Genomic DNA, 44814 nt, shown 5'->3' on the forward strand with positions numbered 1-44814 from the left:
CCTGCTTCCCATGCGCCGTCCATGTCGATGGCTGGCTCGAACTGAAGGTGGAAGGCCTTGAGCGCCTCGCTTTGCGGGTTCAAAATATGGCGGGATACCAATGTCCATGCCGCAAAGGGAATGACGGTCTGCCAGCGACGGGCGTGGGCGGCGCCCAGATCCTGCAAGGCGGCGTCCCAATGCTGTTCTGCCACCTGATCGCCATGGTCCATCGCAACCAGCGGAAAGAGCGCGCTCGCACCGGCCCTGCGAAGCCAATCATCCAGCCTGTGGCCAAAAGCGCAGAAATCAGGATATTCCCGATCGCCCAAGGCCAATATGCCATAATGGAGGTGGCCAAGATCCAGTCCATCGTCGCGCAACAGCCGGGACGTAAAGCCGCGGGCCATGTCGGGCGGCTCCCCTTCGCCATAGGTGCTGACGACGAACAGCAGGCGCTGGCTCTGTTTCAGCAACCCGGCCGTCAATTTGCCGACGGGCAGAACCTGCGCTGGCACGCCGCCTTGGGCCAGCGCCAGCGCTGCATTGCGCGCACGGATTTCCGCCGTACCGGTCTGGCTGGCATAGGCGATCAGTAAATCGCCCGTGGCTGCGCCTGCGATGACACCGGTACCGATGCCCGCTTCCAGCGCCTTTGCCTCCCGCTTGCGTCGGCGTCGGGACAGATAGAGCAGGTAGCCGGTGATGGTGAACAAGGGCATGGTGAGACTGGTCAGCAGGAGCGCGATCCGGCCGGCGAGGCCGAAAAAGGCGCCGCGATGCAATTCGAACATGCTCTGGGTAATGATCGTGCCCAGCGGTCGCCGGTCATAAAGGTCGCGCTTCTTGAGCGTGATCGTCCGGCTATCGTAGCTGTAGCGGTCGGTCTGGCGCAGATGGCGCGCTTCGGCCGGCCGGGCGTCGAAACTGATCGCCTTCATCGGCTGTGCCGGCGCAGGACGAGCGATGCGGACCCAGGCATAATCATTGCCCGTCGCGCGGCGGAAGGCGGCCCAGGCCGGATCGATCGCCGGGCGCGGCGCGATGCCGTCCTTTTTATCCGCCCGGCGCTCCTCCTCGCCCGCCGCCTTGCCCGTCAGGACATAGACGACGCCCTGGCGGTACCAGTCATAGCTCCACCACAGGCCGGTCAGCGCGCTGAGCAGGTAGAAGAGCAATACCCATGTACCGATCACGACATGAAGCGCGCGCCAGAGGTTGCGACCAGTCTTGCGCAGGTCAAGCACCATCCAGGCACGCCAATCCAGCGCCTGACGCGGCCAACGCAGGTAGAGGCCGGACAGGGCGAAGAAGATAAGCGAAATGGCGCTGAACGCTGTAATCTGTCGTCCGATGCCATTGCCCCCGCCGGGCAGGGCAAGCCAGCGATGCAGGTCATCCATCAGGTGGAAAAAGCCGGCTCCGGCTGGTTCGCCCAGCCACCGTCCGGTGGCGCGATCAACCTGACCTTGCATGCGGCTGCGCCCTTCGCTGGCCAGCAGCCGGATCGCATGGGAGCGATCGCGCGCCGTTTCCCAGTCGAGACGGGCGACATAATAGCCGGGATGGTCGGCCTCTATTCGCGCAATCAGCCGATCAGGCGACAAATCTGCCCCGGCCGGCACGCCCGGCGCGAACAATCGCAGTGACAGGGCTTGGGTAATTTCATCCTCGAAACTCATGGCCGCGCCGGTCACGCCCATCAGTGCCAGCACGATCCCTGCGGTGATGCCCAGAAACCAGTGGATTTGGAAGAAGACGCGCTTGGTCACGGGAGCTCCGATCAGGATGATCCGAACCCTATTACGTATGCGCAGCGTGAATGCAATTGCGAGATATTTGCAATATTGACGCTATGTGGGATGCGATTGGGTCAATGCCGGCTTGCCGCCCGTGCGTTCCTGGCGGCGTCCCCGTGTCTATTCGAAAAACGCCACAGCCCGTACCTCGATGCTCGACCGAATTTTCGCGCCTGGCAGGCTGGTGTCGTGAAAGGCTGTGTGGGGACAGCGCCAGGTCACATCATGGTCGCTGTCCTGGAATTTGAACAACAGTACATCGTCCGCCGCCATGTTCGAGAAATACCACCAGCGATGCCGCGTTCGGTGACGGAAGATGGAAGCAGCAATCATCTGGTCTTCGCCTGGAACCGGCGCGGTCAGCGCATCGCCGATTGGAAGTTCGTCCACCACGAAGAGGGTGTTGGACGTCACTTCCTCGTCCGACACGGTGCGGCCGTCGCATACCGCCAGCGGCCAATCCTGCGGTCCGGGTGAAAATGTTCGCCAGAAACTGACGCAGACATAGCGTCTATAGCCGGGGCCATCGGGGAAAGCGGCGGCATAGGCGCGTTCGGCCGCGCGGCGTCCGGTAATCTCATTATAATCGACATGCGCTTCGCCAGCGGGAGGCTGGATGCCGCCTTCATGGCGGTAATTTTCAACCCTTTCCTGCGAGCGGGCGGTCAGGTCGGCGGAAGTGCGGATCATCCATCCGCCCGCCGCCACGCAGGACGCACCGGTGAGTGCCTGTATCGCATCCTCGCATTCGCGCAGATAGCGGCGATCGACCTCTTCCTTGTCGAAGAAATCACGGATGGCGCTGCTGTGCCTGCCGAGCATGAAGCCGTGGGTGTCGAAACGGAAATGATCGCGGATCGGCATGCCGTCGCGCACCGTCATGCGATGGTCGCTATAGCGGCCGGTGTTGATCTCCACGCCACGCGACACATAGCGCCGCGTGACGAAATCACCATTGTCCAGATAGCGGATCAGCGCAGGCGCCTGCCGCGCGCTGTCCTCAACATCGGTTTCGATCGGCAGGCTGGCCATCATGCCACCTCTTCGGGCAGCGCACCGATCACCGACTTGACCTCCAGAAACTCTTCCAGCCCGAACTTGCCGAATTCGCGGCCATTGCCCGACTGTTTGTAGCCGCCAAAGGGCATGTCCATGGCCAGCCCGCCGGCATTGACGAACACGGCGCCCGCGCGGATGCGGCTGACGAACTTGCGCGCATGGGCAGGGTCACCCGCAATATAGGCGCCCAGCCCATAGGGCGTGTCATTGGCGATGCGGATCGCGTCCGCATCATCTTCATAGGGCATGAGGACCAGGACGGGGCCGAAAATCTCTTCCTTGGCGATTGTCATGTCGGGTGTGACATTGGCGAAGACGGTGGGGCGGACATAGCTCCCCTCGCTTAATCCGTCGGGACGCCCGGTGCCTCCGGTGACGAGCGTCGCGCCTTCGTCGATGCCGGTCTGGATCAGGCCCTGGATACGTTCCCACTGCCGCTGGCTGACGACCGGGCCGATATGATCGCCTTCGCTCAGCGGATCGCCGACCTTCTTGGCGGCGAACATCGCGCCGACCTTTTCTGCCGCTTCATCATGCTGGGACTTGTGGACCAGCATCCGGGTAGGTGCGACGCAACTCTGCCCGCTGTTGAGCAGCACGCCGCCCACCCCGCCCGGCAGCGCCTTGTCGAGCGGCGTGCCCTCCAGGATGATGTTGGGCGACTTGCCGCCCAGTTCCTGCGCAACACGCTTGACCGTATCGGCGGCGTTTTTGGCCACCATGATGCCCGCGCGGGTGGAGCCGGTGAAACTCACCATGTCGATGTCGGGATGCCTGGCGAGCGCGGTGCCGACGCCTTCACCATCGCCCTGCACCAGATTGAAGACTCCGGATGGTACGCCGGCCGCGTCCAGTATCTCGGCAAAGATGGCGGCGCAGCTCGGCGCTTCCTCGGAGGGCTTGAGGATCATCGTGCAGCCGGCCGCGAGAGCCGGGCCGACCTTGGCGACGATCTGGTTCATCGGCCAGTTCCAGGGCGTGATGAGCGCGACTACGCCGATCGGCTCGCGCACCACCCGATTGTCGCCGATCTTCTCGGAAAATTCGTAGCTCTTCAGCGCGCTGAGCGCCTGCGCCAGATGTCCCAGGCCCGATCCCGCCTGCGCCGTTTGCGCCATGGAAATGGGGCAGCCCATTTCGGTGGCGATGGCGCGGGCGATGTCGGGGACGCGCTTTTGATATTCGGCGACGATCCGTTCGAGTAGCGCGATACGTTCTTCACGGCTGGTCTGCGAAAATGTCTCGAAGGCGCGGCGGGCGGCAATCACGGCTGCGTCGACGTCGGCGGATGTGCCCAGGATCAGGTCAGCGGCGCTCTGGTCGGTCGCCGGATTGATGACGGCGACGGTGCGACCGCCCTGGCTGTCGACCCATTGGCCGTCGATATAGTGCTGGAGCGTATTCGGCATGATGAATGTCCTTATGCGGGAAGAAGGCCGAGTTCGGCATCGGTGGCAGGCGTGCCCCATTTGTCGCGTGGCGGCTGGGGGCGACTGTTCCACGGCGGATCGAGCGCAAAACTGGAGATGGTGCGGCCTTCGGGCAGGCGCCCGTTGCCGCCGCCTTGGCTGTAGTCATAATAGAGCGTCATCAGTTCACGATGGCCGTGATGGCGCTGCGCCACCGGATGCGACAGGCAGGCTTCGCGCCAGCGCAGCAACCGGGTCAGATGCTGCGGAATCTGATAGGCCTCATAATAATCGAGGAACCAGAGCCGCTTGAACATCGGCGTGAAAGCGACCTCCGCCCAGCCGAAGCGATCGAACAGAAAATCGCCGTCCGGCGCATAATGACGCAGAAATTCGTCCAGTCGCGCATATTGGGCATCGACCTCTGCCTTATGCTCTTCCCTCTTGGCAGGGTCGCGGTTCAGGATCATGCGGTATCCTGCTCCGGTAAACTGGCCATCGGATGCGCACAGCATCGCCTCCAGCGCATGTTCGAACGGGTCTTGTCGCGCCACCGGCGGATCGCGGAATCGATCTTCGAAATAGCGCATGATGACCATGCTTTCCTTCAGCGTCTCGCCATTTTCCAGCTCCAGAGCGGGGAGCGCGGTGGTGCCGCGAGTCTTGGCGAGCAGCCAGTCCGGGCGCGGCTGCGATATGTCGATCTCATGATCGGCCATGATGCCGTGCAGCCCTTTCAGATCGAGCAGCAATTCGATCCGTTCGGAAAAGGGGCAGCCGGGAATATGATACATACGCAGCTGCCCGGCGGGTGGTTCATCCTGCCAGCCCATGGATCAGGCCGCCGTTGCGGCGGGGCGGGGCGGCATTTCGCTCTGGGATTTGGCGAACATGGCCTGTGCGGCGGGGCGGGCATTGATCCGATCGATCCAGGCGACCAGATGCGGCGTAGCCTCCTTGTTGACGATGTCGGCATAGCCAAACTGCATGCCGTTCGCGACGGCGAAGTTGCACACGTCGGCCAGCGTATAGTCGTCACCCGCCAGCCACAGGCTTTGCGACAGCCGCTGCTCCAGCCGGTCAATCGATACGCGGATCTTGCGCATTTCCTCGTCCAGCACCGCCTTTGGAAAGCCGGCACGGGCGCTGCGCCATTTGGCCTGTTGCTCCGGGATAGGGATATGCTTCAGCTTTTCCTCAAACTCGGCATCGGTCAGCTTGCGCGCCATCGGGCCGATCATCCGTTCCCAGCCGATGGTGGACACGCACCAGCAGAAATATTCGTCCACCCATTTGGTCCAGACGCGCATTTCGGCAATCTGCACCGGATCGTCCGGGCGCAGCCGAATCGCGTCGGGAAAGGCATCTTCCAGATATTCGCAGATGACGGTCGATTCGGTGATGATATGACCGTCATGGTCGAGGGCGGGCACTTGCCCGCGCGGATTGATTGCCTTGAACCAGTCCTCATGATGTTCGAACCGGGTCGGATCGACGAAGCGGGGCGTGAATTCCAGCCCCTTTTCATACAAAGCCAGCAGGGGCTTCAGACTGTTGGCAGCCGGACCGAAGCTGTAGAGCGTCAACATGCGCTGTTTATCCTCACCTTATGGTTATGGCGTCTGGTGCGCCTTCGAGGATGAAACTGGCCGGCGATCGAACGGGCCGCAAGTCGTCTGTCGATACTATCAGCCAAACTACCCGGCCCAAGGCGCGGCTCAAGCTGTCAGTTTCAATGATAGCGCCGCCACTCGCCTTGCGGCGGGGCCAAGGCTTTGCTTTGGAAGGCGACACAAAAACCGGAGAGAATGATGCTGGAACTGCTGACGTCGGAGACGCCCAATGGGTGGAAGGTGTCGATCCTGCTGGAGGAGCTCGGCGTGCCGTACAGGGTGACGCCGATTGCGCTTACCGACCGGGTGCAGAAGCAGGACTGGTATGTCGCGCTCAATCCCAATGGCCGCATCCCGACTTTGGTGGATCATGGCGCGGGCGATTTCGCGATCTTCGAATCCGGCGCGATCCTGCTCTATCTGGCGGAGAAATTCGGCCGCTTCATGCCGGCGGATGCGCAGGATCGCAGCCGCGTCATCCAGTGGGTGATGTGGCAAATGTCCGGTCTTGGCCCGATGATGGGGCAGGCGACCGTCTTCAACCGCTATTTCGACGAGAAATTGCCATCGGTGATCGACCGTTATGTGCGCGAAAGCCAGCGCCTGTTTGGCGTCATGGACGCACAATTGGCGAGCCGCGACTATCTGGTCGGCGACTATTCGATCGCCGACATCGCTTGTTTCCCCTGGGTGCGCGGCCATGACTGGGCCGGCGTCGATATGGGCGGCTATCCCAACCTTCAGCGCTGGTTCGACAGGATTTCGGCGCGGCCCGCGGTGCAGCGCGGGCTTCTTATCCCCACCCCGCCGACCGACGAGGAAATGGCGGAAAAGACCACCAAACAGGGAAAGAATATTCTCGCGTGAGTGCCTTCCTCCAGCGGATCGTCCGCATCGAATGGGGACATTGCGACCCGGCCGGCATCGTCCATGCCCCCCGCTATTTCGACATTTTCGGCGAAAGCACCATGTTGCTGTTCGAACATGCGGGGTTGCCCAAGAAGCGGGAGATGCTGGCGACCATGCCCTTTGCCGGATTCCCGATGGTGGACGTATCGGCGCGCTTTTTCGTACCGACCGCCTATGGCGACGATGTGCTGGTGGAGGCCGGCGCGCCGGTCTTCGGGAATAGCAGTTTCACGGTCGCGCACCGCCTGTCACTGGACGGCAAGCTGTGCGTGGAATGTACCGAAAAGCGGGTCTGGACCGTGCCCGATGCCAGCCGACCGGGCGGATTGCGGGCAGAGCGCGTGCCGGATTCGGTGCGGACGCTGTTCGTCAAATAACAACCGCGTTCGTCTCGAGCGGACTAAGGTTCACGGATTTCACCATGTTCAGGCGCAAGCAAGCCTGACGAGGCCATAGCGTCCTCCACGAAAAGGGAGATGCGTCATGGAGCAATCATTCGGCCATTCCGACAGGCGCAGCCTGATCGCGACGCTGGCGCTGTTGCCTCTGGCAGCCTGCGCAACGCCGATGGGCCGTTACACGGTCGAAGACGCGGTGCGGCGGTTGCTACAATTGTCCAGCGAGCGCGCCTTTGCCCGGCTGACCGAACCGGGCGGCTTTTATGACGATCAGCTGACCCGGATCGTGCCGCCGGATCTGAGTGGCGGCAAGGGTGGTGCGGTCCTGACCGCCCTGCTGCGCACCAATGCGGTGCGTAACCAGGTTGCGCGTGCGCTCAATGATGTCGCGGTGGACTTGGCGGACAATGCCACGCCAATCGTGATGGATGCAGTGCAGCGCATGACGCTGGCCGATGCGGTGTCGGTGTTGCGCGGCGGACCGACGGCCGCGACCGATCTGCTGGCCCGGCAAGCGCGTGGATCGGTGGTGGAGGCGCTGCTGCCCGGTGCCTCGCGGGCGCTACGGTCCGACATGTTTGAAATGCTGTCCGTCGCCCTCGCTGCCAGCGGCGGCAAGGATTATGCGGCGATGGCCGATAATGTCTCGGGCCAGATCGGTGACGCCATCTTCCGGGCGATCGGCCGGGAGGAAGCGGAGATCCGCCGCGATCCGGGGGCGACGCGCGATCCCATCCTGATGGCCTTGCTGCGATAGAAATCTTGATTTTCTGATCGTGGCGTGGTGTCCCCACCCCATGGAACAGAAATATCCCGGCGTCGCCGGCATCCCTTGGGATCAGCCCGCGACCATGATCGACCTGGACGGAAAGCCGCCGCTGATCGGCACGATACGCGACTGCGCCGTCCATTTTGGCCTCTACAAGGATCATGCGAAGGCGCAGGCGCGCGTGCTACTGACCCAGCCGGTCCATCGCGAAGGACGCAAGACGCGCACCTGGCTGCTGGACCCGGAGGAGATCGGGGCGCTGGCCGAGCGGCTGAAGCGCGAAACGAACTGATATCGGCGGGCACCGGCGCTCAGGCGAGCGCCGGTGCCTCCGTTTCCGCCACCAGCTTGGCAAGGCGGGCCGCGCTGACATCGTCCAGCGGCGCGAAGAGCAGCAGCCGCTGGCCTGGCGCTTCCTCGATCGCGTAGCTGGTATGACGGAACATGATTTCGCCCACGCCCGGCATGTCGGCGATATTCGTATCCTCGAAATGCGCCATGATTTCCGAATCCTGCCAGTAGCGCTGGAAAAATTCGGACTGTTCCATCATGTCGGCAATGATGCCCTCGAACACTTCGGGCTGGGCGGTGCGGCTATAATCCCATTTGAACCGGGCGATCAGGCGGCGGCACATATCCTGAAACTTGTCCGGATCGGCGCGATAGCGCGGATTCAGCATCAGGATGCGGAACAGGTTGCGTTCTTCGCGCGGCATCTGGCTGTAATCGCGAAAGGCATGGGCGACGAGCCGATTCCAGCCGATTACGGTCCAGTCCTCCACCATTACGAGCGCGGGAATCGTCAGTGCGTCCATCAGATGCTGTGTGCCGGCATGGATGGTTTCGTCCGGGCGGCGCGCCAGTGGTGGTGGGCGATGCTGCGCCAGGGCGAACAGAAATTCGCGCTCATTGGGATTGAGGCGCAGGGTGCGACTGAGCCGCTCCAGCATCGGCGCGGATAGCTGCACCTCGCGTCCCTGCTCGAACCATGTGTACCAGGTGACGCTCATCCCCGCGAGCGTCGCCACTTCCTCACGCCGCAAACCGCGCGTGCGCCGGCGTTCACCGGGCGGCAGCCCCACTTCAGACGGCGCCAGCTTGGCACGCGCCGCTTTCAGGAACCGCGACAATTCTTCCCTTTGTGCCATGCCTTATCCAGTTACTCGCAATGATGGGACATCCACCGGCCTTCTTGCGGGCCTTCTCCTCTGCAAGACCCGTGGGTCTGCGATCGGCAACATAGCCGAGACTAGACAGGAGAGCGATATTGGCTGGCAAGCTATTTGTGACATGCGCGGTGACGGGAAGTTCGCCGATGCCGTCACATCCCAATTTTCCCTTCCGCCCGGACCATGTAGCGGCCGAGGCGCTGGCGGCGGCCGAGGCGGGCGCGTCGATCATCCATCTGCATGTGCGGGATCGTGAAACGGGCGTTCCGTCACAATCGCTGGAGGATTATCGCGAAGTCGTGGGCCTGATCCGCGCCAGGAATAACGAGGTCATCCTGAACGTTACCACCGGGCCGGGTTGCACATGGATGCAGGGGGATGAAGACCCCGCCGTCTGCGGCCCTGGCACGTTGATGTTTACGGCGGAGCGGCGGCTGGAGCATATCCTCGACCTCAAGCCCGACATGTGTACGCTCGACATCTGCACCATGCAGCTATGGGGCGGCGTGGCGATCAATCTCGACCCGATGATCACGAAAATGGGCCATATGATCCAGGATGCCGGGGTGCTGCCGGAGATCGAATGTTTCGAGGCGGGCGACTTCGTGTTCGCCGACGATCTGATGGCAAAGGGGGCCATCCCGCAGAATGTGCCCTTCACCTTCGTCCTGGGCACAAAATATGGTTTGCCCGCGACGCCCGAAGCGATGCTCTATGCAAGGAACCAGATCCCGCGCGGGGCGCAGTTCACCGGCTTTGGCGTCAGCCGCCACAGCTTCCCCATGGCGGCCCAGTCGGCGCTGCTGGGTGGGAATATCCGCGTGGGGTTTGAAGACACCATCTATCTGCGACGTGGCAGGCAAGCGGCGGACAATGCCGACCTCGTCCGCTGGGGCGTGGAACTGGTTGAGCGGATCGGCGGCGATATCGCCAGCGCGGGAGAGACACGGGCCATGTTGGGCCTGAAACAATAAGGGAGAGGAAGATGACGATAGCAACCAGCCCGATGGGCGATGTGCATGCCAAGACGGCCTTCATTACCGGCGGCGCGAACGGCATAGGATTGGGCATCGCCCGCGCTCTGGTGCGTGCCGGGGCCAATGTGGTGATCGCCGACATTCGCGAGGATTCGCTGGCGCAGGCGAAAGCCGACCTTGGTTCGGACGCGCAGGTAGAGACGGTGCAACTGGATGTCACCGATCGCGCGGCGTTCGCCCGCGCCGCCGATGCGGCGGAGGCGCGGTTCGGCAAGATCCACATATTGGTCGGCAATGCCGGCGTCGGTGTGATGGGGCCGGTGCTGGACGCGCGGTTCGATGACTGGGACTGGGGCATGGGCGTCAATCTGGGCGGGGTCATCAATGGCCTCGTCACCATATTGCCGCGCATCAAGGCGCATGGAGAGGGCGGGCAGATCGTCACCACCTCGTCCCAATCGGCGCTGATCCCGATCAGCTATTCGGCCATCTACACAGCGGCCAAGGCAGCCGTGCTGGGCATTTCCGAAGCGATCCGGGGCGAATTGGCGGCGGAGAATATCGGCGTGTCGGCCTTCATGCCCGGCCCGGTACAGAGCCATATCGCCCATAGCGGCGAACTGCGCCCGGCCGAATATCGCGAGGACAGCGGCTATCGCCAGCGCGAGGAGGAACTGGAGCGGCGGCCCGTCTCCCCACTCTGGATGAGCGCGGACGAAGTGGGCGAGCGGGTGCTGGCCGGCATCCGGAACAACGACCTGTATATCCTGACTCATCCCGAATTTGGCGCCGGCATGAAGACCCGGTTCGACGCGATCCTTGCATCTGTCCCGGATGAGGCGATCAATCAGGACCGGGCGAAGGAAATCGGCTTCCTGCTCGGCAATCCGGTGTTCGACGACCAGCTGTCCCGGCGCAATGCGAAGGAGCTGGCGGCATGACCCAGGTCGTGGGGCGGACCGCCTTCATCACCGGCGGCGGATCGGGTGTCGCGCTGGGGCAGGCGAAGGTCTTTGCGCAGGCCGGGTGCAAGATCGCGATCGCCGACATCCGGCAGGACCATCTGGATGAAGCAATGGCCTGGTTCGAAGGCCGCGGCCATGACGTGATGGCGGTGAAGCTGGATATCACCGACCGCGCCGCCTATGCGCGTGCCGCCGACGAAGTGGAGGCGAAGCTGGGGCCGGTCGAGTTGCTGTTCAATACGGCGGGCGTGTCGATCTTCGGCCCGCTCCAAAACGCCACCTATGACGATTGGGACTGGCAGCTGGACGTCAATTTGAAGGGCGTCATCAACGGCATCCAGACCTTCGTGCCGCGCATGATCGAGCGGGGGAAGGGCGGGCATATCGTCAATACCGCGTCCATGTCCGCCTTTGTCGCGCTCAAGGGGACGGGCATTTACTGCACGTCGAAAATGGCGATCCGGGGCCTTTCCGAATGTCTGGCGCTGGATCTGGCGGATCATGGCATCGGCGTGTCGATGCTCTGCCCCGGCGCGGTCAACAGCAACATCCATGAAGCAGTGCTGACCCGCCCGGCGCATCTCCAGAATACCGGCTATTATGGCGCGGACCCGGATGTGATGGCGCATCTGAAGCAGGTGATCGCGGTCGGCATGGAGCCGGAGGTGCTGGCCCAATATGTGCTGAAAGGCGTGGAGGCGGATCAGCTCTACATCCTGCCCTATCCCGAATTTAGAGGGACGCTGGAGGACATCCACGAGCGGGTCATGGCATCGCTCGCGCGGCCGGAGGATGACCCCGATTATGAAAAGCGGGTCGCCCATGGTGTGCCGGGCGGGGAGAAGCGGGAAAAGGTCGGGAGTTGAAAATGCCTCTGGCCGGGACGGATAAAGGGGTCCGCCCGGCCAGCTTTTTTTGAGGCGGGTATCCTACAGGATCGGCCTTAACTTCGCACATTTCCCGCTGGATTTGTTGTTTCCGAACAAGGGTAGGAAATTTTATAACTATCGTCATTGCGAGCGCAGCGAAGCAATCCACTGTAGCGACCGTGGATTGCTTCGCTGCGCTCGCAATGACGGCAACACGGCAGGATGGACGTCAGTAGGACAGGTTTAACACCAAAGCACCGGCCTATAGGAAGCGTTCCCTGGCCTGCGCCGGGGAACGCGCAATTAACCCAGCCCCAGCAATTTCGCCGCATTATCCTTCATGATGAGCGGCAGCACTTCCTCTCGAAAGCCGGCTTCGCGCGCGGCGTCGATCCATTTTTCCGGGCGGATGAGCGGCCAGTCGGATCCGAAGAGCATCTTATGCTTCAGCTGCGTATTGGCGTACTGGATCACCTGTTTCGGGAAATATTTGGGCGACCAGCCGGACAGGTCCATGAAGACATTATCCTTGTGCAGCGCCATCGACAGGCTTTCGTCGGTCCAGGGCCAGCTGGGATGGGCCAGAATGATCTTCATGTCGGGAAAATCGACCGCGACATCGTCGACCAGGATCGGCTGGCCATATTTCAACCGCACGCCGCCGCCGCCGCGCATGCCCGTGCCCATGCCCGAATGGCCGGTGTGGAAGATGGCGGGCAGCTTATATTCCGCGATCACTTCATAGATGGGATAGGCGACGCGGTCGGCCGGGTGGCAATCCTGCATGATGCCGTGGAATTTGAAGCCTTTGACCCCGTAATTCTCGACCAGGTCACGGGCCTCGCGCGCGCCGAACTTGCCCTTGCGGGGATCGATCGAGGCGAAGGGAATGACGATGTCGCTGTCGTTCGCAGCCAGTTCCGCCACTTCATAATTGCTGATCCGCTTGGCGCCGATGCCGCTTTCGCAATCGACGGTGAACAGGCAGAAGGCAATATTCTGCTGCCGATAATAAGCGATGGTTTCAGGGATGGTCGGCCGCTTGCGATCCGCCTTGAAATAGGCGGAGGCGGCGTCGAAATATTTCGCCATCACCGGGTCTTCGGGATCGTGGCACGACACTTCGGCATGGACATGGACGTCGATGGCAATGACTTTGGTCGGGTCAACGGGCATTGGGTTTGCTTTCCAGTGTCTTGTCCTCATTGGCGCGGTGGATGACATAGGCGCGAATATCCTCGATCTCCTTGGCTGAGAAGATCGACGCGAAGCTGACCATGCCATTATCCTTCAGCGCGCCGTCATGCACGATCATCTGCCATGTCGCCTTGTCGTTGAGGGCTGCGCTGCGACGCAGGTCAGGGACGATGCTGCCGCCGACGGCTGAATCGCCATGGCAAGTGCTGCAATAGCGGCCGAAGCGAGCCCCGCCCGCCGCGATCTGCGCCGCGCTGGCGGTGGAGGGCGGCGGGTCGAGCGGCATGGCGTTATGGGGCGGGGGCGCGGGGAGCGTGCCCTTGCCGTCCAGCCTGAAGACGAGCAGCCGACTGATGTTACGGCTGGGGCCGCTCTTGTCGGAGAGGATGCCGGGCGCCAGCGCCCACACACCGCCCCAACCCGCCATCACCGCCACATATTGCGCCCCGTCCAGCTCGTAACTGATCGGCGCTGCGACGATGCCGGTCTGCGCCGGGAAGGACCAGAGCTTGCGGCCGTCCTGTGTGGCATAGGCATTGAAGTCGCCGGTCGCCGTCCCCTGAAACACCAGGTCGCCGCCGGTCGCGAGCAGGCCGCCATTCCATGGTCCCTTGTAGGACACGCGCCATTTTTCCTTCTGCGCGATTGGATCCCAGGCGATGAGCGCGCCGGTGGTCGCCTTCATCGCTGCGTCGCGGACGCCCAAGTCGGCGGGCATGGCTGCCGCGGCGATATCGACGCCGACGTTGAAGCCCAGCTTGTTCGCCTTCCATCCCTTCTCCGGAATATAGGGGAAGGCGGCAAGGTTCGCCGGGATGAAGACGGTCTGACTCTTGGGGTCGAAGGCCATCGGGTGCCAACTATGCGCGCCGGTCGCACCTGGCGAGCCGATGAAGGGCTTGCCGGTCCTGTAATAGCGGGCCTCTGGATTTTCGATCGGCCGTCCGGTCTTCATGTCGATGCCGCTGGCCCAGTTGACCGGCACGAAATTCCTGGCCGACAGCAATTTCCCGTTGGTGCGGTCCAGCACGTAAAAGAAGCCGTTCTTGGGCGCCTGCATCAGCACTTTCTTCTTTTGCCCGCCAATCTCCATGTCGGCGAGCATGATATGCTGGGTGGCGGTGAAGTCCCAGCTATCGCCGGGCGTTGTCTGATAATGCCAGGCATATTCGCCCGTCTTCGCATGGACCGCGACGATCGAGGAAAGATAGAGATTGTCGCCCTTGCCCTCCGACCGATAGGCCTGGTTCCAGGGCGAGCCATTGCCGACGCCGATATAGAGCAGGTCGAGGTCCGGGTCATAGGCCATGGCGTCCCAAACGGTGCCGCCGCCGCCCTGCTTCCACCATTCGCCATACCAGGTGGCGGCGGCTTTCTTGAGATAATCCGCTTCCTTCTCCGTGCCGGGCTGAGCCGGGACGGTATAGAATTTCCATTTCTCCGCACCGGTATCGGCATCATAAGCGGCGACATAGCCGCGCGCGCCGAATTCCGCGCCGCCATTGCCGATGACGACCATGCCGTCCACCACCCGCGGCGCGCCGGTGATGGTGTAATTCTTCGCTTGGTCGAGCGTGACCTTGCTCCAGACCGGCTTGCCGCTCTTGCGGTCGATGGCGATCAGCCGGCCGTCCAGCGTGCCGACGAAAATCCTGTCGCCCCATGCCGCCACGCCGCGATTTACCGCGTCGCAACAGGCTTTCACCAGCGTTTCGCGCGGCACCTGCGGGTCGTAGGACCACAGCAGCTTGCCGCTGCGTGCATCATAGGCCTTCACCATGCTCCAGGCGGTGGAGACATAGAGGGTGCCGTCGATGAAGAGCGGCGTGGCCTCCTGTCCGCGATTGGTGTCCATATCCGCTGACCAGGCGAGGCCGAGCTTGCCGACCGTCTCCTGATTGATGGCGGACAGCGGGCTGAAGCGCTGCTCGTCATAGGTACGCCCGGTCGACAGCCATTCGGCGGGCTTGGCGGCGATGATCCGGGCGGCGTCCACGCCGCCGGTCGAGGCTGGAGCAGTGATGTCCTGACTTGTGCCCTTGCCGCAGGCCGACAGAGCCAGACTCGTTCCCAACAGCAGCGCAATTGCGACCCGCATCCTCTTCCTCTCCTTATGCGGTGCAGATGTTTTCATCCGTCACCTAATTGACCATCCGCGCGCCGGTCCAATAGGCGGCGCGCAGGGCTTTCTTGTCCATCTTTCCGGCGGCGGTCCGGGGAATGGCGGGGACGAAGGCGACGCTCTTGGGCGCCTTCACCCCGCCCAGCCGGGCCTTGGCATGGGATATGATCTCAGTCTCACCGATATTGTCGGCGACGACAATGGCATGGACGGCCTCGCCCCATTTTTCATGGGGGATGCCGATGACCGCGCATTCGCGCACGGCGGCCAGTTCGGTGACGGCGGCCTCCACCTCGGCGGAAAAGACGTTGAAGCCCCCGGACACGACCATGTCCTTCTTGCGATCGACGATGTAGAGATAACCGTCTGCGTCGCGCCGGGCGACGTCGCCGGTATGATGCCAGCCATGGGTGCGGATTTCGGCGGTCGCGTCGGGCATCAGATGATATTCGCGCGAGACGAGGACGCCGCGTACCACCAGTTCGCCGGCCTCACCATCGGGCAGAAGCGCACCGCCATCGCCCATCACGGCAACGCTGACCGACCGGGTCGGTCGCCCGCAGCTGGCCAGGCGTTCGGGCCGATCGCCGGCCGCTGCCGCCGCTACATCTTCGGGCGAAAGCCAGGTGACGATCATCGGCGATTCCACCTGCCCATAGGCCTGGCAGAGGCAGGGGCCGAATATCTCCACCGCCCGCCGCAACTTTTCCGGCGAAACGGGCGATCCGACCAGCAGGAAGATTTTGAGCGAGGATGTATCGCTGCCCACCAGTTCCGGCGCGTCCAGCAGGCTGTAGAGCGCGGTCGGCGGCATATAGACATGGGTGACACGATAGCGGGCGATTATGTCCAGCACGGCGGCGGCATCGAAGCCGGGCAGGATCACCTGCGTCGCGCCCAATGACAGGGTGGCGAGCGCCACTGGCCCCGCCGCATGGGTGATCGGTGCGACAACAAGTGAGACAGGCGATGGCGTCCTGCCATCGACCGATGCGGCCAGCGTTTCGATCATCGTGCCCCACCCCAGATTCGTGACGACCACGCCCTTGGACGGGCCGGTGGTGCCACCGGTGGGGAAAAGTCCGACCACATCGTCGGGCTTGCCGAAGGGGTCCGAAAAATCCGGCAAGCTGTCCAACTCGCTGTTCGCAATGAACTGTTCGAGCGAGGGATCGCCATCATGCCCGCGGTCGAGGCAGACGAAGCGGGTCAGGCTGGGGACGCGCGCCTTGAGCGCCGCCACGTCCGCCGCCTGGCTGCTGTGATAGAAGAGCCAGCCGCAGCCAACATAGTCAAGATAGGCGGCATTGGCGTCTATGGCGTTGCGGGTGTTGACCGGCACCCACTGGCCATTGGCGCGCCAGATGGCGAGCAGGGCGACCATCATCGTCGCGCTGTTGGGGCCATAGAGCGCGATCGGCTGCTGATTGCGGAAGCCGCCGGCGTAGAGCGCCGCGGCGATCCGGATCGTCTGCGCCCTGACCGCCGCAAAGCTCAGCGTTTCGCCGCTTTCCACATCGATCAGGCAGGGCCGTTCGGGGCCGATATCATGACCCCGGTCGAAATAGTCGATCGCGCGCATTGTTTCAGCCCCAGCGGTTGATCTCCGGGCCGGGCGCCCAGATGGTTTCGGGGTTGGGGACGGTGGCAAGGCCCAGCGCCTGCGCCACGGCGGGGCGGGCGCGCAACCGTGCTTCCCATGCGTCGGTCAGCGGCGCAGCGGTAAAGGCGTGCGGCACGACCGCGCGCATGCCCGCCAGCCACGCAAGGGTTTCGAGGTCTGCGATCGAGAAGTCGCCCATCAGCCAGTTGCGGCCGTCGGCGAGTTGCCCCTCGACCTTTTCGACTGCTTGCGCGATCTTGGTGCGGCTGTCGGCGAGTTGCTCGTCATCTACCTTACCTTCCACCGCCTGCGTCCAGCGGGCGGCAAGGTCCGCGCTGGCGATGCCGGCGGGGACGGCGGGCGGCGGCGTGGCGGCATTGCCCAGCGCGGCGGCAGCGGGGGCGACACGCTCGATCACATGGCGGCACCATGCCATCATCTGCCAGCGGGCATAGGGATCGGCCGGGCGGATCGCGGGGCCGGTGCCGACTTCATCGAGATAGCAGGCGAGGAAGATGCTGTCCGTCATGGCGACGTCGCCGATGACCAGCACCGGACCTTCGCCTTCGATCGACTGGTCCACCTCGATCGGGTGGGGCAGGGCGGTCGAGTGGCGCTCGCCCGCCACCAGATCGATGGTGCGCAAGTCCAGTTCGACGCCTTTTTCGAAGGCCGCGGCGAGGACGGTGAAGGACGGGCCATTGGGCTGGCCATGGTAGAGGATGCCGGTCATGCAGGTTCGCTTTCGAGCAGGGAGATGCGACGGGCGAGGTCGGTGCGGCCCAGCGCCCAGCAGGCACGGGTGGCGGGGCGCGCATAGATGGCGCGCAGCCAGCGCATGATGTTGGGCGTTAACTCGTCATTGCAAAGCTGCGGCTGCGACAGCGGCATGGCGTAGGCGAGGTTGAAGCCGTTAATGTCGGCCAGACCATATTCGTTCGATGCCAGCCATTGCCGCTCGCCTAGCGCCTGCTCCAGATAGCCGATGCCAAGGCCGACACGCCGCTGCGATTCCGTCATTTCCTCTGGCGAGAATGCGCCGTTGATCGCCTTGCGCCAGGCCACACGCCGTTCGGGCATGGGGATGCGCTCGATCGCGGCTTCCAGTTCGGCCGGGTCTTTCTGCCGCACGGAGGGGCCGACGAACACGCTCCAGCCGATCATCGAGAAGCTGGGGGCGAGCCACTGGTCGAGAAATTTCATCCACCAGCGGGTGCGCCATTGGTCGATCGGGTCGGCCGGCATCAGGCGCGGACCATCGAATGCCTCGTCCACATATTCCATGATGGCGGTGGATTCGGTCAGCACCAGCGCGCCATGCGTCATGGCCGGGATGGTGCCGAGCGGATTGACCGCCAGATATTCGGGCCTGTGCTGATCGAAATTCAGCAGGTCGAGATAATGGCTGTCGAACGCGACGCCCTTTTCGAACAAGGCCAGCATCGGCTTGCCCGAATTGGCGTTGGGTTCCCAATGATAAAGTGTGACGTCGGTCATGCCGTATGCGTCTCCAGAAAGAAGCCGGTCGGGCGTGCGCAGCCCGACCGACCGAGGGGGAGGGCTTAAAATTTCTTCTTCACCGTGATCGCCCATTCGCGCGGATTGCCGGGGCGTGCCTTGCGCACGCCTGCACCCGCGCCGCGCAGGTCGAAGACGGACAGATAATAATATTTGTCGAAGAGGTTGGTGACTTCGAACGAGACGTCGAGATCCTCGTCCGCATTCTGCCAGGTCAGGCGCGCGTTGGCGAGCGTGTAGGCAGGCACGAAATTGAGGATGCGGGTGCCGTTGATGACCGCCGAACCGCCGAACTTCTTGTCTTCATAGGTGACGTCGAAGCGCGGCGTCAGGCTACCGGCCTTGTCCAGGTCGATCTTATACTGGGCGCCGACGCTGAATTTCCAGGGTGGCGACACTGGCGGATCATCGGCCGACACGCCGCCCGGATTGGTAGGATAGGCCGCCGCCGGATCGAGGCTGCTGGCGATATATTTGAAGTCGAGGTAGCTGATCGAGGCGTCGATCGCGAGGCCGTCGATCGGATAGGCGGACAGTTCCGCTTCGAACCCCTTCACCCGCGCGTCGCCGGCGTTGAGACGGGCGGCGCAGGGCGCGGTGGGGCAGGTCAGCACCGGTATCTGGATATCGGTATAGTCGTTGATGAAGGCCGCAGCGTTGAAGCGCACGCGCCGATTGAAGAAGTCGCTCTTGAAGCCGACTTCATAGGCGGTCAGCTTTTCCGGGCGGAAGGCGATGACCTGCTCTGTGGTAAAGGGACGCGGGTTGGAGCCGCCGCCCTTGAAGCCGGTCGATACCGATCCATAGACCATCAGGCTGTCGGTCAGGCGATAATCGGCCGCGACGCGATAGTCCCACCGCTTGGCGCTGTAATGGGCGGTCAGGCCCGACAATGCGGCGACCGTCTCTGTAATGTTGCCATTGCCGTTATAGTCCAGGGTGTCCGCGCCCGAATAACCGATGCCATAGGCCGCCCCGACCGGATCGAGGAAGCGATTGACCGTGCCGTCGAAGTTCAGGCGATAATAGGTCTGGTCCTTGGTTTCCGTCGTGTAGCGCAGGCCGCCGCTCAGCGTCAGGCGATCCACCGGCTTCCAGGAGATATGGGCAAAGGCGGCCTTCGCCTCCGCCTTGGTCGGGTCTGGCTGACGGAATTGCAGCGGATAGACCGGGACGTAGCGAATGTCCTGAAGCGAATCATAGGTCGATTTCTGCTTGAAATAATAGCCGCCGACCGTGGCGTTGAGATTGTCGCCCAGTTCCGCATTCAGCCGGACTTCCTGGCTGAAACTCCAGTTTTCCAGGTAGTTGCGGCCAAAGCCGATATTGGCCGGCGAAATGTCGTCGTCGGAATCGAACCGGGTGTTGAAGGTGCGATAGCCGGTGATCGACGACAGTTTGAAGGCGTCGGACAGAGCATAGTTGATCTGACCCGACACGCCCCAGCCCTTGTAGAGGCTGCGGTCGGTGCCTTGCGTCGCGGCGAGCGGAGTGCCGGCCGCGCCATAGGGATCGACCGGGATGGGCGGAGTCCATACGCCTGCCGGCTGGCCGGTGCCGATATAGTTGCAATAGCGGCCGCAAATGAAGCGATCGTCATAGACGACGCCGGGCGCGGGATTGGTGTTGGGCGAAGCGACCGTGCTGGTCGCCAGCAACACTTCGCCGGCGATCGTATGTTCGTCGCGGGTGTAATCGCCGATGACGGTGACGTCCAGTTTGTCGCTGGGTTCCCAGAAGGCGATGGCACGGATCGCCTGATAGCCCACGCCGCCCAGCTTGCTGATGGTGCAGTCGCCGGCCGGCTGGGTCGACGGGATGCCGCTGCCCGGATTGGCGCAGCCATAGTCCACCCGATCGACGAAACCGTCCTGCTGCTTGGCGACGCCGGAAATCCGCACGGCCAATGTGTCGGTGAGGCCGAAATCGGCAGCGGCGCGGATGCCGATGCGGTTGCGGATGCCGTAATTGACCTCGACGAAGCCGCCGCCATCGCCGCTGGGGCGCTTGGAATAGAGTTTGATCGCGCCGCCTTCGGCATTGCGACCGGCCAGCGTGCCCTGCGGGCCGCGCAGGATCTCGACGCGGTCCAGATCGAGCAGTTCGAACACCGCGCCGGTCAACTGCGGATAATAGACATCGTCGATATAGATGCCGACGCCCGGTTCATAGGCGGGGTTGAAGTCGTTCTGGCCCACGCCGCGGATGGACGCGGTGATCGACGGGCCGAAGGAGGCACCCTGCGGTTTCAACGACACGTTGGGCGCGGCGTCGGCCATTTGCGCCAGGTTGGTCTGGCTCTTGGCCTCCAGTTCGGCGGCGCCGACGGCGGTGATGGAGATTGGCGTGTCCTGCAACCGCTGGGCGCGGAACTGGGCGGTGACGACGATGTCCGCGACGGACGATTGCGATGCCGCGTCCTGTTCGGCCGGCTGCGGCGCGGCGGCGGGCGGCTGGGTCTGTGCCGAGGCTGGCGTGGTGATTGCGAGGATGGAGGCCGACGCCAACAGGGCGCGCGACATCATTGCACGAAGATCGTGTTGCATGGGTAGTCCCCTCTCCTAATCCGGCTTTGTTAGATCCGCCCTGACCGGACGTGACCCGCCTTGTGACATGCTGTGTGTCGATTGTTAGTAAGACATACAATTCTGTCCGTTGCAAGGGCCTGATCGCCCGACGACGAACATTGTCGCAATATTTGCCAATATTGCGAGAGGGCAAATAATGCTGTTGTCTCTATTGGTAGTAGCGGCAGTAACAGCATGGTTGCGGGAGAGAAGGAAATGCCGCGAAAATCCCAGATCCTGACCTTTTCCAGGTCAGACGTAAACGCGGCGCAGCAGCTCCACCAGCATTGCGGTTTCAGCCGGACTGAACCGCGCCTTGAGCCAATTTTCATGCGCCGCGATGCAGGCGCGCGCGTCGGCCAGCGAGTCGCGGCCGCTGTCGGTCAGGCTCAACGTCTGTCGCCGACGATCCTGCGCGGACGCGCCACGGGTCAGAAAACCCCGGTCCTGCATGCGATTGACGATGGCCATGACGCTGGCCCGGTCCATCTTCAGCCGGCGGCCGATATCGGCCTGGGCGATGCCTGGCTGGTCCTCGATCAGCCAGAGGACGGCGACCTGCTTTTGGGTCAGGCCAAGGTCGCTGAACGTCTCGGTAAAATGCTGATAGACCGCCGCGCTGGCCAGCCGGATGTGAAAGCCGACCAGCCCGTCGATACCGCTGAGGCCGGGATCGGGGAAAAGGTCGAGCGGCTCGATGTCTTTCATGGTATTCATAGTAACAGTGTGAGCAGTAAGGTGTGTTCCGTCAATCCTGCGGCTTGAAAAAATGTGAATGTCACATACAATATCTTCAACCAGAACAGGGAGAGGATCAGCCATGGCGCATTTTCCGGACACGCCGTCCTTCACGGGTTTCAACACGCCTTCGCGGATCGAGGCGGACATTGCCGATCTGGACGTGAAGGGGGCGGTGCCACACGAACTGGACGGCGCCTTCTACCGGGTGCAACCCGACCCGCAATTTCCACCGCTGCTGGGCGACGACATCGCCTTCAACGGCGATGGCATGATTTCGATGTTCCGGTTCAAGGATGGCCGGGTGGACCTGCGCCAGCGCTGGGCGAAAACCGATAAATGGAAGCTGGAGCATGAAGCGGGTCGGGCGCTGTTCGGCGCCTATCGCAATCCGCTGACCGATGACGAATCGGTGAAGGGTCGGGTTCGCGGTACGGCCAACACGACCGCCTTCATCCATGGCGGGCGGCTCTATGCGCTCAAGGAGGACAGTCCGGCGCTGGTGATGCACCCGGCGACGCTGGAGACGGACGGCTATACGCGGTTCGACGGTGCGATGACCGGCCAGACCTTTACCGCCCATCCCAAGATCGACCCGGCGACCGGCGACATGATCGCCTTCGGCTATGCGGCCAAGGGCGTGCTGACACGCGACATGACCTATTATGTCGTGTCGCCGGAGGGCGAACTGAAGCAGGAGCTTTGGTTTGAACTGCCCTATTACGCCATGATGCACGACTTTGCGATCACGCCTGACTATGCGCTGTTCCATGTCGTGCCGAGCACGTCAAACTGGGAGCGGTTGGAACAGGGATTGCCGCATTTCGGGTTCGATACCACGCTGCCTGTGTATCTGGGCGTGTTGCCGCGTCGGGCGGACGCGAAAGCGGCGGACATACGCTGGTTCAAGCGCGACAATTGCTTCGCCAGCCATGTCATGAACGCCTTCCAGGAGGGCACGAAAATCCATTTCGACACGCCAGAGGCGAAGAATAACATGTTCCCCTTCTTCCCCGACATTCATGGGGCGCCGTTCAATGGCCCGGAGTCGGCGAGTTTCCTGACGCGCTGGACGGTGGACATGGCGTCCAATGGCGAGGAATTCGCCGGCGTGCGGCGCCTGACCAACATGATGGGGGAGTTTCCGCGCATCGACGATCGGCAGACGGGCCTGCCCTATCGCTATGGCTGGCTGCTGGTGATCGACCCGACCAAACCGGTGGAGTTGAAGGGCGGCAGTCCGTCCGGCATGCTGATGAACACGCTGGGCCTGATCGACCATCAGACCGGGGAGGAGCAGCGCTGGTGGTGCGGACCTGTGTCGTCCTTGCAGGAACCCTGTTTCATTCCGCGCAGCCCGGATGCACCGGAGGGGGATGGGTGGATCGTGCAGGTCTGCAACCGGTTGGAGGAGCATCGCAGCGACCTGCTGCTGTTTGATGCGCTGGATATCGCCAAGGGGCCGATCGCGGAGGTCCGCGTGCCGATCCGGCTGCGTTTCGGCCTGCACGGCAATTGGGCGAATGCGGACCAGATCGGGCTTTAAACCTCTTCCCCTGCCGCGCGGGCGCGGGGGAGCAGGCCGGCATGGTCGCGCTCCACGCGCCAGAGCAGGATCAGCAACAGCAGCACCAGCGGCGGCGCCACCCAGTTGATCGACAGGATCGCGCCGCCCAGGTCGCCGCCGCGCGCATCGCTGATCATCCCCACCGCATAGGGACCGATCCCCAAACCAAAGATGGTGGATACCACGATATAGAGGCTGACCGTCAGGCCCCGCATGCGTGGCAACACCTGTTCGAACAGCACGGCGTAAAGCGGCGGCATCCACATCGTCAGCACCAGGCTGTAGAGGGTGAAGCGCATATAGAAGCTGCTCGCATCCCCCGCGCGATAGACCCACAGCGCGATCAGCGGCGACAGGCTCATGGCGAACAGCGCCACCCAGACGCGGCGCGACAGGCGATGGGCGCCGATCCGGTCGGAGAGCGGCCCCGCCAGCAACGGACCAACCACGCCCAATGCAGCTGACAACAGGCCGAACTGCATCCCTGTGTCTGCGGGCGAGAGGCCATAGCTTTTCATCAGGAAGGAGGGCGTGAAGCCCATCACGCCATAGTTGATGACGCCCTGAAGCGACCCGGCCGCGATGCAGAGCAACAGCGAGGGATTGCGGGTGATGAGCGCGAAGGCGACCGGATCGCGCCCTTTGAGATTCTGCATCAGGTTCATGATGACGAAGGCGCCGAAACCGATGACGCTCCATTGCACGACATGCGGGCTGATCGCGAAGCCACCCAGCATCAGCGGCGGGCGCGGCGAGAAAGCTTCCGCCCAGCCGATCGCCAATGCCATGGCGATGACGATCAGCGCCAGCGCCGCGATATTGCGCAGCCAGTCGCGCCCGCTGGCGCGCGCCTGGGCCAGGCTGAGCCAATGAAAGCCCGGCGTCACCGCGCACAGCACGGACAGGCTGGCACGGAAGGGATGGGGATCGGGTCGCGTCGGGATGCCATCCATCGCGCCGCGCGGCGGCTCGGCAAGGCGACTCATGAGGAAGGCGATCAGGAAGCCAGGCGTCGCGGCCACGGCGAAGGCGAATTGCCAGCCTTTGAGGCCCAGCGGCGCGGTGCCCGCTGCATAGCGTGCACCCCACCATTGCGCCGCGACCCCGCCGATGATGAGCGATCCGCCAAGGCCGATGGCGATTGCGGCGGCCATCACCGCCATCACCATGCCGCGCTTTTCTCGCGGAAAATAATCATAGGTCAGGCTGGTGCCGGCCGGCTGAGACGCGGCCTCCCCGATGCCCACGCACAGGCGCGAAAGCATCAGCGTGAAGAAGCCGGTGGCAAAGGCCGCGCCGCCGGTCGCCAGCGACCAGAAGCCGATGGTGATGGCAAGCAGCTTCGTGCGTATCCAACCGTCCGCCAGCCGTCCCAATGGCAGGGAAAAGAGCGCGTAGAACAGCGCGAAGACGGTGCCGTAGAGCAGCCCCATTTCCGCGTCGCCGATCTGCAAATCCGTCTTGATCGCCGGGGCAAGGATGGCGAGGATGTTGCGGTCGAGCAGGCTGACCAGATTGGTGCCCGCGACCAGCGCGAGCGCATAATAAGCGGTGCTACGGGGCGGGATCAGCTGGCTCACAGGCGAAACACGCGCTCGGCATTGCCCTGCATCAGCTTGCGCTTGGCGGCGTCGGACATGTCCAGCAGGTCATGGGTCCGCACCTCGTCCGCCACATATTGATAGGGATAGTCCATCGCATACATGACCCGATCCTCCCCCAGCACGGATTGCGCGAACTTGATCGCCGGCGCCCATGCCATGCCGCTGGTGGTCACGCAGACGTTCGATCGCATATAGTCGTGGATCGATTTATTGAGCGGCTTCATCCGTTCATAACGCTGCGACCGCACACCGGCCTGGTGCATATAGTCCAGCCGATAGAGCCAGTAGGGCAAGGCTTCGCCCATATGGCCGACGATGATCTGCAAATCGGGATAGCGGTCGAAAATGCCGATGGTGATGAGGCGCAGCAGATGCATGCCCGTTTCCACGCCAAAGCCGAAGATTGCGCCGTCCAGCCCCGCCTCCAGCATCGGACCGATCATCGTGTCGGGCGGGGTCGAGGGATGGATGTAGAGCGGCTGGCCGGTATCGGCGAGCGCGCGGAAGATCGGATCGAATTTGGGATCGTCCAGATATTCGCCCTGGCTATGGCTGTTGACCATAACCCCCTTGAAGCGCAGGTCGTTCGCGCCGCGCCGGATTTCGGCGGCAGACCAGTCCGGGTCCAGCGGCGCGATCGACGTCATGCCGACGAAGCGGGTGGGGTGGGCTGCGCAGCGTTCAGCGAGATGATCGTTGGCGCGGGCCACCATGGCCTTGGCTTCGGCAATGTCGAGCAAGGGCTGTACCCCCGGCGATGTCAGCGAAAGAATCGCGACATCGATGCCGGTCGCGTCCATATCCGCCAGTCGCCGGTCGCCCAGGTCCAGCAGCCGGTCGATGATCTGGGTCGCGCGCTCAGACGGCGATTGCGCGTAAAAGCCCCAGAGCGACACCATGCCCCGGTCCGCCGTCCCATCGCGTACCATGCGCAGATAGGCGTCGATCTGTTCGCGCATAGCAAATGCCTCTTCGGTGGCGATACGCAGGTATCCGCGATCGCCGCCGGTCTTCAACTCATGCGTCATCGCCTATCCTTCATGTATGGCTTTGGTGACGAGGCAGGCGTCGATCCCTTCCGGTCCGTCCTCCGCACCATGGCCCGACCATTTGACCCCACCAAAGGGAGAGTCCGATCCGCCGATCATCGCCGTGTTGATGCCGACCATGCCGGCCTCGATTTCGCGCGCGACCCGGCGCTGACGCGCGGCATCGCTGGTCCAGGCATAGGCGGCCAGCCCATAGGGCAGACGATTGGCCTCCGCGATCATCGCTGCTTCATCGTCATAGCTGTTGATCAGCGCGACAGGGCCGAACGGCTCCTCATTCATGATGGCGGCATCCAGCGGCGTGCCCGACAGCACGGTTGGAGCGAAGAAATAGCCCGCATTGCCGATCCGTTCGCCACCGGTTTCCAGCTTTGCGCCTTTGGCCACTGCATCCCCGATCAACCGGTCCATGGCATCCAGTCGCCGGGCGTTGGCCATCGGTCCCATGATGCTGTCAGGGGATGATCCGTCCCCCACCACCACCTTCTTTGCACGATCGACGAAGCCGGAGAGAAAGCGGTCATGTACGCCCGCCTCGACGATGAAGCGGGTCGGGGATACGCATACCTGTCCGGCATTGCGATATTTGCCCGCGACCACCGTATCGAGCGCCTTGTCGATATCGGCATCGGCAAAGACCAGCACTGGGCCATGACCGCCCAATTCCATCGTGGTGCGCTTGCAATCCTCCGCCGCCAGGCTCGCCAGATGCTTGCCGACGCTGGTGGAGCCGGTGAAGCTCATCTTGCGGATGATCGGCGAACCGAGCAGGTGGCGCGACACTTCATCGGGCACGCCGAACACCGCCTGCGCCACATCGCCGGGCAGGCCTGCGTCGATCAGGCATTGCAATATGGCGAGCGCCGACGCCGGCGTTTCCTCCGCCGCCTTCAGGATCACCGAACATCCCGCCGCGATCGGCGCGCCCAGCTTGCGACCGGGATTGCCCAGCGGAAAGTTCCAGGGTGCAAAGGCCGCGACCGGACCGACCGGTTCCTTCGTTACCGTCGATCGCTGCCCAGCCGGCCGGACAAGCGCCCGGCCGTAAAGCCGAAAAACCTCCCCGGCATAGAAGTTGAACAGGCCGACATTCATCATCACTTCGATGCGCGCCTCGGCCAGCGTCTTGCCCTGCTCCAGCGTGGCGATGCACGCCAGTTCTTCCTGTCGCTCGACCATCAGCCGCGCCGCGCCTTGCAGCACGGCGGCCCGTTCATGCGGGGTGCTATCGCGCCAGCGGCGGAAGCCTCGCTGCGCTGCCACCAGCGCCGCGTCCAGGTCTGCTGCATCGGCCAGCGGCAGATCGGCCAGCGCCGCGCCGGTGGCGGGATTGACGACCTTGTGGGTCCGCCGCCCTCCGCCCGACAGCCGCTGGCCGTCGATCATCAAATAGAGATCGGGATAGGCCATGGCGCTCAGGCGCTCACCGCTTCGCGCGCCGCATTTTCGCGGTCGATATCGCCCTGCCAGCGCTCTGCGACGATTGCCTTGCCCGTCACCGGATGCGGCATGTGAAACGGCACCAGCTTGTGCGTCGGCCACAGCCAGTGATCGGTGATCAGTTCGTCGGGACCGGTCGGGTCTTCTGGATAGGTGATCTTGGGGAATGGCACATATTCGGCCGGCGTGTTGGCCCAGCCCTTGTCGAAATCCGCATGCCATTGCGGCATATAGTTCAGGATCTGGATGCGCCAGATGCCGTCCACCTTCTTGTAGGTGTTCTCGTAAATGCCGCCTTCCCACCATTGGCGCGCACCCAGCATAGGGTTGGACGGATCGGCATAATCCTTGTGCCGGCCGGCCTGCATCATGGATCGGGCGCGGGCATGGGCGGTGACGCCATCGGGAGCGATGTCGACGATATCCTGCAATTGCGGATGGTCGAGCAGGAATCCGTCGATCGGGCCGTTGGTGCCATGGGTGAAGCGCGCCTGGAACCGATCGACATAGAGGCGGCGAATGCCCGCCTGACCGCGCCACACGCCGCCGAAGAAGCGCACTTCGCCATCCTCGGTGAACAGGTCGGCTGTCTCGTTATAGAGGCATTTGTCGATCAGATAGCCGTAGAGATGCTGGAGCTTGCGGACGTCCAGTTCATCCTCCCGACGTTGCAGCCGGATCGAAAGGTCTGTGACGGTCTTTTCCAGATGGGCGATCCGCTGGGTTTCGGACATGGCGGTATCGGACATGAATCTCTCTCCTATCATTGTATGTAATACTTACGAATTAGCGGCCTCGGCGGCCAGTCGCTCCACTTCCTCCCGATAGGGTCGGATGGCGCGGATCATGCAGAGCGTCGCAATCGGCAGGAGCACGCCGGCGGTCATCACCAGCGACTTCCAAAGCTGGCTCGGATCGCCGACGACATAGTCCTGCACCAGCCCGACCAGGAAGCTGCCCATCGCCCCGAAGAAGGTGAACATGAACAAGTAGATGGCGGTTACTTGGCCCCGCATCGCATTAGGTGCGACGCGCTGGATCGCGGCGTTCTGCGGCACGGCGCCGGCGATGCCGAACATCGCGCCGATGCTGGCAACGCCCAGCGACGCATAGCCATTGGGCATCAGCGGGGCGAGGATGGCGCAGATGGTGACGCAGCCGAAGAAGATGGCGGCGGCACGGACGTTGGCGTCGGCATGGCGCTTGGCCAGCCATTCGACGAAGATGCCGCCCAGCAACAGCCCGGTCAGCGATGCCACCAGCGTCATCGTGCCCATCACCGCGCCAATCTGCGCTTCGCTCCAGCCATAGGTACGGATCATGAAGGGGACGCGCCAGAATTGCAGGCCGAAGACTTCGATGGCGCTCAACGCCAGTCCGGCGAACAGCGGATAATAGACGCGGCGTTTGGCATGGATGGCCTTCGCGGCGTCGAGGCCGGTGAAGGTCAGGATGCGGCGGCCCAGCGATGCGTCGGTGGGGGGCATGATCGTGCCGGCCGGCGGGGCCTGACGCGGCGGTTCCTTGACGGTCAGGAACAGCAAGGCCACCAATAAGGCGGGCAGGCCCAACCAGATCATCAGCCATTGCCAGCCCAATATGGTGAGGCCCCCGTGCTGCGTCGGCGCCCATCCGGCCGCCATCGCGATCAGCATGCCGCCGATGGCCGGCCCCAGCGTGGTACCGCCGATGAAGCCGAATTGCAGGAGCGCAAAGGCGCGCGTCAGGATGCGCGGCGGAAAGGCGTCGGCCAGCAGCGAATAGGAGGACGGCGCATGGGCCGATCCCCCCGCCGCCAGGAAGACGCGGGTGCCGACGAACTGGCCGAAATTCTGGGCGAGGCCACCCAATGAGGTAATGATGCCGAGCGCCGCGCACCCGCCCGCCAGCACATATTTGCGCGGGAAGATGTCGGCAAGGCGCGCAAGCGGGATGCCCACGAACAGATAGCAGATGATGCTTGCTGGACCGGCGAGGAAACCGAGCTGCGAGTCGGACAAGCCGAAGTCGGCCTTGATCCGCTCTGCCAGCATGGCGAACACCACCTGTTCGAAAAAGGTGACGAAGGTTGCCAGGATGATGACGAACAGCGCCCAATAGGCGGCGCCTGTCGAATAAGGTGGGCGGGCCGACGCGATGGCATCGGGCGATGCGGTATCCGCACCATCCCATATCGTGTCGGTCGCAATCGGTGCGGGCGCCAGGGCCATTGACCTTCTCCTCTCCATCTCTCCCTTTATTCACAGGGATGAAATTTCGGCTTGGCGAATTTGTAAGTGAACTATACGATTATGGCGAGCGAAAAATGCACGCGCGTTACAAAGATGATCTTGGGAGAATAGGATGCTCGAATTTGCGGGACGCACGGCTTTTGTGACCGGTGGCGCCAATGGCATCGGTATGGGGCTTGTGCGCGCGCTTCTGGCGCAGGGTTGCAAGGTCGCGATCGCCGATATTCGGGAGGATGCTCTGGCCGTGGCGATGAAGACGCTCGACAATCAGAGCGTTTTACCTGTCCAACTCGATGTCGCATCGCGCACGGACTTTGCCGAGGCGGCCGACAGGGCGGAGGCAGCTTTGGGACCGGTCAGCCTGCTCTTCAACAATGCGGGCATCAACCTGTTCCAGACGATCGACGAGTCCAGCTATGACGACTGGGACTGGGTGATGGGCGTCAATCTGCACGGCGTCATCAACGGGGTGATGACCTTCGCGCCGCGCATGAAGGCGCTGGGGCAGGGGGGGCATATCGTCAACACCGCGTCGATGGCGAGCTTCCTGTGCGGCGGCGCACCCGGCATCTACAACACGACCAAATTCGCCGTGCGCGGCATGAGCGAATCCCTGCGCTACAGTCTGGCGCCGCATGGCATCGGCGTTTCGGTGCTATGCCCCGGTCTGGTGAAGAGCCATATCTATGCCAGTGACGAGGTTCGCCCTGCCGCGCTGAACGGCGGCGCGAAGCCGGTGGATAGCGCTGCGGTCGATCGGCTGGAACAACTGCACCAGTTCGGCATGGAGCCGGACGTGATTGCCGCCCGCACGTTGGAGGCGGTTCAGGAGAATCGTTTCCACATCTTCCCCCACCCCGAATTTCGTGATGAGCTGGCGATCGTCTTCGACGAGATATTGGCGGACTTTCGTGACTATCCGCAAGATGCCGGGTTCGACCAACGGGTTGGGTTCGAAGCGATGCGCCGGGAGAATTACGCTAAGGCGCGGCGCGCGGCGCGTGAGCGCGCCTGACCATTAATGGGCGAACAGGTCGCCCTGCCGGGGTGGGGCGGCCGTGCGGCGCGGCGTTGCCGGCGCTCCGATCAGCACCCGCGCGCGGCCAATGAGCGTATAGACCGCCTGACGCTGGGCGCCGCGATTGAGGTGATCGACGCGATAGCCTTGATAATGACGTTTGAGCAGGCCAGCCTTGACCAGTTCGGTCACGGCGCGGCTGAGGTTGGTCTTCCCCGACGCGCGCACGCGGCCGCGCACCTCTTCCTGCACCAGCGCCTCGTCAGCCTGGGCATCGCCCGACAGGCGATCCCCTTTGCGCAATTCGTCGCGCACTCGCTCGACCAAAGCCATGCGGCGCGGATCGCGATGGCCCATCGGCGTGAGCGCGTCGCAGAGCCAGTCGCGCAGGGGGATGAGGGCTTGGCCAACGCGCACCTCTGGCCCGGCGCTGCCATCCGCCTTCGCCACATCGGCAATCAGCGTCAGGAGCATGAAGGCGTAGCGTGGCCGCGAGCAGCAATGGGATAGCTGGTCCAGCAGCAGCGACAAATCGCTGCCACCGGGGATGCGGGACGAGGCGGGCGCATGAAACATATCGTGAATCAAGCATAGTCCAGGCCAGTTGTGAATCCCGTTTTTCCGCCGAGTCGCATTTTGTCGCCCGTGACACTTTGCCCTTCGGTAAAGTGTCATAGTCGGCACTTTACCGAAGGCGCGAGCGTCAGGTTTCAAAGTCAGGCGGACGTCATGCTACGGGCAGGGTGAGCGTGACCCGCAATCCCGGTTCGGCGTCCCCCAGTGCCAGCGTGCCGCCGTGCATATGAGCGACGGCCGACGCGAGCGACAGGCCCAACCCGGCGCCGCTGATATGGCGTGAGGCATCCAGCCGGGCGAACCGGCGCAGCGCTTCGATCCGCCGTTCCTCGACAATGCCGGGACCATTGTCCGCCACGGCGACCTCCACCATGTCACCCGATCGCTTTGCCGTCAGGAGGATATGGTCGCCCCCATATTTCAGTGCATTGTCGATCAGGTTGGACAGTACCTGGCCGAATATCTCCCGGTGCGAGCGTATATGGAGACCGGCCGGCGCATCGACGCTGATCGTCACGCCCTTATCCTCGGCCAGGGCATCATACATATCCTGGAAATCCTGCAACAACCCAGCGACGTCGACCGTCGCGAAACTGTCGCGACCGATCCCCGCCTCCGCGCGGCTGATGAGTAGCGCGGCGTCCAGCATGCGCAGAAGCGTGTCGCCTTCCTCCAGCGCCTTTTCCAGCGCAGCGATCGATTCCTCGTCCCGGCTCTGACGCAGTGCGTTGTCCAGCACCGCGCGCATCCGTGTCAGCGGCGAACGCAGGTCATGGGCGAGTCCATCGGTCACCAGCCGCATTTCGTCCACAAGGCCCGTGATCCGTTCCAGCATGGCATTGATTTCTTCGCCCAGCGCATCGAACATATCGCCGCTGCCGCTCAGCAATATGCGGCGCTTCATGTCCCCGGTGCCCACGGCCGCGGCGGTATCGATGACCGATCGCAATCGCCCCCGAATGATCGTGGCGGAGAAAAAGGCCGCGCCCGCCGCCAACGGGAGGGCGAGCAGCACCGCGCCCAGCAGCGCAGCCTCCAGATAGCCGCCGAAGCGCAAGTCATTTTCCACGACATGGCCGGTCAGCAGGCGCGTTCCGTCCGGAAATTGCGTGCTGACGATGCCGATGCTTTGCGGATCATGTTCCTTTTGGCCGATGCGCAGCAGGTCAAGCTGGCGCCAGCTTTCCGCCGGGCCGATTTCAGACGGCCAGTCGGGAATATTGCCTGCCACACGCTGACCGTTGGGACCGATCAACAGCATGACCGAACTGCCATCGGGATCGGCGGTCATGCGGCTGCGCACCGTAGCGCCGGCCGCCTGCAATCCGGCGGCTGCATAGGTGGCGGCGATATCGTCGCGCAGATTGACCGCGACCGCACGGCTCGCTTCGTCCACCGAATTGCTGGTGAACTGATGCACGGCCCACAAAGCGAGCAGCACGCAGGCGATCTGCATCAGGAAGACGAGCGCGGCGAACCGCCAGATGACGCTCTGGCGCCAGCGCATCGTCAGCCCTGTTCGCTCAGGCGATAACCAGCGCCGCGAATGGTATGGATCAGCGGGCGTTCGCCCTCTTCATCCACCTTGCGACGAAGGCGGCTGATATGCACATCGATCACATTCGTGCCGGGATCGAAATGATAATCCCATACGCCCTCCAGCAACATGGTGCGGGTCACGACCTCTCCCTGATGACGCAACAGATAGTCGAGCAAGCGAAACTCGCGGGGTTGCAGGTCGATCGTGCGGGCGCCGCGCTTGGCCTTGCGGGACAGCAGATCGACGTCCAGATCGCCGCAGGAAAGGCGCGTATCGGGGGCCTGCCCGCCGCCGCGCCGCAGGATTATGCGCAACCGTGCCAGTAATTCGGCAAAGGCAAAGGGTTTGGCCAGATAGTCGTCCGATCCGCCGGTCAGCCCCTTGACCCGTTCGTCGGCCGTGGCCAGCGCCGACAGGATGATGACCGGCGTGTCGATGCCCGCCGCCCTCAACGCGGCGAGTACGGCCATGCCGTCCATACCCGGCAGCATGCGATCGAGGATGATCGCGTCATGCGCGGCTTCGGTTGCCAGGAACAATCCGTCGCGGCCATTATCGGCCCGATCGACGGTAAATCCCTCCTCGACCAGACCCTTGGCGATATAGTCTGCCGTGGTGGCGTCATCTTCGACCAATAGCACCTTGTAGCTCATGACCGTCCTCATTTCCCGGCCTCCCGCATCCGGGCGGCCGTGCTGCCTTTCCCGCCGCCGATCAGCCGCTGAAGGTCCACCATCGCCCGCGCCAGCGATAGACCCTGTGGCCCCGCGATGAAACGCGGCTCCCAGGTCGGCGCGAACTTCGCCTTATAGGCACGCAATCCACCAAAGCCATAGAAGGCGTCGCCATGGCGATAGAGGAAGGCGGCGCCCTTGACCCAGAGCGGAGAAAGACGGCGTGCTTCCAACCCCGACAAGGGCGCCAGGCCCAGCGTGAACCAGCGATAGCCCCGTTCCTGTCCCCAGAGCAGCAGACTGGTAAAGATGAAGTCCATGACGCCGGGCGGGGCGTCGCGGCTGTGGCGCATGAGATCGACGGACAATTCCTGCCCGTCCGCCGTCGCCCAGATATTGGCGAAGGCGACGATCCGCCCGTGGCAGCGTACGACGGCGCAGTCGAATTTTGCCATATAGATGTCTCCGAAACGGCCGACGCTGAAGCTTTTTTCGGCTGCGCCTTTGGCGGCCAGCCAGTCGTCGGACACAGCGCGCAATTCGGGCAGGTGCGCCGGCACGTGCGCTGCTGCGATGATTTCAAAGGTGGCGCCATCGCGCGTGGTCCGGCGGAGGGCATGGCGCAGGGGGCGGGCCTGCGACCCTTCCAGCGTGAAGTTGCTCAGGTCGATCCGCGCCTCCTCGCCATATTTGACGATCGACAGGCCGAGGTCGAGGGCCAGCGGCAGGGCGTCAAGGGTCAGTTGATAGAGCAACAGTCGCCCCTGCGCTGCATCGGCCTGCTCGCGCATGCGCCACAACAGATCGCCCCATTCCGCCGGATCGCCGACCGGGTCGCCCATGACGATCCAGCTATGCCCCTGCACCTGATACATCAGGAAAGCGCGGCCAGACGGGGAGGTGAGGAAACGTTTGTCTCCGGTCAGCGCCAGGTAGGCATCGGTTCGGCTGGCGAGGGCGAGCGCAGACGCACTGAGCGGTGTGCATGGGCTATCTTCGCCGCGATCGGCGGCCGGACGCAGCAGAGCCATGATCGCCGCGCCGACCATCACCACGCCGGTCGCCAGCGCCGCGCGCAGGAAGCGGGAGGCGTCCTGATGACGGCCGAACTGCCACCACAGATCGCTTTGATAATCGACATGGCGGTAAGCGATGAAGCCGATCCAGATGGACAGGCCGATGGCGACGCCCAAGGTGGCGATCCATCCCGGCGTCAATATCGCCGATGTCAGGCTGGTACGGCGGTAGAAGGCCGCGTGGCTCCCTTGCAGCAGCGCGGCGATCGTCAGGAGGATGGTCGCTTCCTCATAATCCAGCCCTTTGCTGATCGAGAACAGAGCGCCGGCGATCAGCAGCATTCGGGTCAACCAGAAGGCGCCATCGAGTCGTCGATACAGGCCCGAAGCCAGCAGGATGAGCATCGCGCCGGTCATGCTGGCGGCAAGATGGGACGCCTCGACGAACGGCATGGGCATGATGCCTGCCACGGTGCGGAACCGGTCGGGGACGGCGGGCAGCGATCCTGAGATGAGCAATATGGTGCCGCCCACCGCCACCAGCGCGGCGAACATGGTGGGGGCGATCGCGCGGGCCAGCATCTGCGCGCCGCCGACCATCTGACTGACCGGGCGCCGCCATGCATGGCTTTCATGCGCGGTGATGAGGATCACGGCCACGAATAGAGGGACCAGATAATAGAGGATGCGATAGGCGATCAGCGCCGCGATCAGCCCCGGTTGATCGACATTGGGGAGGGTGGCGACGATCACCCCTTCGAATATGCCGATGCCGCCTGGCACATGGCTGATGAGGGCGGTGATGATCGCCAGGACATAGCCCAGGAAGAATGCCGGATAGAGCGCGGGTGAGAGATGGGGGACCAGTACGAACAGCGCGGCGCTGGCAAAGGCCAGGTCGATGCAGGCGATGCCGATCTGCGCCAGTCCCTGCGCCCTGCTGGGCAGTGTCAGGGTCCAGCCGAAGAGGTTGACCGGTCGGGACGTCGGGCCGAGCGCGGCGAGGAGCAGCACCGCGCCGGAGAGCAGGACGATTCCGATGGCGCGCTGCGTGATCGGGTCCAGCGTCAAGCCGCCCAGCGCTATGGCGGCGGGATGCAGGGTCATAGCCAGCGCAGCCAGCGTGAAAACGCCGCCCCAGAAGGCGAAGCTGGCCGACGCGATGATGCGTGCGACGTCGCCCGGACCCAGACCCGCCGCGCCATAGATGCGCAGCCGGGCCGACCCGCCGGTGACGATTGCCAGACCCAGATTATGGCTGAGCGTATAGCTGCAAAAGGATGCCAGCGCCGCCGTGCGCCAGCCGATCCCGCTGCCGATGATGCGCAGCGCCAGATGATCGTAAAGGGTAAGGGCAAGATAGCTGAGGACGGTCAGCAGGACGCAGGCGGCGATCGCGAGCGGTGGAATGGCGTGGAACGCAGCCCGGACAGCATGCCATTCTATTTCGGTGAAGAGATGGTCGAGCGCGGCGAAGGCGAGGGTCGCCGCCAGCAGGAGCAGGGCGACGCCCAGCAATTGCCGACGCGGGCCGATGGAACGGGGGAGCGCGAGGCTGGTCATCGGGCGGCGTCGCGCGCGCCGACTGCGCGCCCGATCCCCTGCAACAGGGCGGCGCTCACGGCGTCGGCATCATGGTGCAGCGGATGGCCCCCGGGCAGTTCCAGCCGGGTGACGTTGGGCTGACGCAGCGCCGGGCAAAGGCTGCTGGCCTCATCCGCGCCATGGATGCAGAGCAGGGGCGTCCAGCTGAGCTTCCGGGCGGCGGTGATGGCATCCTCTTCCGGTTCGTTGAAGGAGAAGATTTCGGACGGAGACGCGCGCCACTGGCGCGTCGCGCCGGGCACGATCAGGCCGATAAAGGCGATCCGGCGGCGCAAATCCGTCGGCACATAGGGCAGTGAGGGCGCGATCACGTCTGCACCGAAGGATTGGCCGAGCAGCAGCAGCCGGGCGTCGGGATCGAGCGCGATGGCGCGGCGCAGACCATCGGCAATCATGGCGCCGGCTTCTTCCGGCGTACGGCGAGTGCGGAAGAAGTGCAGGCTGTTTTCGGCCACCACGGGGATGCCCTGTCGGGTCAGACGTTCGGCAACGTCCGGTCCCAGCCCGGCGTGGAAGCCCATATCGCCCGACAAATAGAGCGCGACGGCGCGTGGCTGGTGCTGATGTACGGGCGCGGGTGCAGGGAGCGTGTCAAACAGCGCGCCATTGCCGATATAGCCGATATAGCAAAGCGCCAGCAGCAATGCGCAGGTCAGGCCCGCCAGGCCGATCGTCGATCGGCTCATGCCGCGTGCGTCCATGCGGGGGTTCCGCCGTGCTGCCCATCGGTCGATTGCACCCGACCGCTGCGCTCCAGCTTGCCCCAGCCGACCCAGGGGCCAAGGATGGCGGTGCCCACGGCGCGGATGACGACGCTGTACATGATCTGCCGGTAGATGAAGCGCTGCGCTACCAGCAGCAAAGCGGGATAGCGTTTTTCACGAGGCTCCAGCCGATAGGCGACGGCACCGCAGGCGATGTCGATGGCGGTGAAGGCGATCCAGTAGAGCGCCATGCGCAGCACGTCGCTTTCAGTCTGCGCCCAACCATGTTGATGGATGCGCAGCGCGGTGTCGAGCGCACTGACCACCAGCGCCAGATCGATGATGGGCGATACGAGCGCAAAGCCGATCTGGAACAGCCAGGCCTGCGGCAGGCCGACCCAGGCAAGGCCCGCAGGCTTGCCGTCCCGCCAGATGCCGCGATGCTTCCACAGGCATTGCAGCGTGCCATAGGCCCAGCGGAACCGCTGCTTGGACAGGGCGCGAAAGCTTTCCGGTGCCTCGGTCCAGGCGACCGCTTCGGTATCGTAGGCGATCCGCCAGCCGGCGCGCTGCACGGCGATGGTCAAATCCTGATCCTCGGCCAGCGTATCGACCGGGTAGCCGCCCACCGCGTCCAGCGCCGATCGCCGCCACGCGCCGACCGCGCCCGGAACCACCGTGATTGCCCCGAATCGCGCGAGCGCCCGCCGTTCGAGATTTTGCGCCGTGACATATTCCACCGCCTGCCAGCGGGTGACCAGATTGATGCGGTTGCCGACCATGGCGTTGCCGGCGACCGCGCCGACTTGCGCATCGGCGAACCAACGGGCGAGGCGTGCAATCGTAAGCGGCTCGAACTGGGTGTCGGCATCGAGCGCGACGATGATTGGTGCCCGCGCCAGTTCGAGCGCGCGATTGAGCGCCGCCGCCTTGCCGCCATTGGCCAGGGTCAGCAATTGTACCCTGCTGTCGCCGGCGAAGGCTTCGGCGACGATGCGGCTGGTACCGTCGGTCGACCCGTCATCGACGACGATGACCTCCAGCCCGACCTGCTGGCTGGACAGGACGCGGCGCACCGATGTTTCAATTACCTTGGCTTCGTTGAAGGCGGGGATGATGACGGACACGAAGAGGTCCGGTTGGATCGCGGGCGGCGCGATGCGGTTGCGCGGTAACCGGCTGCCCAACGCAAGCCCGGCCAGCATGACGGCGCGGCCGATGCCGAACAGGATGACGGCGAAGAAAAGCCATTTGAGCGTCATGGCAATGCCGGCAAGGATGAGGAAGATGGCGACATCGACCCGCACGGCGGCCAGATCCGCGCCGCGAACCTGTGGCATCACCTGCCCCTGCGTCAGGCCGGCCAGCGTCGATACCGGCACGAAGCGATAGCCGCGCGCCTTAAGCGCTTGGATGATGCGGGGCAGCGCCGCCACGGTTTGTGCCCGGTCCCCGCCACTGTCGTGCAGCAGGATGATCTGGGCCGAACGATCGGCGCTGCCGGCCTCCACCTGGGCAATGGTGCGCGCGACGACGGCGTCGGCACCCGGACGGGTCCAGTCACCCGGATCGACATGCAGACCTACATTGAGATAACCTGCCTGCTGCGCCTCCAGCGCCGGCCCGATCTCATCGGCCGTGGTGGGTTCCGCGTCTCCAAAATAGGGCGCGCGGAACAGACGCATCGCGCGGCCGGTATAGGCTTCCACCAACCGCTGCGTGCTGTTGAGTTCCAGCGATACGCCCCTGTCCCAGACCTGCGCCAGATTGGGGTGGGTATAGCTGTGATTGCCGATCTCGCTGCCCTGTGCGACGATCTGGCGCAACAGGCCGGGGTGCATCATCGCATTTTCACCTATGACGAAAAAGGTCGCCGGTACATGCGCCTGGCGCAGGATATTGAGGATCGGAGGGGTCCAGACCGGATCAGGACCATCATCGAAAGTCAGTGCAACCTCATGTGGGCGATAGCCGGTGCGGCGGATGACATAGGGGGTGGGCAGGCTGGCGAAATGCTCTTCTGTGATGAGGCCGGCAGTACGGCCCGCCCCCATGGTGAGCGTGCGATGGCCGATGGTCGGCACATCGTCGATCCGCAGTATCTCGCCATTGCCCTCCACATCGACCGAATTGAAGCTGGTCAATCGACCCATGGCGACGGGTGGCGTCGCATTGCGCTGTTTGAGTGCGGACCAGAAACCGGGATCTTCCGACCCCAGCCGCCACAGCGCGATGCCGCCGGTGCCGGCCAGCCGTGCCGCGCGAACCTGGTTCCAGCCGCTTGCGGCGTCCAGCATCCAGACATGGTGGACCTGCCCATCCTGCTGATAGTCGAAACTGGCATTGCCCGACTCCGGGTCGAAGCGGATCGGTGCGCCGCTGTCATGCGCGGACAGCCATGCGTCCTCGATAGACAGTGTGTCTGCGTTGGCCGCGCCTTCGGTCCAGTCATAGGCATAATTGCCGATGGCCACGATGGTCTTGGCGGCCGGCACGACCTTCAGGGCCGCGCGCAACCGCTGCACGAACCATGGTTGGGCGGCGATCGGGCCGGCCGTGTCGCCGATATAATGTTGGTCATAATCCATCAGGAACAGCCGGTCGGCCAACTGCCCATAGCGGGCAAGATTCCAACTGCTGTCGTCCACCGGCACGGTCAACGTCATCAGCAGATGTTGATCGCGCAGTACCGGAGCGGCCTGTTGCAGGAAGGACAGATAATCATGCTGCGCGGCAGATGGCAGCGCTTCGAAATCGAAGACGATACCGGCTGCGTGCATAGCCTTGAGAGAAGGGATCAACTGATCGAGAAAGGCCGTGCGGGCGCGACGATCATGGAGCAAGGCTGCCGTGCCCTTGCCGTCCCACGCGCCATCGGCGACATTCTGAACGACCGGCATGATCTTGGGGCGGCGATGGGCGGCACGGATGATCGCGGCGAAATTATTGTCGTTCGTCACCTGCAACCGATGTGCGGGACCGGTGACGGATAACAAGGCGGGGGCGATCCAGTCGATATGGTTGACATGCTGGCGCAGGGACGCACGGCTGGCATCGTCCCACGGGACATAGAAGGCGGCGGTTATCGGATGGCCAGGGATCGGAGAACTGCCATGCGGCAGCCATTCGGCAAAACCGGCGCGCAGCTTCGCGCTCAGATGACCGAGCTTCTGGCCGATGCCTTCTGCGCGCGGACGCTCCATGCGCAGCGGCACGGCTGGCGGAATGGGGACATCGACGATGGTCAGGGCGAAGGCGACCGCGGCGAGCGCTATTGCGAGCAGCATCGCAAACAGAGCAGGCAGGGTGAAGCGGCGGCGACGCCCGCTGGCATCGTAGAAGATCGGCCTGTGCATCGTTTATCCGTGCGATTGGAGAGGCGGCGCAACAGGGGGAGACGCCGCCTCTCACTTCACGGTCGAGGAAATTGACCGCGACCTTGGATAGGATAGTCCACGCATCAGCAGGATGAGCGCATCATTACAGTTTCGTCATGGGGCAACTTGGGATTGCGGATTTGCCATGGGGTTTCGACCACTCGCTCTGGACTGGGCAGCTTCGACAAATATTCAACTTTATCGAACATAAGGCCTGAATTTATCAGGCTGATCGCAAAAGCCCAGGCTCGCTATGAAAGCTGCATAGCCGCGCAGGAGTTTCGTCATGCTGACCATCGCCACACCGCAACTCAGCCCCGCCGAATGGCATGCCGTCCAGGTGGCGTTGAATGCCGTTGCCGATTGTGGTTGCGGCGAACCGGCCGCCGCCCGATCGCTGCGGTCGCGGATAGGCCACGCGGTCGATGCCCTGATCGGCGCGAAGAAGGCGCTGCCCGCGACACTGCCTGCCCAACTCCATCCGGTGCGCGATTTCCTCTGCGAAACGGGCCGTACCCGGCAACTGGCCGAACGCCATGTCCCGACCCTGGCCGCGCAGGGCTTTTCCCGCGCCCAGATCGAAGCCCTGGCGCTGCTCGGCGCCTGATCCATTTTTCCGAAAGGAACCGCTTCATGTCCATCCGTTCTTCCGACATCGACGCTGTCGATACGATCATCCTGCCGCCCGTCCGCGATCTGGGCGATGGCTTTACCGTTCGCCGCGCGCTGCCTTCCGCGCATCGCCGGATGGTTGGTCCCTTCATCTTCTTCGACCAGATGGGGGAGGCGGTGTTCAACAGCGGTGAGGGGCTGGACGTCCGCCCGCACCCGCATATCGGGCTGGCCACCGTCACTTATCTGCTGGAGGGCGAGATATTGCACCGCGACTCCGTCGGGTCGGTCCAGTCGATCCGGCCGGGCGAGGTCAATTGGATGACCGCAGGCAGCGGTATCGTCCATAGCGAGCGCACTTCCGACGAAAATCGCGCCAAGGGTGGCAAGCTGTTCGGCCTCCAGACCTGGGTGGCGCTGCCGACCCAATATGAGGAAACCGACCCCGGCTTTTCCCATCACAAGGCAGATGCGATACCAACGATCGAAGATGCAGGCACTCGCCTGACGCTCATTGCCGGCAGTTCCGATGGTCTGGTGTCGCCGGTCAAGACCTATTCCGATATGGTCTATGCCGATGTCGCGCTTCAGGATGGCGCGCGCTATCAGGTGAAGGCGGAGCATATCGAACGCGCCATCTATGTGGTTGCTGGCGAGGTAGAAGTGATCGGCCAGACCGGCGGCTTCGCCACGGGGGAACTGGTAGTGTTCAAGCCGGGTGCGGAGATCGTGCTACGGGCGAGAGGCGGCGCACGGCTGATGCTGCTGGGTGGCGAACCACTGCCCGAAAAGCGCAACATCTACTGGAATTTCGTGTCTTCGTCGGCTGAACGGATAGAGCAGGCCAAGGAAGATTGGCAGGCCCAGCGCTTCGCAAGGGTGCCGGACGAGAGCGATTTCATTCCGCTCCCGGCCTGACCGTCCAAGGGCGCGGGATCAGTCCCCCGCGTTCCCGACCCCATTCGCATGGTCTCTGGATGCCGCCAGATTGGCCAATTGCACACATTCCTGTCGCCAATAATCGGACTGCGAACCGGTCAGGCGGATGATGTCGGCATAATCGAACCCAACCAGCCTGGTGTCGCCCCGCAATTTCTGACCGAAGGCCGCTACTGCGGCGGCAAAGGCCATGTCGCCCTGCGGCCTGCCGGTCTTGGCAATCAGGGCGGTCGGAATCGGCTGCTCGATCAGTTGGCTGGCTTCGCCGTCGGGTAATTTGTGGTGGCCAGTTCGCTGACATCGCTTATGCCAGACGAGGTCCGCAGAATTGCGCGGGTTGTAGCCGGCACTGCACATTTTCTGTATCTGCGCTGCGCCAACTATTGATCGGCAGTACGCCCTGATCTGCTTGGGGAGCCAGCATCTTGCCCCGACTTTTAGGGAGACAAGATCATGCCTGCCTCTGCCCGCCTCGCGGCGCATGTTCGTTGGAAATCATCATGGGCTTTGCTGGTCGTCGGGTTGGACGACTGGTTCTTGTTCCGACGCCATCGCGATGGCGGCTGTGTCGGCCCGTTCACGCTGCTGTCCGCTATGCGATCGCCAGTTCGGCCCAATAATATCGATCATAAAATGGTTCATGCGTTGACAGGGGAGATCGGGAAATGATCATGTGTCCCATGCCCAGCACTATCCTGATCGTGGACGACGACCCCCATATTCGCCAGCTGCTCGTCTTCGCCTTCGGCAAGGCGGGCTTGGAGACGATCGAGGCCGCCGATGGCGAGGAGGCTCTGACGCAGGTCGCGCGTCAGCGGCCCGATCTCGTCATTCTCGACATTAACATGCCGCGTATGGATGGGCTGGAGGTGTGCCGCAGGCTGCGGGCGCAGGATGATGTGCCCATTTTCTTCCTGTCCTCGCGGGATGATGAAATTGACCGGGTGCTTGGCATAGAATTGGGTGGCGATGACTATGTGGTAAAGCCCTTCTCCCCGCGCGAGGTGGTGGCAAGATCGATGGCGATCCTGCGTCGCACGGCCGGCAAGCCGCCAACGGTCGAGAATGTCGGCATTATGCGCCATGGCTTGCTCAGCCTGGATACGGACAGCTGGTCGGCCTATTGGCAGCGGCGGGAAGTCAGCCTGACGGTGACGGAGTTCACCATATTACGCACCTTGTTGGCCATGCCGACGCGCATCTTTTCCCGCGACCAGATTATCGACCGGTTCCGCGGGCCGGGCTTTGCCTTGACCGACCGAACCGTCGATAGTCATGTCCGCAACTTACGACGCAAATTCGCCGATTTGGGGGGAGTTGATCTGATCGAGACTCGAGCGGGCATCGGCTATCGGCTTGGGGGATGTAGCGGGGCTGCGCCGCCCGCATGATCCTGACGACGAAGGCATGGATTGCCCGCTATTGGCCGGTCCTGCGCTTACGCACGATTTTGCTGGGCACATTGTTGTTCGTGGCGGCGCTCCCTGGCTTTGGAGCGATTTTCCTGCGCGTTTACGAAAATGCGCTGGTCCGCAGGACCGAGGCAGAACTGGTGGCGCAGGGGGCGGCGCTGGCCGCCAGCGCGGCGGTGGTCGCAAATGGCACTGTTATGCCGGACATCGGGCCAAACGTCGCTATCCGCTATCATGACCGGATGACGGAGGTGGATTTGCGCGCTTCGCCGGTCTTGCCGCCTCGTCCTCCGGCGCTTCGAACGCAGGAGCGTCCGGATCGCCTGGCGGTCGGCATCGCACGCAGGATGCTGCCCGCCTTTCAGGAAACCAAGCTCACGACCCTTTCCTCCATATTGATGCTGGACCGGCAGGGAGTGGTCCTGAATGGGCAGGAGGGAGGCAGAAGCTTGGCGTCCCTGCCAGAGATCAAGGCAGCGCTGGCGGGCAGGTCGGTGACGGTTCTGCGGCAGAATGAAGGCTATGTCGCCGCCTATCCGCTGACATGGCTCAGCCGCGCCGGGAATATCAGGCTGCATCATGCGCGACCGATCCGCGTCGATGGGAAGGTTATCGCCGTGCTGCTCCTTTCCCGGTCGCCGCGGGCGCTGTTTCTTGGCCTTTATGAAGACAGGGGCAAGATCATGCTTGGAGTGGCGGCCATCTTCGTGCTGCTGCTGCTCCTGTCCGCCATATTGTCTCGCGCGATCGTGCGGCCGATCGAGGGACTGAGTCGCGCGACCCGCAGCCTCGCGTCGGGCCGCCGCATCGCCCCGCGGCGTCCCTCGCTACAGGTGGTGGAGATCCGGACCTTGTTCGAGGATTTCGAACAGATGGCCGACAGTATCGAGAAGCGCTCGCGCTATCTACGTGATTTCGCTTCTTCGGTCAGCCATGAATTCAAGACGCCGCTTGCCGCCATTTCCGGCGCGATAGAGCTGTTGCAGGATCATGGGACAGACATGGCGCCGGCCGATCGTGCCCGCTTCCTGGGGAATATGGCGGCCGATGCGGAACGGCTCTCCCGGCTCGTGCGGCGTCTGATGGAACTGGCACGCGCCGATGTTATGGTGGGGCGGCGGGATGCGCGTGCCGACGTTGCGCCTCTGTTGGCGGCGGTGGCCGATGCGCTGGGTGGGCGAGACTTCACGATCGCCATAGCTTTGCCGGAAAAGCCACCGATATTGGCGATCGACCCGGGCGCGTTGGAGGCGGTGCTGACGACCCTTGCCGACAATGCCCGACAAGCTGGCGCGACAAAATGCGTTATCAGCGCGACCGTAGCAGATAGCATTGCCCGTCTAGACATCATCGATGACGGTCCTGGCATTCCTCGGAGTGATCGGGAAAAGATCTTCGATCCTTTCTTCACGAGCAAACGGGAGCAGGGCGGCACGGGCCTTGGCCTGGCGATCGCGAGGTCCTTGCTGGAAGCCTATCGCGGAGACCTCCTGCTTCTGGCTTCGCTTCAGGGCGCCCATTTCCGCATTTCATGCCCGTTGGCGCCGCAATAGGAGGTCTGGCCCCTATCCAATCCCTCGCACGCGCCTTGGTCCCTCACCCGGTCATACAGCCGGGCATGACATTTTTTTGAAAAAAGCCGTTGACCGACTCATCGGTCGCGCCTAGATGCCACTCCACCGACGGGGTGAGCGCTTCTGGTTCTCGCTTCGCTTGGTCGCCAACATTGATGGGAGGCTGCTCCCCTGGAAGAAGTTTCAGGGAAGGTTGGCTGTCCCTCTTTAGTTGTC

39 protein-coding genes (1 of these 39 running past the window's edge) are annotated in these 44814 nt (G+C 63.4%); 13 read left to right on the forward strand and 26 right to left on the reverse strand.

What is annotated here, in order from left to right:
* From AC07UX_RS18390 to AC07UX_RS18410, 5 genes are all read right to left on the reverse strand, one after another.
* Positions 1–1751 carry the 5' portion of a PepSY domain-containing protein gene (locus tag AC07UX_RS18390; protein WP_495193425.1) on the reverse strand. 790 nt of this gene lie to the left of the window's left edge, so only the first 1751 of its 2541 coding nucleotides appear in the window; its start codon is at positions 1749–1751; its stop codon lies off the left edge, out of view.
* 147 nt (positions 1752–1898) lie between these two features.
* Positions 1899–2813, reverse strand: a complete 915-nt coding sequence (locus AC07UX_RS18395) for a CmcJ/NvfI family oxidoreductase (RefSeq protein ID WP_495193426.1) — start codon at positions 2811–2813, stop codon at positions 1899–1901.
* Positions 2810–4246 (reverse strand): aldehyde dehydrogenase family protein, encoded by a 1437-nt coding sequence (locus tag AC07UX_RS18400; protein ID WP_495193427.1) that lies wholly within the window; start codon positions 4244–4246, stop codon positions 2810–2812. The genes AC07UX_RS18395 and AC07UX_RS18400 overlap by 4 nt, the downstream gene beginning before the upstream one ends.
* Positions 4247–4257: 11 nt before the next feature.
* Positions 4258–5079, reverse strand: coding sequence for a glutathione S-transferase family protein (locus AC07UX_RS18405; RefSeq protein WP_495193428.1), 822 nt, complete (start codon positions 5077–5079; stop codon positions 4258–4260).
* Between the two features lie 3 nt (positions 5080–5082).
* On the reverse strand, positions 5083–5835 hold the full coding sequence (locus AC07UX_RS18410) for a glutathione S-transferase family protein (protein WP_495193429.1): 753 nt from the start codon (positions 5833–5835) through the stop codon (positions 5083–5085).
* A gap of 219 nt (positions 5836–6054) precedes the next feature.
* Here AC07UX_RS18410 and AC07UX_RS18415 point away from each other — a divergent pair, with 219 nt between their 5' ends.
* From AC07UX_RS18415 to AC07UX_RS18430, 4 genes are all read left to right on the forward strand, one after another.
* A complete protein-coding gene (locus tag AC07UX_RS18415) occupies positions 6055–6726 on the forward strand; it encodes a glutathione S-transferase family protein (RefSeq protein WP_495193430.1) in 672 nt (223 codons plus the stop codon).
* A complete protein-coding gene (locus AC07UX_RS18420; protein WP_495193431.1) occupies positions 6723–7145 on the forward strand; it encodes an acyl-CoA thioesterase in 423 nt (140 codons plus the stop codon). Before AC07UX_RS18415 ends, AC07UX_RS18420 begins: the two co-directional genes overlap by 4 nt.
* Positions 7146–7251: 106 nt before the next feature.
* Positions 7252–7923: a DUF4197 domain-containing protein gene (locus tag AC07UX_RS18425; protein ID WP_495193432.1), complete on the forward strand. Its 672-nt coding sequence runs from the start codon at positions 7252–7254 to the stop codon at positions 7921–7923.
* Positions 7924–7963: 40 nt separating this feature from the next.
* The gene (locus tag AC07UX_RS18430; protein ID WP_495193433.1) at positions 7964–8227 is read left to right on the forward strand and encodes a hypothetical protein; all 264 of its coding nucleotides are present in this window, start codon (positions 7964–7966) and stop codon (positions 8225–8227) included.
* Positions 8228–8246: 19 nt separating this feature from the next.
* On the opposite strand, the gene AC07UX_RS18435 is transcribed toward AC07UX_RS18430, so the two are convergent.
* A complete protein-coding gene (locus AC07UX_RS18435; protein ID WP_495193434.1) occupies positions 8247–9083 on the reverse strand; it encodes a helix-turn-helix transcriptional regulator in 837 nt (278 codons plus the stop codon).
* 137 nt (positions 9084–9220) lie between these two features.
* Between AC07UX_RS18435 and AC07UX_RS18440 the strand changes: the two genes are divergently transcribed.
* From AC07UX_RS18440 to AC07UX_RS18450, 3 genes are read left to right on the forward strand one after another with little or no spacing between them, the layout of a single operon-like run.
* On the forward strand, positions 9221–10078 hold the full coding sequence (locus AC07UX_RS18440) for a beta-keto acid cleavage family enzyme (protein WP_495193462.1): 858 nt from the start codon (positions 9221–9223) through the stop codon (positions 10076–10078).
* Positions 10079–10089: 11 nt separating this feature from the next.
* The gene (locus tag AC07UX_RS18445; protein ID WP_495193435.1) at positions 10090–11022 is read left to right on the forward strand and encodes an SDR family NAD(P)-dependent oxidoreductase; all 933 of its coding nucleotides are present in this window, start codon (positions 10090–10092) and stop codon (positions 11020–11022) included.
* Positions 11019–11912, forward strand: a complete 894-nt coding sequence (locus AC07UX_RS18450) for an SDR family NAD(P)-dependent oxidoreductase (protein ID WP_495193436.1) — start codon at positions 11019–11021, stop codon at positions 11910–11912. Before AC07UX_RS18445 ends, AC07UX_RS18450 begins: the two co-directional genes overlap by 4 nt.
* A gap of 306 nt (positions 11913–12218) precedes the next feature.
* Here the strand turns inward: AC07UX_RS18450 and AC07UX_RS18455 are convergent, their stop codons facing one another.
* The 7 genes from AC07UX_RS18455 to AC07UX_RS18485 all read right to left on the reverse strand — a co-directional run bounded on the left by AC07UX_RS18455 (position 12219) and on the right by AC07UX_RS18485 (position 21630).
* Positions 12219–13091, reverse strand: coding sequence for an amidohydrolase family protein (locus AC07UX_RS18455; RefSeq protein WP_495193437.1), 873 nt, complete (start codon positions 13089–13091; stop codon positions 12219–12221).
* Positions 13081–15210, reverse strand: a complete 2130-nt coding sequence (locus AC07UX_RS18460; protein WP_495193438.1) for a PQQ-dependent dehydrogenase, methanol/ethanol family — start codon at positions 15208–15210, stop codon at positions 13081–13083. The genes AC07UX_RS18455 and AC07UX_RS18460 overlap by 11 nt, the downstream gene beginning before the upstream one ends.
* A 43-nt stretch (positions 15211–15253) precedes the next feature.
* The gene (locus tag AC07UX_RS18465; protein WP_495193439.1) at positions 15254–16816 is read right to left on the reverse strand and encodes an AMP-binding protein; all 1563 of its coding nucleotides are present in this window, start codon (positions 16814–16816) and stop codon (positions 15254–15256) included.
* A 4-nt stretch (positions 16817–16820) separates the two neighbouring features.
* On the reverse strand, positions 16821–17570 hold the full coding sequence (locus AC07UX_RS18470) for a glutathione S-transferase family protein (RefSeq protein WP_495193440.1): 750 nt from the start codon (positions 17568–17570) through the stop codon (positions 16821–16823).
* On the reverse strand, positions 17567–18334 hold the full coding sequence (locus tag AC07UX_RS18475; RefSeq protein WP_495193441.1) for a glutathione S-transferase family protein: 768 nt from the start codon (positions 18332–18334) through the stop codon (positions 17567–17569). Before AC07UX_RS18475 ends, AC07UX_RS18470 begins: the two co-directional genes overlap by 4 nt.
* 65 nt (positions 18335–18399) lie before the next feature.
* Entirely contained in the window at positions 18400–20880 is a 2481-nt protein-coding gene (locus AC07UX_RS18480; RefSeq protein WP_495193442.1) for a TonB-dependent receptor, read from the reverse strand.
* Between the two features lie 294 nt (positions 20881–21174).
* Positions 21175–21630 carry a Saro_0803 family transcriptional regulator gene (locus AC07UX_RS18485; RefSeq protein WP_232016524.1) on the reverse strand — a complete coding sequence of 152 codons (456 nt, stop codon included), beginning with the start codon at positions 21628–21630 and terminating at the stop codon, positions 21175–21177.
* A gap of 112 nt (positions 21631–21742) precedes the next feature.
* Here AC07UX_RS18485 and AC07UX_RS18490 point away from each other — a divergent pair, with 112 nt between their 5' ends.
* Entirely contained in the window at positions 21743–23206 is a 1464-nt protein-coding gene (locus AC07UX_RS18490; RefSeq protein ID WP_495193443.1) for a lignostilbene-alpha,beta-dioxygenase, read from the forward strand.
* Here the strand turns inward: AC07UX_RS18490 and AC07UX_RS18495 are convergent.
* From AC07UX_RS18495 to AC07UX_RS18515, 5 genes are read right to left on the reverse strand one after another with little or no spacing between them, the layout of a single operon-like run.
* Positions 23203–24807 (reverse strand): MFS transporter, encoded by a 1605-nt coding sequence (locus AC07UX_RS18495; RefSeq protein ID WP_495193444.1) that lies wholly within the window; start codon positions 24805–24807, stop codon positions 23203–23205. The two genes, AC07UX_RS18490 and AC07UX_RS18495, sit on opposite strands and share 4 nt — an antisense overlap.
* Positions 24804–25859: an amidohydrolase family protein gene (locus AC07UX_RS18500; protein ID WP_495193445.1), complete on the reverse strand. Its 1056-nt coding sequence runs from the start codon at positions 25857–25859 to the stop codon at positions 24804–24806. The genes AC07UX_RS18495 and AC07UX_RS18500 overlap by 4 nt, the downstream gene beginning before the upstream one ends.
* A gap of 3 nt (positions 25860–25862) precedes the next feature.
* The gene (locus tag AC07UX_RS18505) at positions 25863–27290 is read right to left on the reverse strand and encodes an NAD-dependent succinate-semialdehyde dehydrogenase (protein WP_495193446.1); all 1428 of its coding nucleotides are present in this window, start codon (positions 27288–27290) and stop codon (positions 25863–25865) included.
* A 5-nt stretch (positions 27291–27295) separates the two neighbouring features.
* A complete protein-coding gene (locus AC07UX_RS18510; protein ID WP_495193447.1) occupies positions 27296–28069 on the reverse strand; it encodes a nuclear transport factor 2 family protein in 774 nt (257 codons plus the stop codon).
* A 30-nt stretch (positions 28070–28099) separates the two neighbouring features.
* Positions 28100–29530, reverse strand: a complete 1431-nt coding sequence (locus AC07UX_RS18515; protein ID WP_495193448.1) for an MFS transporter — start codon at positions 29528–29530, stop codon at positions 28100–28102.
* A 133-nt stretch (positions 29531–29663) separates the two neighbouring features.
* On the opposite strand from AC07UX_RS18515, the gene AC07UX_RS18520 reads away from it, so the two are divergent.
* Positions 29664–30566 carry an SDR family NAD(P)-dependent oxidoreductase gene (locus AC07UX_RS18520; protein ID WP_495193449.1) on the forward strand — a complete coding sequence of 301 codons (903 nt, stop codon included), beginning with the start codon at positions 29664–29666 and terminating at the stop codon, positions 30564–30566.
* A 3-nt stretch (positions 30567–30569) separates the two neighbouring features.
* Here the strand turns inward: AC07UX_RS18520 and AC07UX_RS18525 are convergent, their stop codons facing one another.
* The 6 genes from AC07UX_RS18525 to AC07UX_RS18550 form a co-directional block, all read right to left on the reverse strand.
* Positions 30570–31145 carry a hypothetical protein gene (locus tag AC07UX_RS18525; protein WP_495193450.1) on the reverse strand — a complete coding sequence of 192 codons (576 nt, stop codon included), beginning with the start codon at positions 31143–31145 and terminating at the stop codon, positions 30570–30572.
* A 151-nt stretch (positions 31146–31296) separates the two neighbouring features.
* Positions 31297–32652 (reverse strand): sensor histidine kinase, encoded by a 1356-nt coding sequence (locus AC07UX_RS18530; RefSeq protein WP_495193451.1) that lies wholly within the window; start codon positions 32650–32652, stop codon positions 31297–31299.
* A gap of 2 nt (positions 32653–32654) precedes the next feature.
* Positions 32655–33338, reverse strand: coding sequence for a winged helix-turn-helix domain-containing protein (locus AC07UX_RS18535; RefSeq protein WP_495193463.1), 684 nt, complete (start codon positions 33336–33338; stop codon positions 32655–32657).
* Between the two features lie 8 nt (positions 33339–33346).
* Positions 33347–35938 carry a bifunctional lysylphosphatidylglycerol flippase/synthetase MprF gene (gene mprF, locus AC07UX_RS18540; protein ID WP_495193452.1) on the reverse strand — a complete coding sequence of 864 codons (2592 nt, stop codon included), beginning with the start codon at positions 35936–35938 and terminating at the stop codon, positions 33347–33349.
* Positions 35935–36666, reverse strand: coding sequence for an AcvB/VirJ family lysyl-phosphatidylglycerol hydrolase (locus tag AC07UX_RS18545; protein ID WP_495193453.1), 732 nt, complete (start codon positions 36664–36666; stop codon positions 35935–35937). Before AC07UX_RS18545 ends, mprF begins: the two co-directional genes overlap by 4 nt.
* Positions 36663–40040 carry a trifunctional glycoside hydrolase family 18/polysaccharide deacetylase/glycosyltransferase family 2 protein gene (locus AC07UX_RS18550; protein WP_495193454.1) on the reverse strand — a complete coding sequence of 1126 codons (3378 nt, stop codon included), beginning with the start codon at positions 40038–40040 and terminating at the stop codon, positions 36663–36665. Before AC07UX_RS18550 ends, AC07UX_RS18545 begins: the two co-directional genes overlap by 4 nt.
* Before the next feature lie 307 nt (positions 40041–40347).
* Between AC07UX_RS18550 and AC07UX_RS18555 the strand changes: the two genes are divergently transcribed.
* Together AC07UX_RS18555 and AC07UX_RS18560 are read left to right on the forward strand one after the other, a co-directional pair.
* Positions 40348–40668 carry a hypothetical protein gene (locus tag AC07UX_RS18555; protein WP_495193455.1) on the forward strand — a complete coding sequence of 107 codons (321 nt, stop codon included), beginning with the start codon at positions 40348–40350 and terminating at the stop codon, positions 40666–40668.
* A 26-nt stretch (positions 40669–40694) separates the two neighbouring features.
* Positions 40695–41591 (forward strand): pirin family protein, encoded by an 897-nt coding sequence (locus AC07UX_RS18560; RefSeq protein WP_495193456.1) that lies wholly within the window; start codon positions 40695–40697, stop codon positions 41589–41591.
* An 18-nt stretch (positions 41592–41609) separates the two neighbouring features.
* Here the strand turns inward: AC07UX_RS18560 and AC07UX_RS18565 are convergent, their stop codons facing one another.
* Positions 41610–42095 (reverse strand): YfbK domain-containing protein, encoded by a 486-nt coding sequence (locus AC07UX_RS18565; RefSeq protein WP_495193457.1) that lies wholly within the window; start codon positions 42093–42095, stop codon positions 41610–41612.
* Between the two features lie 197 nt (positions 42096–42292).
* Here AC07UX_RS18565 and AC07UX_RS18570 point away from each other — a divergent pair, with 197 nt between their 5' ends.
* Both AC07UX_RS18570 and AC07UX_RS18575 read left to right on the forward strand, forming a co-directional pair.
* A complete protein-coding gene (locus AC07UX_RS18570) occupies positions 42293–43003 on the forward strand; it encodes a response regulator transcription factor (protein WP_495193458.1) in 711 nt (236 codons plus the stop codon).
* Positions 43000–44577 (forward strand): sensor histidine kinase, encoded by a 1578-nt coding sequence (locus AC07UX_RS18575; protein ID WP_495193459.1) that lies wholly within the window; start codon positions 43000–43002, stop codon positions 44575–44577. The genes AC07UX_RS18570 and AC07UX_RS18575 overlap by 4 nt, the downstream gene beginning before the upstream one ends.
* A gap of 43 nt (positions 44578–44620) precedes the next feature.
* Here AC07UX_RS18575 and AC07UX_RS18580 read toward each other — a convergent pair.
* On the reverse strand, positions 44621–44814 hold a 194-nt coding region (locus AC07UX_RS18580), incomplete at its 5' end, for a hypothetical protein (RefSeq protein ID WP_495193460.1).

Source organism: Sphingobium sp. GW821-FHT02B05 (genome assembly GCF_059421905.1).

Bases quoted from the DNA above. Each gene is read 5' to 3' on its own strand.
- AC07UX_RS18490 (WP_495193443.1), top strand. From the start codon at position 21,743: ATGGCGCATTTTCCGGACACGCCGTCCTTCACGGGTTTCAACACGCCT.
- AC07UX_RS18570 (WP_495193458.1), top strand. From the start codon at position 42,293: ATGCCCAGCACTATCCTGATCGTGGACGACGACCCCCATATTCGCCAG.
- AC07UX_RS18480 (WP_495193442.1), bottom strand. From the start codon at position 20,880: ATGATGTCGCGCGCCCTGTTGGCGTCGGCCTCCATCCTCGCAATCACC.
- AC07UX_RS18435 (WP_495193434.1), bottom strand. From the start codon at position 9,083: ATGGCACAAAGGGAAGAATTGTCGCGGTTCCTGAAAGCGGCGCGTGCC.
- AC07UX_RS18445 (WP_495193435.1), top strand. From the start codon at position 10,090: ATGACGATAGCAACCAGCCCGATGGGCGATGTGCATGCCAAGACGGCC.
- mprF (WP_495193452.1), bottom strand. From the start codon at position 35,938: ATGACCAGCCTCGCGCTCCCCCGTTCCATCGGCCCGCGTCGGCAATTG.
- AC07UX_RS18410 (WP_495193429.1), bottom strand. From the start codon at position 5,835: ATGTTGACGCTCTACAGCTTCGGTCCGGCTGCCAACAGTCTGAAGCCC.
- AC07UX_RS18415 (WP_495193430.1), top strand. From the start codon at position 6,055: ATGATGCTGGAACTGCTGACGTCGGAGACGCCCAATGGGTGGAAGGTG.
- AC07UX_RS18515 (WP_495193448.1), bottom strand. From the start codon at position 29,530: ATGGCCCTGGCGCCCGCACCGATTGCGACCGACACGATATGGGATGGT.
- AC07UX_RS18535 (WP_495193463.1), bottom strand. From the start codon at position 33,338: ATGAGCTACAAGGTGCTATTGGTCGAAGATGACGCCACCACGGCAGAC.
- AC07UX_RS18430 (WP_495193433.1), top strand. From the start codon at position 7,964: ATGGAACAGAAATATCCCGGCGTCGCCGGCATCCCTTGGGATCAGCCC.
- AC07UX_RS18485 (WP_232016524.1), bottom strand. From the start codon at position 21,630: ATGAAAGACATCGAGCCGCTCGACCTTTTCCCCGATCCCGGCCTCAGC.
- AC07UX_RS18575 (WP_495193459.1), top strand. From the start codon at position 43,000: ATGATCCTGACGACGAAGGCATGGATTGCCCGCTATTGGCCGGTCCTG.
- AC07UX_RS18550 (WP_495193454.1), bottom strand. From the start codon at position 40,040: ATGCACAGGCCGATCTTCTACGATGCCAGCGGGCGTCGCCGCCGCTTC.
- AC07UX_RS18425 (WP_495193432.1), top strand. From the start codon at position 7,252: ATGGAGCAATCATTCGGCCATTCCGACAGGCGCAGCCTGATCGCGACG.
- AC07UX_RS18560 (WP_495193456.1), top strand. From the start codon at position 40,695: ATGTCCATCCGTTCTTCCGACATCGACGCTGTCGATACGATCATCCTG.
- AC07UX_RS18510 (WP_495193447.1), bottom strand. From the start codon at position 28,069: ATGTCCGATACCGCCATGTCCGAAACCCAGCGGATCGCCCATCTGGAA.
- AC07UX_RS18395 (WP_495193426.1), bottom strand. From the start codon at position 2,813: ATGATGGCCAGCCTGCCGATCGAAACCGATGTTGAGGACAGCGCGCGG.
- AC07UX_RS18530 (WP_495193451.1), bottom strand. From the start codon at position 32,652: ATGCGCTGGCGCCAGAGCGTCATCTGGCGGTTCGCCGCGCTCGTCTTC.
- AC07UX_RS18455 (WP_495193437.1), bottom strand. From the start codon at position 13,091: ATGCCCGTTGACCCGACCAAAGTCATTGCCATCGACGTCCATGTCCAT.
- AC07UX_RS18500 (WP_495193445.1), bottom strand. From the start codon at position 25,859: ATGACGCATGAGTTGAAGACCGGCGGCGATCGCGGATACCTGCGTATC.
- AC07UX_RS18525 (WP_495193450.1), bottom strand. From the start codon at position 31,145: ATGTTTCATGCGCCCGCCTCGTCCCGCATCCCCGGTGGCAGCGATTTG.
- AC07UX_RS18555 (WP_495193455.1), top strand. From the start codon at position 40,348: ATGCTGACCATCGCCACACCGCAACTCAGCCCCGCCGAATGGCATGCC.
- AC07UX_RS18465 (WP_495193439.1), bottom strand. From the start codon at position 16,816: ATGCGCGCGATCGACTATTTCGACCGGGGTCATGATATCGGCCCCGAA.
- AC07UX_RS18405 (WP_495193428.1), bottom strand. From the start codon at position 5,079: ATGGGCTGGCAGGATGAACCACCCGCCGGGCAGCTGCGTATGTATCAT.
- AC07UX_RS18475 (WP_495193441.1), bottom strand. From the start codon at position 18,334: ATGACCGACGTCACACTTTATCATTGGGAACCCAACGCCAATTCGGGC.
- AC07UX_RS18450 (WP_495193436.1), top strand. From the start codon at position 11,019: ATGACCCAGGTCGTGGGGCGGACCGCCTTCATCACCGGCGGCGGATCG.
- AC07UX_RS18545 (WP_495193453.1), bottom strand. From the start codon at position 36,666: ATGAGCCGATCGACGATCGGCCTGGCGGGCCTGACCTGCGCATTGCTG.
- AC07UX_RS18565 (WP_495193457.1), bottom strand. From the start codon at position 42,095: ATGCGCCGCGAGGCGGGCAGAGGCAGGCATGATCTTGTCTCCCTAAAA.
- AC07UX_RS18505 (WP_495193446.1), bottom strand. From the start codon at position 27,290: ATGGCCTATCCCGATCTCTATTTGATGATCGACGGCCAGCGGCTGTCG.
- AC07UX_RS18520 (WP_495193449.1), top strand. From the start codon at position 29,664: ATGCTCGAATTTGCGGGACGCACGGCTTTTGTGACCGGTGGCGCCAAT.
- AC07UX_RS18460 (WP_495193438.1), bottom strand. From the start codon at position 15,210: ATGCGGGTCGCAATTGCGCTGCTGTTGGGAACGAGTCTGGCTCTGTCG.
- AC07UX_RS18470 (WP_495193440.1), bottom strand. From the start codon at position 17,570: ATGACCGGCATCCTCTACCATGGCCAGCCCAATGGCCCGTCCTTCACC.
- AC07UX_RS18400 (WP_495193427.1), bottom strand. From the start codon at position 4,246: ATGCCGAATACGCTCCAGCACTATATCGACGGCCAATGGGTCGACAGC.